This window comes from Collimonas sp. PA-H2 (assembly GCF_002564105.1).
In the GTDB taxonomy this organism is placed as follows: Bacteria; Pseudomonadota; Gammaproteobacteria; order Burkholderiales; family Burkholderiaceae_D; genus Collimonas.
This window is the reverse complement of record NZ_PDBX01000001.1, coordinates 3,554,810-3,611,580: the sequence shown is the minus strand read 5'-3', so window position 1 is coordinate 3,611,580 and position 56,771 is coordinate 3,554,810. Positions and strand designations below refer to the sequence as shown.

The 56,771-nt window shown below is 55.9% G+C and carries 59 protein-coding genes and 1 tRNA gene (1 of these 60 cut by a window edge); 40 read left to right on the top strand and 20 right to left on the bottom strand.

Annotated elements, in window-relative coordinates:
• Positions 1-51 precede the first annotated feature (51 nt).
• Complete coding sequence (locus BCF11_RS16550) at positions 52-945, top strand: sulfurtransferase (RefSeq protein WP_098495707.1); 894 nt, start codon at positions 52-54, stop codon at positions 943-945.
• A gap of 101 nt (positions 946-1,046) precedes the next feature.
• Here BCF11_RS16550 and BCF11_RS16545 read toward each other — a convergent pair whose 3' ends face one another.
• Positions 1,047-1,622: a flavodoxin family protein gene (locus BCF11_RS16545; RefSeq protein WP_098495706.1), complete on the bottom strand. Its 576-nt coding sequence runs from the start codon at positions 1,620-1,622 to the stop codon at positions 1,047-1,049.
• Positions 1,623-1,987: 365 nt separating this feature from the next.
• Here BCF11_RS16545 and BCF11_RS16540 point away from each other — a divergent pair, with 365 nt between their 5' ends.
• Both BCF11_RS16540 and gluQRS read left to right on the top strand, forming a co-directional pair.
• The gene (locus BCF11_RS16540; protein WP_098495705.1) at positions 1,988-2,941 is read left to right on the top strand and encodes a LysR family transcriptional regulator; all 954 of its coding nucleotides are present in this window, start codon (positions 1,988-1,990) and stop codon (positions 2,939-2,941) included.
• Positions 2,934-3,827: a tRNA glutamyl-Q(34) synthetase GluQRS gene (gene gluQRS / locus BCF11_RS16535; RefSeq protein ID WP_233212511.1), complete on the top strand. Its 894-nt coding sequence runs from the start codon at positions 2,934-2,936 to the stop codon at positions 3,825-3,827. Before BCF11_RS16540 ends, gluQRS begins: the two co-directional genes overlap by 8 nt.
• 47 nt (positions 3,828-3,874) lie before the next feature.
• Here the strand turns inward: gluQRS and BCF11_RS16530 are convergent, their stop codons facing one another.
• The 4 genes from BCF11_RS16530 to BCF11_RS16515 all read right to left on the bottom strand — a co-directional run bounded on the left by BCF11_RS16530 (position 3,875) and on the right by BCF11_RS16515 (position 7,785).
• Positions 3,875-5,389, bottom strand: a complete 1,515-nt coding sequence (locus BCF11_RS16530) for a DEAD/DEAH box helicase (protein WP_098495703.1) — start codon at positions 5,387-5,389, stop codon at positions 3,875-3,877.
• A 426-nt stretch (positions 5,390-5,815) separates the two neighbouring features.
• Positions 5,816-6,841, bottom strand: a complete 1,026-nt coding sequence (gene tsaD / locus BCF11_RS16525; RefSeq protein ID WP_098495702.1) for a tRNA (adenosine(37)-N6)-threonylcarbamoyltransferase complex transferase subunit TsaD — start codon at positions 6,839-6,841, stop codon at positions 5,816-5,818.
• Positions 6,842-6,912: 71 nt separating this feature from the next.
• The gene (locus tag BCF11_RS28515; protein ID WP_098495701.1) at positions 6,913-7,104 is read right to left on the bottom strand and encodes a zf-HC2 domain-containing protein; all 192 of its coding nucleotides are present in this window, start codon (positions 7,102-7,104) and stop codon (positions 6,913-6,915) included.
• 114 nt (positions 7,105-7,218) lie between these two features.
• Positions 7,219-7,785, bottom strand: coding sequence for a sigma-70 family RNA polymerase sigma factor (locus tag BCF11_RS16515; RefSeq protein WP_098495700.1), 567 nt, complete (start codon positions 7,783-7,785; stop codon positions 7,219-7,221).
• 175 nt (positions 7,786-7,960) lie between these two features.
• On the opposite strand from BCF11_RS16515, the gene ybiB reads away from it, so the two are divergent.
• The 8 genes from ybiB to dnaG all read left to right on the top strand — a co-directional run bounded on the left by ybiB (position 7,961) and on the right by dnaG (position 16,775).
• Positions 7,961-8,986 carry a DNA-binding protein YbiB gene (ybiB, locus tag BCF11_RS16510; protein ID WP_098495699.1) on the top strand — a complete coding sequence of 342 codons (1,026 nt, stop codon included), beginning with the start codon at positions 7,961-7,963 and terminating at the stop codon, positions 8,984-8,986.
• Positions 8,987-9,312: 326 nt separating this feature from the next.
• Positions 9,313-10,521, top strand: a complete 1,209-nt coding sequence (locus BCF11_RS16505) for a cation:proton antiporter (protein WP_098495698.1) — start codon at positions 9,313-9,315, stop codon at positions 10,519-10,521.
• 11 nt (positions 10,522-10,532) lie between these two features.
• Positions 10,533-11,732, top strand: coding sequence for a YbdK family carboxylate-amine ligase (locus BCF11_RS16500; RefSeq protein WP_233212509.1), 1,200 nt, complete (start codon positions 10,533-10,535; stop codon positions 11,730-11,732).
• Positions 11,733-11,768: 36 nt separating this feature from the next.
• Positions 11,769-12,965, top strand: a complete 1,197-nt coding sequence (locus tag BCF11_RS16495) for an NAD(P)/FAD-dependent oxidoreductase (RefSeq protein ID WP_098495696.1) — start codon at positions 11,769-11,771, stop codon at positions 12,963-12,965.
• Between the two features lie 101 nt (positions 12,966-13,066).
• Positions 13,067-13,945 (top strand): Wzz/FepE/Etk N-terminal domain-containing protein, encoded by an 879-nt coding sequence (locus tag BCF11_RS16490; RefSeq protein ID WP_098495695.1) that lies wholly within the window; start codon positions 13,067-13,069, stop codon positions 13,943-13,945.
• Between the two features lie 118 nt (positions 13,946-14,063).
• Positions 14,064-14,276, top strand: a complete 213-nt coding sequence (gene rpsU, locus BCF11_RS16485; protein ID WP_005665410.1) for a 30S ribosomal protein S21 — start codon at positions 14,064-14,066, stop codon at positions 14,274-14,276.
• A 208-nt stretch (positions 14,277-14,484) separates the two neighbouring features.
• Positions 14,485-14,934, top strand: a complete 450-nt coding sequence (locus BCF11_RS16480; protein WP_098495694.1) for a GatB/YqeY domain-containing protein — start codon at positions 14,485-14,487, stop codon at positions 14,932-14,934.
• A 44-nt stretch (positions 14,935-14,978) separates the two neighbouring features.
• Positions 14,979-16,775, top strand: coding sequence for a DNA primase (dnaG, locus tag BCF11_RS16475; RefSeq protein ID WP_098495693.1), 1,797 nt, complete (start codon positions 14,979-14,981; stop codon positions 16,773-16,775).
• Between the two features lie 239 nt (positions 16,776-17,014).
• Here dnaG and BCF11_RS28345 read toward each other — a convergent pair whose 3' ends face one another.
• Entirely contained in the window at positions 17,015-17,398 is a 384-nt protein-coding gene (locus BCF11_RS28345; RefSeq protein WP_233212713.1) for a hypothetical protein, read from the bottom strand.
• On the opposite strand from BCF11_RS28345, the gene rpoD reads away from it, so the two are divergent.
• The 4 genes from rpoD (at position 17,355) to BCF11_RS16455 (ending at position 21,476) form a co-directional block, all read left to right on the top strand.
• A complete protein-coding gene (gene rpoD, locus BCF11_RS16470; protein WP_233212508.1) occupies positions 17,355-19,592 on the top strand; it encodes an RNA polymerase sigma factor RpoD in 2,238 nt (745 codons plus the stop codon). The genes BCF11_RS28345 and rpoD overlap by 44 nt on opposite strands.
• Before the next feature lie 162 nt (positions 19,593-19,754).
• Positions 19,755-19,832, top strand: a tRNA-Ile gene (locus BCF11_RS16465).
• A 459-nt stretch (positions 19,833-20,291) separates the two neighbouring features.
• On the top strand, positions 20,292-20,831 hold the full coding sequence (locus tag BCF11_RS16460) for a hypothetical protein (protein ID WP_233212507.1): 540 nt from the start codon (positions 20,292-20,294) through the stop codon (positions 20,829-20,831).
• Positions 20,832-21,014: 183 nt separating this feature from the next.
• Positions 21,015-21,476, top strand: coding sequence for a hypothetical protein (locus tag BCF11_RS16455; protein ID WP_098495691.1), 462 nt, complete (start codon positions 21,015-21,017; stop codon positions 21,474-21,476).
• Between the two features lie 189 nt (positions 21,477-21,665).
• On the opposite strand, the gene BCF11_RS16450 is transcribed toward BCF11_RS16455, so the two are convergent.
• The 12 genes from BCF11_RS16450 to BCF11_RS16400 form a co-directional block, all read right to left on the bottom strand.
• Positions 21,666-22,511, bottom strand: coding sequence for a hypothetical protein (locus BCF11_RS16450; RefSeq protein ID WP_143751345.1), 846 nt, complete (start codon positions 22,509-22,511; stop codon positions 21,666-21,668).
• Positions 22,484-23,068 carry a S9 family peptidase gene (locus BCF11_RS16445; RefSeq protein WP_158229212.1) on the bottom strand — a complete coding sequence of 195 codons (585 nt, stop codon included), beginning with the start codon at positions 23,066-23,068 and terminating at the stop codon, positions 22,484-22,486. Before BCF11_RS16445 ends, BCF11_RS16450 begins: the two co-directional genes overlap by 28 nt.
• A gap of 55 nt (positions 23,069-23,123) precedes the next feature.
• Positions 23,124-24,620: a TolC family protein gene (locus BCF11_RS16440; RefSeq protein ID WP_098495688.1), complete on the bottom strand. Its 1,497-nt coding sequence runs from the start codon at positions 24,618-24,620 to the stop codon at positions 23,124-23,126.
• A 124-nt stretch (positions 24,621-24,744) separates the two neighbouring features.
• The gene (locus tag BCF11_RS16435) at positions 24,745-28,977 is read right to left on the bottom strand and encodes a hypothetical protein (protein WP_098495687.1); all 4,233 of its coding nucleotides are present in this window, start codon (positions 28,975-28,977) and stop codon (positions 24,745-24,747) included.
• Between the two features lie 27 nt (positions 28,978-29,004).
• The gene (locus BCF11_RS16430; RefSeq protein WP_143751344.1) at positions 29,005-29,559 is read right to left on the bottom strand and encodes a hypothetical protein; all 555 of its coding nucleotides are present in this window, start codon (positions 29,557-29,559) and stop codon (positions 29,005-29,007) included.
• 82 nt (positions 29,560-29,641) lie between these two features.
• Complete coding sequence (locus BCF11_RS27605; RefSeq protein WP_143751343.1) at positions 29,642-30,382, bottom strand: hypothetical protein; 741 nt, start codon at positions 30,380-30,382, stop codon at positions 29,642-29,644.
• 134 nt (positions 30,383-30,516) lie between these two features.
• The gene (locus BCF11_RS16425; protein ID WP_158229211.1) at positions 30,517-31,923 is read right to left on the bottom strand and encodes an HlyD family type I secretion periplasmic adaptor subunit; all 1,407 of its coding nucleotides are present in this window, start codon (positions 31,921-31,923) and stop codon (positions 30,517-30,519) included.
• Complete coding sequence (locus BCF11_RS16420) at positions 31,913-34,081, bottom strand: type I secretion system permease/ATPase (RefSeq protein ID WP_098495684.1); 2,169 nt, start codon at positions 34,079-34,081, stop codon at positions 31,913-31,915. The genes BCF11_RS16425 and BCF11_RS16420 overlap by 11 nt, the downstream gene beginning before the upstream one ends.
• 167 nt (positions 34,082-34,248) lie before the next feature.
• A complete protein-coding gene (locus BCF11_RS16415) occupies positions 34,249-35,328 on the bottom strand; it encodes a DUF746 domain-containing protein (RefSeq protein ID WP_158229210.1) in 1,080 nt (359 codons plus the stop codon).
• A gap of 323 nt (positions 35,329-35,651) precedes the next feature.
• Entirely contained in the window at positions 35,652-35,861 is a 210-nt protein-coding gene (locus BCF11_RS16410; RefSeq protein ID WP_098495682.1) for a hypothetical protein, read from the bottom strand.
• Entirely contained in the window at positions 35,858-36,919 is a 1,062-nt protein-coding gene (locus BCF11_RS16405) for a phage portal protein (RefSeq protein ID WP_098495681.1), read from the bottom strand. The genes BCF11_RS16410 and BCF11_RS16405 overlap by 4 nt, the downstream gene beginning before the upstream one ends.
• Entirely contained in the window at positions 36,916-38,733 is a 1,818-nt protein-coding gene (locus BCF11_RS16400; protein WP_098495680.1) for a terminase ATPase subunit family protein, read from the bottom strand. Before BCF11_RS16400 ends, BCF11_RS16405 begins: the two co-directional genes overlap by 4 nt.
• Before the next feature lie 137 nt (positions 38,734-38,870).
• Here BCF11_RS16400 and BCF11_RS16395 point away from each other — a divergent pair, with 137 nt between their 5' ends.
• From BCF11_RS16395 to BCF11_RS16345, 12 genes are all read left to right on the top strand, one after another.
• Positions 38,871-39,686: a GPO family capsid scaffolding protein gene (locus BCF11_RS16395; RefSeq protein WP_098495679.1), complete on the top strand. Its 816-nt coding sequence runs from the start codon at positions 38,871-38,873 to the stop codon at positions 39,684-39,686.
• Positions 39,687-39,742: 56 nt separating this feature from the next.
• Positions 39,743-40,747: a phage major capsid protein, P2 family gene (locus tag BCF11_RS16390; protein ID WP_098495678.1), complete on the top strand. Its 1,005-nt coding sequence runs from the start codon at positions 39,743-39,745 to the stop codon at positions 40,745-40,747.
• 1 nt (position 40,748) lies between these two features.
• On the top strand, positions 40,749-41,462 hold the full coding sequence (gene gpM, locus BCF11_RS16385) for a phage terminase small subunit (protein WP_098495677.1): 714 nt from the start codon (positions 40,749-40,751) through the stop codon (positions 41,460-41,462).
• 117 nt (positions 41,463-41,579) lie between these two features.
• Positions 41,580-42,074, top strand: coding sequence for a head completion/stabilization protein (locus BCF11_RS16380; protein WP_098495676.1), 495 nt, complete (start codon positions 41,580-41,582; stop codon positions 42,072-42,074).
• Positions 42,074-42,283, top strand: a complete 210-nt coding sequence (locus tag BCF11_RS16375) for a tail protein X (RefSeq protein WP_098495675.1) — start codon at positions 42,074-42,076, stop codon at positions 42,281-42,283. The genes BCF11_RS16380 and BCF11_RS16375 overlap by 1 nt, the downstream gene beginning before the upstream one ends.
• A 17-nt stretch (positions 42,284-42,300) precedes the next feature.
• On the top strand, positions 42,301-42,657 hold the full coding sequence (locus BCF11_RS16370; RefSeq protein WP_098495386.1) for a putative holin: 357 nt from the start codon (positions 42,301-42,303) through the stop codon (positions 42,655-42,657).
• Positions 42,650-42,919, top strand: a complete 270-nt coding sequence (locus tag BCF11_RS16365; protein WP_098495674.1) for a phage holin family protein — start codon at positions 42,650-42,652, stop codon at positions 42,917-42,919. Before BCF11_RS16370 ends, BCF11_RS16365 begins: the two co-directional genes overlap by 8 nt.
• Positions 42,916-43,377: a D-Ala-D-Ala carboxypeptidase family metallohydrolase gene (locus BCF11_RS16360; protein WP_098495673.1), complete on the top strand. Its 462-nt coding sequence runs from the start codon at positions 42,916-42,918 to the stop codon at positions 43,375-43,377. Before BCF11_RS16365 ends, BCF11_RS16360 begins: the two co-directional genes overlap by 4 nt.
• On the top strand, positions 43,368-43,796 hold the full coding sequence (lysB, locus tag BCF11_RS28020; RefSeq protein WP_158229209.1) for an Rz-like lysis system protein LysB: 429 nt from the start codon (positions 43,368-43,370) through the stop codon (positions 43,794-43,796). The genes BCF11_RS16360 and lysB overlap by 10 nt, the downstream gene beginning before the upstream one ends.
• Complete coding sequence (gene lysC, locus BCF11_RS28340; protein WP_233212683.1) at positions 43,684-43,917, top strand: Rz1-like lysis system protein LysC; 234 nt, start codon at positions 43,684-43,686, stop codon at positions 43,915-43,917. Before lysB ends, lysC begins: the two co-directional genes overlap by 113 nt.
• Complete coding sequence (locus BCF11_RS16350) at positions 43,895-44,383, top strand: phage tail protein (protein WP_098495671.1); 489 nt, start codon at positions 43,895-43,897, stop codon at positions 44,381-44,383. The genes lysC and BCF11_RS16350 overlap by 23 nt, the downstream gene beginning before the upstream one ends.
• Entirely contained in the window at positions 44,380-44,856 is a 477-nt protein-coding gene (locus tag BCF11_RS16345) for a phage virion morphogenesis protein (protein ID WP_098495670.1), read from the top strand. Before BCF11_RS16350 ends, BCF11_RS16345 begins: the two co-directional genes overlap by 4 nt.
• 345 nt (positions 44,857-45,201) lie before the next feature.
• Here the strand turns inward: BCF11_RS16345 and BCF11_RS16340 are convergent, their stop codons facing one another.
• Entirely contained in the window at positions 45,202-45,969 is a 768-nt protein-coding gene (locus BCF11_RS16340; protein WP_098495669.1) for a DNA adenine methylase, read from the bottom strand.
• Positions 45,941-46,153, bottom strand: a complete 213-nt coding sequence (locus tag BCF11_RS16335; protein ID WP_098495668.1) for a Com family DNA-binding transcriptional regulator — start codon at positions 46,151-46,153, stop codon at positions 45,941-45,943. Before BCF11_RS16335 ends, BCF11_RS16340 begins: the two co-directional genes overlap by 29 nt.
• A gap of 248 nt (positions 46,154-46,401) precedes the next feature.
• Between BCF11_RS16335 and BCF11_RS16330 the strand changes: the two genes are divergently transcribed.
• The 13 genes from BCF11_RS16330 to BCF11_RS16270 all read left to right on the top strand — a co-directional run.
• Complete coding sequence (locus tag BCF11_RS16330; RefSeq protein WP_098495667.1) at positions 46,402-47,076, top strand: phage baseplate assembly protein V; 675 nt, start codon at positions 46,402-46,404, stop codon at positions 47,074-47,076.
• Positions 47,073-47,399 (top strand): GPW/gp25 family protein, encoded by a 327-nt coding sequence (locus BCF11_RS16325; protein WP_098495666.1) that lies wholly within the window; start codon positions 47,073-47,075, stop codon positions 47,397-47,399. The genes BCF11_RS16330 and BCF11_RS16325 overlap by 4 nt, the downstream gene beginning before the upstream one ends.
• Positions 47,396-48,307: a baseplate J/gp47 family protein gene (locus BCF11_RS16320; RefSeq protein ID WP_098495665.1), complete on the top strand. Its 912-nt coding sequence runs from the start codon at positions 47,396-47,398 to the stop codon at positions 48,305-48,307. The genes BCF11_RS16325 and BCF11_RS16320 overlap by 4 nt, the downstream gene beginning before the upstream one ends.
• Positions 48,300-48,920 (top strand): phage tail protein I, encoded by a 621-nt coding sequence (locus BCF11_RS16315; RefSeq protein WP_199110889.1) that lies wholly within the window; start codon positions 48,300-48,302, stop codon positions 48,918-48,920. Before BCF11_RS16320 ends, BCF11_RS16315 begins: the two co-directional genes overlap by 8 nt.
• Before the next feature lie 10 nt (positions 48,921-48,930).
• Positions 48,931-49,953, top strand: coding sequence for a phage tail protein (locus BCF11_RS16310; protein WP_098495664.1), 1,023 nt, complete (start codon positions 48,931-48,933; stop codon positions 49,951-49,953).
• An 11-nt stretch (positions 49,954-49,964) separates the two neighbouring features.
• Positions 49,965-50,417, top strand: coding sequence for a tail fiber assembly protein (locus tag BCF11_RS28185; RefSeq protein ID WP_199110886.1), 453 nt, complete (start codon positions 49,965-49,967; stop codon positions 50,415-50,417).
• Positions 50,418-50,444: 27 nt separating this feature from the next.
• Complete coding sequence (locus BCF11_RS16300) at positions 50,445-51,617, top strand: phage tail sheath protein (protein WP_098495663.1); 1,173 nt, start codon at positions 50,445-50,447, stop codon at positions 51,615-51,617.
• 27 nt (positions 51,618-51,644) lie between these two features.
• Positions 51,645-52,154 carry a phage major tail tube protein gene (locus tag BCF11_RS16295; RefSeq protein ID WP_098495662.1) on the top strand — a complete coding sequence of 170 codons (510 nt, stop codon included), beginning with the start codon at positions 51,645-51,647 and terminating at the stop codon, positions 52,152-52,154.
• 64 nt (positions 52,155-52,218) lie between these two features.
• Complete coding sequence (locus BCF11_RS16290) at positions 52,219-52,554, top strand: phage tail assembly protein (protein WP_098495661.1); 336 nt, start codon at positions 52,219-52,221, stop codon at positions 52,552-52,554.
• An 8-nt stretch (positions 52,555-52,562) separates the two neighbouring features.
• Complete coding sequence (locus BCF11_RS16285) at positions 52,563-52,679, top strand: GpE family phage tail protein (RefSeq protein ID WP_098495660.1); 117 nt, start codon at positions 52,563-52,565, stop codon at positions 52,677-52,679.
• A gap of 9 nt (positions 52,680-52,688) precedes the next feature.
• Positions 52,689-55,418, top strand: a complete 2,730-nt coding sequence (locus BCF11_RS16280; protein WP_098495659.1) for a phage tail tape measure protein — start codon at positions 52,689-52,691, stop codon at positions 55,416-55,418.
• Positions 55,419-55,430: 12 nt separating this feature from the next.
• Positions 55,431-55,958, top strand: coding sequence for a phage tail protein (locus BCF11_RS16275; RefSeq protein WP_098495658.1), 528 nt, complete (start codon positions 55,431-55,433; stop codon positions 55,956-55,958).
• Positions 55,958-56,771 carry the 5' portion of a contractile injection system protein, VgrG/Pvc8 family gene (locus BCF11_RS16270; protein WP_098495657.1) on the top strand. The gene runs 413 nt beyond the window's last position, so the window shows 814 of its 1,227 coding nt (coding positions 1-814); the start codon lies at positions 55,958-55,960; its stop codon lies beyond the right edge, outside the window. Before BCF11_RS16275 ends, BCF11_RS16270 begins: the two co-directional genes overlap by 1 nt.

Genomic DNA, 56,771 nt, shown 5'->3' with positions numbered 1-56,771 from the left:
TGCCTGCCGTTTATAATACTGATAAATCAACGACTTACCGAGAAATTTCCCATGCAGTCCAGTCACTCTTTTGTCAATATTGCGGCCTATAAATTCGTCACTTTCATAGACACGGAGCAGAAACGTCCTGAATTTCTTGCAATTTGTAAGCAATTGCAACTAAAAGGCACGATCTTACTCACTCCGGAGGGAATTAACCTATTCCTGGCCGGCCAGCGTGAGCAAATCGACCAGTTTCTGGCATGGCTGCGCGCCGACGAGCGCTTTGCGGACATCGAAGTCAAGGAAAGCTATTCGGAAAAGCAGCCGTTCACACGCATGCTGGTCAAGCTGAAGGCGGAAATCATCACCATGAAGCACCCGCTGATCAAGCCGGAGCTGGGCCGCGCGCCGGCGGTGCAGGCGCAGACCCTGAAGCGCTGGCTGGACCGGGGCGTCGACGACAATGGCCGGCCGGTGGTGATGATGGATACCCGCAATGCCTTTGAGGTCGACGTCGGCACCTTTGCCAACACCCTCGACTACCGTATCGAAAAATTCAGCGAATTTCCGGCAGTGGTCGCCGAGCACAAGGATGAGCTGGCCGGCAAGACCATCGTCACCTTCTGCACCGGCGGCATCCGTTGCGAAAAAGCGGCGATCCACATGCAGGACATCGGCTATGACAGCGTGTACCAGCTGGAAGGCGGCATCCTCAAGTATTTCGAGGAATGCGGCGGCGCCCATTACGACGGCGATTGCTTCGTATTCGACTATCGCACCGCACTCAACCCGCAACTGCAGGAAACCGCCACGGTGCAATGCTATGCCTGCCGCGCCGTGGTGACCCCGCGCCAGCAATTGGCGCCGCAATATGTTGCCGGCAAATCCTGTCCACATTGCCTGCCTGAGGCGGCCCCATCTGAAGCCGCTGCATCCCTGTCGGAAATCAGCGCTGCGCATTGAGCCAAGCAGTCACGCACCCATGAAAAAGCCCGCTTGCAGACAAGCGGGCTTTTCGTTTTCTGAGTAGGAGGGATTGCTTTAGCCCCTTCCTTACAGATTAATTACTTCTTGAACTTTTGCGCCGTCTCGGCAACACGCTGGCCAAACTGGCTGGCGGTTTCCAGATCGCCGGCTGCCGGACCTTCCTGTGGCGACGAGTCGGACGGGCTTTGCGCCAGCGCGCCGGAGAAACCACCCACGAAATTGACGTCATTGCGTTGCGCCGCCTTGCTGTTGGCGGGCATCAGGCCAGTGCCGACCCACACCATGCTGTGCTGCATCGCAAAGGTGATCAGATAGCTCATGGTGCTGCCCTTGTCGCCGTTCATGGTCGCCGAATTGGTAAAGCCGGCGGCGACCTTGTCTTTCCATTTCTGGCCGAACCATTGCTTCGACGAGGTATCTGCAAATTTCTTGAACTGCCAGGAAACCGTGCCCATGTAGGTCGGCGTGCCAAAGATGATGGCGTCGGCCGCCTCCAGCGAGGCCCAGGCGGCGTCGCTCAGGTTGCCTTCAGCATCGATGGCGATCAGCTCAGGCGTCGCGCCCTGCGCACGCAATACGCCGGCATGTACAGCCTCGGCCTGGTTTTTGGTATGGCCGTAGCCTGAGTGGTAAACGATAGCAACTTTGGTCATGACAATACCCTTTTGATGTAAAACTCAGTTAGCAAAATAAAACCACGAGAAGATACAAGGAAAATCCATGGCGGCTGCGGACCGTAAAAGCAGCCGGCCCGGCGAACCAAAAACAGCGACAGCAGTCTGTCAATCATGTCTTGCATGATTGCAAGACCGGTCATGATATATGCGGAAAATGATTTCAATATAGAAATATCTTATATCAATTCATTGCATTACTTGGCACTATAGACGCAAGAAATAGCTTAGGACAGTGGCAAAATTTCGATATATCATTCAATTTATCTGAATGAAATTTTAACAATAATCGCATGCCATGAATCCGGCATGCCTGTCATCTGGCTTTTACTCTTCAAGCAATAATGAAACTGACGCTGGAAGCTTTGCAGATTCTTGACACCATTGATCGCAAGGGCAGCTTTGCCGCCGCCGCTATCGAACTGGACCGGGTACCGTCGGCGCTGACTTACAGCGTGCGCAAGCTGGAAGAAGACCTGGACGTATTGCTGTTCGACCGTCGCGGCCACCGCGCCAAACTGACCGTTGCCGGGCTCGAACTGCTGACCGAAGGCCGTCATCTGCTGCTGGCGGCGCAAGAACTTGAACGGCGCGTCAAGCGTGCCGCCACCGGCTGGGAAGTCGAACTGCGCATCGTCCTCGACAGCATCATCCCCTTCGACAGCTTGTTGCCTCTGATCGATGCCTTCGATCGCGAAAATGCCGGCACGCGCCTGCGCATTTCGCACGAAGCCCTGTCGGGGGTGTGGGAAGCCTTGCTGTTCGACCGTGCCGACCTGGTGATCGGAGCTCCTCACAGCGGCCCCGACAGCATCCGCATGAGCGGCGGCTTCCAGACCCGTCAGCTGGGTACGATCGACTGGGCTTTTGCGGTAGCGCCGGGCCATCCCCTGGAAAACGCCCCCGAACCGCTGACCGCCGGCCTGGTTCAGCAATACCGGGCAATCGCCGTCGGCGACACCGGGCGCACTCTGCCCAGCATCAATTCCGGCTTGCTGAACGGCCAGGATATCCTGACCGTGCCATCCATCCCGGCAAAATTGCAGGCCCAGTTGAACGGTCTTGGCTGCGGCCATCTGCCGCGCTGGATGGCGGCTCCGCATTTCGCCTCTGGCGCCCTGATCGAAAAGCAAACTACCGAGGCCAAGCCCAGCGACAAGACACAGATCGCATGGCGTACGCCAGTCGTGGGAAAATCGCTCAAATGGTTCATCGCCCAGCTCAGCGAACCGGCAACGCAGCGCGCCTTGCTTGGATCGCCGCCGGCACCTCATCATGAATCGACCAACAATGTCTAACCAAACAAACTATATCGGCCGCTTCGCCCCCTCGCCCACCGGCCCCTTGCACGCCGGCTCGCTGGTGGCGGCCATGGCCAGCTATCTGGACGCCAAGGCGCATGACGGCCGCTGGCTGCTGCGCATGGAAGATGTGGATGAAGCCCGTACCGCTGCCGGCGCCGCGGATTCGATCCTGGCTGATATCAGCGCACTGGGCATGCAATGGGACGGCGAGGTCATGTTTCAAAGCCGGCGCGGGGCCGCCTATGAAGCGGCATTTGACCGGCTCGGACGGCTGGCCTATCCCTGCGGCTGCACGCGGCGCGAAATCGTCGATTCGCGCATCTGCGTCGCCGCCGATGGCGCGGCAGTCTATCCCGGCACCTGCCGCGGCGGCCTGCCGGTCGGCAAGCCGGCCCGCGCCTATCGTCTGCGGGTGCCGGATCCGGGACATATCGATGAGCTGATCATCTTTGACGACCGCTGGCTAGGCCGCGTACAGCAGCACTTGGCGATCGAGGTGGGGGATTTTGTACTGAAGCGCGCCGACGGCTTCTGGGCTTACCAGCTGGCCGTGGTGGTCGATGATGCCGAACAGGGCGTGACCCATGTGGTGCGCGGCGCCGACCTGCTCGATTCGACCGGCCGCCAGATCTATCTGCAGCGTCAATTACTGCTGGCGACGCCGCAATACCTGCACGTACCGGTGATCACCAATGCAGACGGCGAAAAACTATCCAAGCAAAATGGTGCGCAGGCGATCGACATGTCGCAACCTCTGCAGGCACTGACCAAGGCGGCCTGGTTCCTGGGGCTGGATATCGGACAAGTGGAAAATATCGCGGCGTTCTGGCCTCTGGCCACCGCGGCGTGGGCGAATCTGGAAACGACTCGCCCGGGCTAGGGCTTGCTGGCATTGTGCTGGGAGTGCGAACAACTGGCCCTAAACAATTAGCCCTTGGGCACGCCGCCCAGCAGCGCCGCCAGTTTGACCTTGGACGACTTGATGGAGCCACCGGCAGGCGCGGCGACGGCCGGCTGCACGTCCACCGTGAGCGTCGGCTCGTAAGGCTTGAGGAACCAGGGATCGATTTTTTCCCGGCGCCCGGTCGGCGTCGAGGTATAGGCGCTGCGCGTATGCTGCTGGCTGCGGCTGGAGGAAGCACTGCTGCTGTCGCCACGGCCTTCGCTGCGTTCAGCACGCCCAGCACGATCCCCTCTTCCGTCAGCGCCGTCGCGGCGGCCCGAGCGTTCAGGGCTCGACGGCTTGGCGACAAACCCGGTCAGTTCGGCGCGCACGAATTTGTGCTTGATCATCTTTTCGATATCGACCAGCAAGCGCTCGTCCTTATCGACATACAGGGAAATCGCGTCGCCGGAAGCGCCGGCGCGGCCGGTGCGGCCGATCCGGTGCACATAGTCTTCGGCGTTGTACGGCAGGTCAAAATTGATCACGCATGGCAGTTCGGCGATATCCAGGCCGCGCGCCGCGACGTCGGTCGCCACCAGCACTTCGATCTCGCCTCGCTTGAACGCTTCCAGCGCCGCCATGCGCTCGTTCTGGGTCTTGTCGCCGTGGATCGCAGAAGCGTTGACGCCTTCGTTTTCCAGATGACGCGCCAGTTTCGAGGCGCCAATCTTGGTGTTGGAAAAAACGATCACCTGCTTCAGCTTGCGTTCACGGATGATGAACGAGACCGCCTCGGCCTTGGTCTGATCTTCAACCCGGTACATGGTTTGGGTGACGTTATCGGCAGTGGCATTGCTGCGCGCGACTTCGATGGTGACCGGATTCTTGAGGAAAGTCGCTGCCAGCTTCTTGATTTCACCAGAGAAGGTCGCCGAGAACATCAGGTTCTGGCGCTCTTTCGGCAACAGGTTGATGATGCGCTGCAAATCCGGCAGGAAGCCCATGTCGAGCATGCGGTCGGCTTCATCCATTACCAGTATCTGCGTTTGCGACAGGTTCAGGGTCTTTTGCTGGACGTGATCCAGCAAGCGCCCCGGGGTCGCAATCACGATCTCGATACCGGAACGCAGGGCCGCGGTTTGCGGCGCGATGTCGACGCCGCCGAACACCACTGTCGAGCGCAAGGGGGTATGACGGCAATAGGCCTTGACGTTGTCCGCCACCTGATCGGCCAGTTCACGGGTAGGCGTCAGGATCAACGCCCGTACCGGATGCCGCGCCGGCGAGGCGCTGGTGTTGGCATGCGCCAGCAGCAACTGGATGATCGGCAGGGAAAAACCGGCGGTCTTGCCGGTTCCTGTTTGCGCCGCCCCCATGACGTCGCGTCCTTGCAGCACGATAGGGATGGCTTCGGCCTGGATCGGAGTCGGATGCACATACCCTTGATCGCTCAGCGCGCGCAGGATATCTGGAGACAGCCCGAAGTCGGCGAAACGGACGGAGGGTGTGGTTGGCACTGCTGCTTCAGCTTGAATCTCGGACTGTGTGTCTGACATGGTAGTTGGCGGCCTCCGGTGCAAGTTGCACTCAAACAACGAATCCAGGGGCCGATTGGGTCCTGTGTTCGTAAAAAGGCACTAATGCTTTCAATTGAATTCGTGAATTTCGTGTCAGCTCATTAACGTGAGCCAAATGATTGTGGCAGCGCCCTGACAGGCGCCGCAAACCAGGTTGCCATTTAAATATCCACCCGGCGCGTTTTGTACCACAGTCGCGCATTATACGCCTAGTGTCCTGAGTTAGAAATTCGTTGAAGAAAAGCGATGCAATTGGCGCCATGCGTCGTTGCAAATACTCGCAAGGGGGCCACCCTTGCTCCGTTTTGTGCGGGGCGGCCATCCGCCTAGCCTGACGCCAATTGCATCGCTTTTCTCGTACAACGAATTTCTAACTCAGGACACTAGCCGGGATTTTGCTAATACTCAGATGCCAAGTTCGTTCAATGGCCAGCGCGGCCGCACGTTGAATGCATAGTTGCGCTGCGCTGCTTCCGGTTTGATTTGCAAACGCATGGCGCCGGCAAATGCGATCATCGCGCCATTATCCGTACAAAATTCCAGTTCAGGGTAATACACCCGAAAGCGCCGCTTTTCCGCAGCGGCGTTCAACGCTGTGCGCAACTGCTGGTTAGCACCCACACCGCCGGCGATCACCAGCCGCTTGAGGCCAGTCTGCTTCAATGCGGCCAGGCATTTCGCCAGCAATACCTCCACCAGCGCATCGACAAAACCGCGCGCGATGTTGGCCTTGTCTTGCTCGCAAATATTCGCTGGATGTTTCTTGACCAGTGTCAGCACCGCGGTCTTGAGGCCGGAGAAACTGAAATCCAGGTTTTTCGAATGCAGCATCGGCCGCGGCAACTGATACACCGACGGATCGCCGAACTCGGCCAGGCGTGAAATCGCCGGGCCGCCCGGATAGCCGAGGCCAAGCAACTTAGCCGACTTGTCGAATGCTTCGCCGGCCGCGTCATCCAGCGTTTCGCCCAGCAAGGCATATTGGCCGACGCCGTCGACGCGCATCAGCTGGGTGTGGCCGCCCGATACCAGCAAAGCCACAAAGGGAAAGCTTGGAGGGTCGCTGGCCAGCAGCGGCGACAGCAGATGCCCTTCCAGATGGTGTACGCCCAGCATCGGCTTGTCCAGCGCCAGGCCAAGACCGCAGGCAATCGATGCGCCTACCAGCAGCGCGCCTGCCAGGCCGGGGCCTTGGGTATAGGCAATGGCGTCGATCTCCTGGCGCTCGATGCCGCTTTCGACAAGCACCTGCTGCAACAGCGGGATAGCGCGCCGGATATGGTCGCGCGACGCCAGTTCCGGCACCACGCCGCCATACTGTTCATGCATCGCGACTTGCGAGTACAAAGCATGCGCCAGCAAGCCGCGCTCTGTGTCATAGAGCGCGAGACCGGTTTCGTCACAGGAGGATTCAACGCCGAGAACAATCATGGGTGGGACAATTTTTGTATGCAATCCAGCATTGTAAAGGAAAGCGTCGCCGCTACTCTACGCCGGCGCGATTAATCCTTGCCAAGCTGCTGCATTGCCTGCCGCATGAAGGCGAGCTGCTGCGAAAACCTGGTGCAGGCAGTACATGTCCACAAATGGATGCGCACCCGCGCCCTGGTTAACGGCGGCAGCTTGCTATCCTGCGCCTGCGACAGGAGTAGCTGGGTGTCTCTACAATGAGGAATCAGGCGTTTATAGGGCATAAAAGTAAATTAAAGGCTAGGCAAGCATTGCTTCAACATTGATTGGTCGCGCCATGTATCAAATACTTACAATTAATATGGATGCTTCCTTGGATTTTGCAAGAAACCCGCGCTTCAAGCCTGGGCGCCGAACCAGGTCAATTGCAGGCACTCCTTGAGCCGGATGCGCGCCCGGTGCAGCAGCACCCACGCATTTGCGGCTGTGATGTCGAGCTCCTTGCATATCGCATCGGTATCCAGTTCCAGCCATTCCCGCATCATGAAAATGCGTCCGGTCTTGGCGGGCAGCTTGTCTATGCATAACTGCAAGATATCGAAAAACTCCTTGCGCTCCAGAGTCTCGTCCGGATTGCCCCAGCTAGGCGCGGCCTCCAGCGCATGCCCGGTCGGCGTGAACAGGGCATCCATCATGTCGGCGTCGCTGCGGTCGCCGTCTTCGTCGCTGCTCAGTTGCACCTCGCGCTTGCCGCGCCGCAGCTGGTCCAGCAGTTTGTGCTTGAGGATACCGATGACATAGGTCTTGAACGAAGACTGTTCCTGGAAACGGTCGGGATGCTCCAGCACCGCCAGCATCGTTTCCGACACGGCATCTTCGGCCAGGGCCTCGTTGCGCAACTGCAGCGCAGCGAAGCGCACTAGCTGTGGCCGCAATATTTCAAGCTGGCGAGGATCGAATGCCATATAAACCCGGTTAAGAGATACTGCACAAGAGCAGCGCACAGGATGCGCGCCAGAGACAAAGAACAGTTTTGAGCGACGATTCTACCCGATGGACCTCTATTCCGGCGGGTAAAGTAAAATCCTTAGCAATATCCCGCTCTGCTCAAACACGACTAATCACATTGCCTTCCCATCCATGACAAATATTGCCACAGTCGAACCGTTCGCCGCCGCCCGCTTCATCAAGGAAATCGGGCGCGGCAAGGATGGCGCGCGCAGCCTGGCGCGCCACGACGCGCATGACCTGTATGCGGCCATGCTGGACGGCCGGGTCTCCGATCTGGAGCTGGGGGGGATTTTGCTGGCGATGCGCATCAAAGGGGAATCGGTAGAAGAAATCGCCGGCTTCCTGGAGGCGGCCGAAGCCTCGTTTACGCGGATAGCGCTGCCCGAGCTGCCAGGCGCGGGGCGGCATTATGCGCCGCTGGTCATCCCGAGCTATAACGGCGCCCGCCATATGGCCAACCTGACGCCTTTGCTGGCGCTGTTGCTGGCGCGGGAAGGCGTACCGGTGCTGATGCATGGCGTGCCGACCGATCCGGGACGCGTCACCAGCGCGGAAATTTTCCAGGCGCTGGGCCAGCCGCTTTGCAGCAGCATGGGCCAAGCGCAAGCGTGTTTTGCACAACGTTTGCCTGCCTTCATGACTATCGACGCGCTGGCGCCAAAGATGGCGCGCCTGTTGGCCATGCGCGGGGTTCTGGGAGTCCGCAACTCGACCCATACTCTGGTCAAGATCATGCAACCGTTTGTGGTTCCCGCTCTGCGCCTCAGTTCGTATACCCATCCGGAATACCTGACCATGCTTACCTCATACTTCATGACTACCGCGGCGGCTGAGCGGGGGGACGTGTTTTTGATGCGCGGCACGGAGGGCGAAACGGTAGCGAACGCCAGGAAAGCGCAAAAAATCGACTGGTTTCATGCTGCGACGCAGACCACGCTGGTGGAAAAGCAGGAAATCGCAAACGAAATCCCGGCTCTTCCCGCACAACGCGACGCGCTCAGCACCGCCAGCTGGATACAGCAGGCATTGCTGCAGCCGGAGCTGATTCCTAAGGCGATTGCGGCACAGGTTGAACAATGCCTGATGGCTTGCCGCAATCTATACATGCGAGGCGACTCGGCAAGTTTCGACAAAAAGGGAAAGAAAGACACCTGAGGAAACAGGTTCAATTTCCCAAGGGAACTAATTTTTGCACAAAAGAACAAACCACACTGAATCGCGACACCAGGACGGATGCATGTACTATCTGGCAGTCGAGATGATAAAAATTTCCGTTGAGAATTATCACAACAGGAATTTCTAAGGCAATGCCTTAAACAGGTGGAATCGCGCAATGCCAATATAATCAAGACAAGGAGAGCGCGCGTAATAGGACGCACGAAGACGCAAGACATGCAATTCAGCAACCCCCATTCATCTGCCCATATGGCATCTTGTCCAGCGTAGTATTGACGCTGCAAGACTAACTTTCTGGAGGATCCATGGATTGGACTCTTCCGCCCTTTGCGCTAGCACAGCCCATTCAATGGAATGCGCTGTTATTGTTCGGTAGCTTGCTGCTGTCCGGGCTAGTGGGCGGCTATATCGTCACGAAGAACCCCTGGTTTCCACGTATTACCGGCTACCTGATCGTCGGCTTCCTGCTCGGCGTCGGCGGCTTCAACCTGCTGTCCGGCGACGTGCTGAAGCTGGCCAACATTTTTGCCGACGTGGCGATGGCGCTAGTCGTCTACCAGCTTGGACGCTATGTCGACATCGGCTGGCTGCGCCGCGAAAAATGGCTGCTGGCGACAGTCATGCTGAGCGCCCTGCTGTGCTTCGCTTTCGTCAGCGGCGCCCTGATCTGGTTTGGCACCTCGCGCGTGCTGGCTCTGCTGGGCGGCGTGCTGGCCATCGCCACCGCGCCGGCGGTAGTGATGGTGGTGGTGCGCGATCTCAAGGCTGAGGGCCAGGTGACGCGCCGCCTGGCCGCCATGACCGCGCTGAATAATTTTGTGGCCCTGCTGGCCGCTTATGCATTGCTGCCTGTGGTAGCGCACGAAAGCGCCACCCCCTTCGGCACTTTGCTGGCGCATACCATGTATTCGCTGTGCGGCTCCCTGGTGCTGGCTTACCTGACTTATCGCCTGATGATTCCGCTGGCGCGCTTGCTGGGCCGCCAGCCGAGCCGGCAGTTCGTGCTGGTGATCGCGGTCATCACGCTGGCGATCGGCGCCGCCCACGCGCTGCAGCTGCCGATATTGCTGACCATGCTGATCTTCGCCATCATGTCGAAGAACCTGGATCACCAGTACGACTTGATGGAGCTTGAATTCGGGGTCGCCAACGAATTGTTCATCGTCATGCTGTTTGTCACGATCGGCGCTTCGATCCGTCTGTCGGAACTGTCAATGGTGGGCGCCTCGGTGGCCGTGCTGATCGCTGCGCGTTTCATCGCCATGGCTTGCGGCGTATTCACGTTTGCGCATTTCGCCAAGATGAAATGGAAGCAGGCGGCGCTCATCACACTGGGCACGCTACCCATGACCGAAGCCGGCCTCGGGCTGATGCAAACCACCGCTTACCTCTACCCCAACACCACTGCCGACGTCTTGCCCTTGCTGGCCGGCTGCCTGATCGTCCTGGAGCTGCTGGGGCCGATCGCCACCCAGTTTGCCTTGATCAAGTCGGGTGAAAGCGGACGCGAATGAAAGGTGAACCCATGACCGACAATACACAAGGCGGCGCTGCCAACGCGGAACAGACGCCAGCCGAGATTCTGCCCTTCACCAGTTCCACGCCATTTACGATGGGGATCGAGCTGGAACTGCAGCTGGTGAATCGTCGCAACTACAATCTCGCCAGCGACGCCGTCGATCTGCTGACCTGGATCGAACCGCGCGATCTGCAAAAGCAGATCAAGCTGGAAATGACCCAGGGCATGATCGAACTGAATTCCGATGTGCATACGCGGGTAGACCATCTGATCGAGGAACTGAAAGGTTTGCGCGCAGCCTTGAACCGCGGTGCGCAATATCTGAACATCGACGTCTCCGGCGGCGGCGCGCATCCTTTCCAGCACTGGAACGAACAGCGGATTACCCCGAGCGAACGCTTCCATCACCTGCACGAAAAATACGGCTACCTGGCCAAGACATTCACTGTGTTTGGCCAGCACATCCATGTCGGTGTGCCGAACGGCGATGACGCGCTGTATCTGACCCACGCGTTTTCGCGCTTTGTGCCGCACTTCATCGCACTCTCGGCCGCCTCGCCGTTTTACCAGGGTGCGGATACTCAGTTCGAATCCTCGCGCAGCAACGTGGTGCGCGCCTTCCCCCTGTCGGGCACGGCGCCGACGCTCACCCGCTGGTCCGATTTCGAGTCTTACTATGACGAATTGCTACGCGTCGGCATCATCGGCAGCATGAAGGATTTTTACTGGGATATCCGCCCTAAACCGGAATACGGCACGGTTGAAATACGGGTGTGCGACACCCCCTTGACGATTGAGCACGCGGCGCACCTGGGCTGTTATGCGCAATTGCTGGCGCGCTGGATCCTGACCGAACGGCCGTTCGTGATCACCAACGACTTCTACCTGTTGTATCAATACAACCGTTTCGAAGCCAGCCGCTACGGCCTTGCCGGCTCTATGGCCATACACAGCAACAACCCGGCCGACTCATCCAAACTGCCGATCTACGAACATCTTCTGGGCCATCTGCAAGACTTACAGCGGTATACTCAGAACGACGCGGAACAACTGACCCTGAATCGTCTGCGTCATATGGCGGAGGGGCGCCTGAGCGACGCTGGCTGGCTGCGGCAGACATTTGCCCAGCGCGGTTCGCTGAATGACATGATGCGTTTGTCGTCTGAGCTTTGGATGGGGCAGGAGCCTCCACCGTACTACCAATAACACCAATAAATAATAATAAATACTTAATTAAGATCGATGCAAAAACAATTTGATGTCGCCGTAATCGGCGCCGGCGCAGCGGGCATGATGTGCGCCGCGATCGCCGGACAGCGTGGGAAAAAGGTTGTTGTGATTGATCACGCCGCCAAGCTGGCGGAAAAAATCCGCATCTCGGGCGGCGGCCGCTGCAATTTCACCAATATCAATGCAGGACCGCAGAATTTCTTGTCGCAAAATCCGCATTTTTGCAAAAGCGCCCTCTCGCGCTATACCCCGCAAGACTTCATCAGCCTGGTCAAGCGCTATCGGATCGGCTATCACGAAAAGCACAAAGGACAACTGTTTTGCGATGACTCCTCTGAACAAATCATCGCCATGCTCAAAGCCGAGTGCGACCTGGGCAACGTCAGCTGGCGCATGCCTTGCAGCGTCGCCAATATCGGCAAGAACGGCGAGCTGTTCCGGATCGACAGCAGTGCGGGAGAGATACTTGCAAGCAATGTCGTCATCGCTACCGGCGGCTTGTCCATCCCAAAGATTGGCGCCACCGATTTTGCCTATCGCATCGCCCGCCAATTCGATCTGCGCGTGGTTGAAACACAACCCGGACTGGTGCCTCTGACCTTCGATTCCGCCGCATGGCAACCGTTTCTGCCGCTGGCCGGGATTGCGCTGCCGGTTGAGGTCGCCGCCGGCGATAAAAAGAGCCGAGGCGAATTCAAGGAAGACCTGCTGTTTACCCACCGCGGCCTTTCCGGTCCGGCGATCCTGCAAATCTCCAGCTTCTGGAAGAGCGGGACGCCACTGCTACTCAATCTTTTACCGGAAGTTGATGTTTCCAAATTACTAACAGAAGGAAAATCCTCGATTAAAAAAAATCTGGGAAATGTCTTCGCGCAATGGCTGCCAACGCGGCTTGCACAAGGCATCATCGAAGCAAATAAACTTGACCCGGCGGCCCGCCTGGCCGACACTCCCGACCGCCTGTTGCGGGATTTGGGAGAAGCCATCAACCGCTGGGCTATCCAGCCGAGCGGCTCCGAAGGCTACCGCAAGGCGGAAGTTACTCTCGGCGGCATCGACACCCGGGAACTATCCCAGCAGAGCATGATGTCCAATCAAATAGCGGGCTTGTATTTTGTCGGTGAAGCGGTCGATGTCACCGGCTGGCTCGGCGGTTATAACTTTCAATGGGCCTGGGCATCTGCCACTGCGGCGGGGCTTGCAATTTAAATTCAGAACTACTGTCCATTGAATTTTTGTTACTGTAAGATAATATCTAATAATTAATAACAATAATAAAATTCACCATACTGATTCAATAATCTACTCCCATGCCAAATAATTTCTCAAACAACAACAATTCCGGCCAAATCGAAGACGCTGAGCTGATTGAGCTCAGCGCAATATGGACCAGTATCAAACGGCGTTGGGTACTGCTATTGGTATGCATTGTCGTTGCGATCGCCGCGGCATGCGGACTCTGGAGCATAACCCCCCCACAATGGAAAGCCTCGGCAACCCTACAAATTGGTCAACTGCCAGTTAACCCAACCACTTTGATCGAATCGACAGCACAAGCAGCAGAACGCTTTAATCAGCGCCAGTTGCAAGATCAGGCTCTGGTCTCGGCAGGTCTGCCGCTGGATGAGTCCACAGATAGCCGCACGCGCCTCCTGCGCAAAACGCTTAAAGCGACACCCGGAAAAAACACCAATTTTGTGGACGTTACAGTTACAGCCTTTTCCCAGGAAAACGCGAAAAACTACTTGAACGCAGCAATACTTGCTTTGATTAAAATGCATGACGACCGCCTGGCGCCGCTCATTAAAAATCTCGACGACAGACTTGCCGTCAATAGCCGCCAGATGACGGAAGCCGAAGCAGAAAAAGTACGCGTTGAGGCCACTCTGAAAAGTGCCTCTGCTTCAGGTAATGGGATTAAATTCGAACCAAGCGTCCTCGCAAGCAACATTGCATCCAAGCAAGATGAGCTAATTCGCGGTCTGACAGTCGAACGCGCGGCATTGGTAGATCTGCATACAAAAACCAACACTTTCCCAACCATGGTCGTCGATGCCATTTACGCTCCCGCAGGCCCCGCCTCCCCGAAATTGTCGATATTTCTCGTCATCGGCTTGATACTCGGAGCACTTATCGGGGTCGTACTGGCTGTGTTTCTGGATCGCAATCGCCCCAAGACATCACGCTAAACAGGACTGCTGTTGCAAATAAACGGCAATATGCAGACAGGCGGGGATAACACTTCCATTTATTCGTTTTCCCGGCTATAATCTCGCTCTTCCCTACACAAACTTGGTTTGAATTTACATGACCACAATTCGTCTTAAAGAAAATGAGCCCTTCGAAGTTGCGATGCGTCGCTTCAAGCGCACTATTGAAAAAACAGGTCTGCTGACTGAGTTGCGTGCACGTGAATTTTACGAAAAGCCAACAGCTGAGCGCAAGCGCAAGCTGGCAGCTGCTGTGAAACGTCATTACAAGCGCATTCGTAGCCAGCAATTGCCGAAGAAACTGTACTAATATTTGCATTAATTCTTCACCGCACTCAGCGCGGTTGATTGAATTGCGTTACAAACCCGCTCCGGTGTTGCTCCGCAGCGGGTTTTGCCGTTTTCCACTTCGTGAATGGCAGCAATAACGATAGCATTGCGCCGCGCAACCGGCATAACAATCCAGCAATTTTGTTTTTCCCGTCTACAATGGAAAACACCACCGAATGGAGAACTGCATGGGCTTGAAAGAACAGATTACCGAAGACATGAAGGCCGCGATGCGCGCCAAGGAAACTGCAAAGCTGGGCGCCATCCGCCTGATCACCGCAGCCATCAAGCAAAAAGAAGTCGATGAGCGTATCGAACTGGGCGATACCCATGTGCTGGCGATCATCGAAAAAATGATCAAGCAGCGCAAGGACTCGATCAGCCAGTTTGAAGCCGGCGGCCGCCAGGATCTGGCCGATATCGAAAAAGCTGAACTGGCGATTCTTTCCACCTATATGCCCGCTGGTCTATCCGAAGCGGAAATCCAGGCTGAAGTTGCCGCCGCCATCAGCGCCAGCGGCGCAGCCGGCCCGCAGGACATGGGCAAGGTCATGGCCATAGTGAAACCGAAACTTGCCGGCCGCGCCGACATGGGAGCGGTTTCGGCACTGATAAAAGCCGCACTCAGCCAAGCCTGAACGCCTGATATTCCTGCCATAGCCCTGCCTGCCGTCGAGTCCAAGTGATCCCGCAATCGTTTATCCAGGACCTGCTCAACCGCGTCGATATTGTCGACGTGGTGGGCAAGTATGTGCAGCTGAAAAAAGGCGGCGCCAACCTGATGGGCTTGTGCCCTTTCCACAACGAAAAATCTCCCAGCTTTACGGTCAGTCCTACCAAGCAGTTCTATCACTGCTTTGGCTGCGGCGCCCACGGTACGGCAATCGGTTTTCTGATCGAATATTCCGGCCTAGGCTTTGTCGAAGCAGTGAAAGACCTGGCGCAAGGCGTAGGCATGGTGGTGCCGGACAACGACGACAAGATTCCGCCTGCACAACGGGCTGAATACCAGGCAAAAAGCCTGGCCTTGTCAGATGCCATGAGCTCTGCCTGCGATTTTTACCGGCAGCAGCTGCGCAATGCGCCGAATGCCGTCGACTACCTGAAGAGGCGCGGCCTGACCGGTGAAGTAGCGGCCAAATTCGGCCTGGGATATTCCCCCGACAACTGGGACAGCTTGCGCCAGGTATTTCCCGATTATGAAGTCACGGCGCTGGTCGAAGCCGGCCTGGTGATCGACCGTACCGACGAAGAAGGCCATAACCGCAAGCGCTACGACCGCTTCCGCGATCGCATAATGTTTCCTATACGCAACACAAAGGGACAGGTGATCGGCTTTGGCGGACGCGTGCTGGACAGCGGCGAACCGAAGTACTTGAATTCGCCGGAAACACCCCTATTTCAAAAGGGTAGCGAGCTGTACGGCTTGTTCGAGGCCCGCCAGGCAATCCGCGACGCCGGCTATGTGCTGGTGACCGAAGGCTATATGGATGTGGTGGCGTTGGCGCAACTGGGATTCCCGCAGGCGGTAGCCACCTTGGGAACCGCCTGCACGCCGACCCATGTGCATAAGCTCTTGCGCCAGACCGACCACGTCGTATTCAGTTTCGACGGCGACCGCGCCGGCCGCAAGGCTGCGCGGCGCGCGCTGGATGCGTGCCTGCCGCATGCCACCGACAACAAGATCATCAAGTTCCTGTTTCTGCCGCAGGAACACGATCCCGACAGCTTTGTGCGGGAAATGGGAGCGGAAGCGTTTGAACGCCAGATCCATGACGCCATGCCGCTGTCACAGTTTTTGCTGAACGAAGTAACAAGCGAAACCGATCTGAGCACATCCGAAGGACGTGCGCGGGCGCAGTACGATGCCAAGCCGCTGCTGCAGTTGATGCCGCCCTCCTCGCTGCGATTGCAAATCGTGCGCGGCCTGGCCCAGCTGACGCAATCGACGCCTAGCGAAATAGAATCGCTGTTTGAACTGAGCAAGCCGATTGCTGCTGCGCGCCGCGCGCCGCCGCGCAGCAACCGCCAGGCGCCGGTAGGGCTGGAACGGCAGATTATCCGCCTGCTGGTGGCGCATCCGGCTTTCGCCTCGGAACTGGACGATGCAGCGCTGGACGCAGTCGCGAACTTTGCCCCGGACCGCGCGGAAATGCTGGCGCGCCTGATCACCGCCAGCCACGAAATGGGCGACCAGGCAAATTTTGCAACATTGGCTGAGCATTTGCGCGAAGGCGGCGAGGATTTTGAAACGCTGATCGCGGAAATAGCGGCGGAATCGGAATCGGAAACGGAAGCCGCGCGATTAGAACTGGCGGGCGCGATTCGCCAGACTAAAATGAAGATATTGAAGGATGAACTTGATCAGCTGGCAGCGACCGGATTGGGCTCGGAAGAAGCCCGCAATCGCTATCGTGAATTGATGCAAAAGCAAGAACAGCTGCGCCGCGAGGCCGAGAGCGAAATGAATTTGCGCTAAAAAGTGCTTAAAATACAAGCACATCGAGGCAAAAACAGAAAATCCGGCGGCGTCGCAAGGCCGCTTGCATTGGAGGATGGCACCTCCATATGCTATAATTAAAGGCTTTAGATTCAAAGCCTTAGAGCTTGCCAAGTTGAGCGCGATTTTGGCGTTCGATTGATAGTAGCACCAGATTGATTTAGATGGATAGGAAGGTAGTGAGGAAAGTAGTAAGAACCGGTGCTCAGAGGATTCTGTCAGCGATTTAAGCTTCTCGACAACGGACAGAGACAGGCAGCGGCACCCATAGCGCAAATCAGTGTAACCAGATTGGTATTTGATTCCATGGCGAATGCAATGAAGAGACCCGCAAAATCCCTGACATCTCCCGTTAAGAATACGAAGCCGGCTACGGCCAGGCCAAGCGCCTCCTCCTCGACACCGAAGTCCCCCGTTAAAAAAACGGCCGCTTCATCCAAAACATCGCCGCCTGTCAGTAAGCCTGTTAGCAAGAAAGTAGTTTCTAAAGCAACTGCAACGACCACAAAAGCGTCAAGAACTGTTGCAAAACCAGTATCTGTGAAATCGAAAGCCCCTGTGACAAACAAGAAACCACAACTCAAAGTCGTCAAATCAGCCAAAAATGTAGCGGCGGCTCCTGTTAAAGCCGACGTCAGCGTGATGATTGGATCAGGCGTAAGTCAAACCACGGATGCCGCAACCCTGGCGGCGATCGATACCTCCGGCTACATCCTGCCGTCGGTTAAGGTACCTGGACGTCGTGGTCGCAAGCCAAAAGAATTCCAGCCTGAGAACGACGAAGTCGCGGCACTCAACGCGGTCGAACGCGCTGAGCTGAAAGCCGTCGACAAGGCCAAGGCCAAGGATCGCAAAGCCAAGGAAAAGGCCTTGCTGAAAGACGCCTTCTCGTCCGATACAGAAGCGAGTGAAGAAGAACTCGAAGCGCGCCGTCAAAAGCTCAAGACCCTGATCAAGATGGGTAAGGAGCGCGGCTTCCTGACTTTCGCCGAAATCAACGATCACCTGCCTGAAAACATTATCGATCCGGAAGCCATCGAAGGCATCATCGGTACCTTCAGCGACATGGGGATCGCGGTTTCCGAACAAGCGCCGGATGCGGAAACACTGCTGTTGTCGGATAACGTGGCGACCGTCGCCAGCGACGACGACGCGGAAGCCGCAGCAGAAGCCGCACTGTCGACAGTCGACTCCGATTTTGGCCGCACTACCGATCCGGTCCGCATGTACATGCGTGAAATGGGTTCGGTCGAGTTGCTGACGCGCGAAGGCGAAATCGAAATCGCCAAGCGTATCGAAGACGGCCTGAAAGACATGATCCAGGCAATCTCCGCCTGCCCGACCACTATCGCCGAAATTCTTCTGGCCGCTGAAAAAATCAGCAAGGACGAAATCAAGATCGATGAAATCGTCGATGGCCTGGTGGATCCTAACCAGACCGATGAAGCGCTGGCCGCCAGCGCCGCTGCGCCGGCTGCCGACGAAGACAGCGAAGAAGACGAAGAAGAGGAAGAAGAAGACGAAGAAGAAGATGACGCCAGTTCGACATCCGGCGCTGCGGGCTTCTCGGCGGAACAGCTGGAACAGCTGAAGCGCGATGCGCTCGGTAAGTTTGAAACCATCTCGACTCAGTTCGACAAGATGCGCAAGGCGTTTGAAAAGGAAGGCTACAACTCGAAGCCTTACGTCAAGGCGCAGGAAATCATTTCCAACGAATTGCTGGGCATCCGCTTTACCGCCAAGGTCGTCGAAAAACTGTGCGACACCCTGCGTGGCCAGGTCGATGAAGTGCGTCAGATCGAACGTCAGATCCTTGACGTCGCGGTCAACAAGTGCGGCATGCCGCGCCCGCATTTCATCAAGGTTTTCCCGGGCAACGAAACCAACCTGGACTGGGTCGACGGCGAAGTCAACGGCAACCATGCCTACAGCACCGTACTAGCCCGTAACGTACCGGCGGTCAAGGAACTGCAACAACGCCTGATCGATCTGCAGGCGCGCGTCGTGCTGCCTTTGCCTGACCTGCGCGGCATCAACAAGAAGATGGGCGCCGGCGAAAAGAAAGCGCGCATGGCCAAGCGCGAGATGACCGAAGCCAACTTGCGGCTGGTGATTTCGATCGCGAAGAAGTACACCAACCGCGGCCTGCAATTCCTGGATCTGATCCAGGAAGGCAATATCGGTTTGATGAAAGCGGTCGACAAGTTCGAATATCGCCGCGGCTATAAATTCTCGACCTATGCGACATGGTGGATCCGCCAGGCCATCACCCGTTCGATCGCCGATCAGGCGCGCACCATCCGGATTCCGGTGCACATGATCGAAACGATCAACAAGATGAACCGCATCTCGCGTCAGATCCTGCAGGAAACCGGCGCCGAGCCGGATCCGGCAACGCTGGCGATCAAGATGGAAATGCCGGAAGATAAGATCCGCAAGATCATGAAGATCGCCAAGGAACCGATTTCGATGGAAACACCGATCGGTGACGACGACGATTCCCATCTGGGCGATTTCATCGAGGACAACAACACGCTGGCGCCGGCCGATGCCGCATTGCACGCATCGATGCGCGGCGTGGTGAAGGACATTCTGGATTCGCTGACCCCGCGCGAAGCCAAGGTATTGCGAATGCGTTTCGGTATCGAGATGTCGACCGACCATACGCTGGAAGAAGTCGGCAAGCAATTCGACGTGACACGCGAACGGATTCGTCAAATAGAAGCTAAAGCGCTGCGCAAGCTGCGCCATCCTTCCCGTTCCGACAAACTGAAGAGCTTCCTCGAAGGGAATTGAGATTTGCGGTGAAGCACCCAGTATTTTTTAGGTGATTCACTGCAATTCGACTACCCTTAGCTGCGGTATTTTTCTATAATACGAAATTAGTTTTGAGATGCTGTTGTGTTTGGTTAGGCAGTGCCGACACCGTCAGTACACATGGCAGCGCCCTGAGGAATTGGGCCCCTAGCTCATGCTTGGTTAGAGCAGCGGACTCATAATCCGTTGGTGCCCAGTTCGACTCTGGGGGGCCCACCAGTAATATGCAGTATGGAAGCACCTGCTAGTGATAGCAGGTGCTTTTTTATTTGCCTATCGCGCTCCGCAATTCTGTGACTGCTCCGCAAAACCCCCATTAATCCGGCGTTGATTTATGGAAACTCTCTGGCAGTGCCAGTATTTTTTTTCAGAGCCTATCAGCAGTCGGCGCGCTCGCTGGCCTGTTCGCTGTTGGGCAGTCGCAGGAATTTACAGCCCCGGCTAGTGGGTTTTGCTTATGCAAATCACTTCATAGCAACTTAGCAATTATTGTATAACGACAACAAAAGGATAGTGCACCTTTCAGGCAAACTATCATCAGTCAATATATTTATATGCAGCAACAAATAATGTTCTACACTAAGGTTGTGGCTAGCCATTTCACCTAAGAGGCTTGATATGCCTGACGTAACACTTTCTGACGCAGTCGATGTCATATGTCGAGCAGGATCGACCAAAATGAATAAGGTTGCGCAAATCAAGAACCGCCCGCCATATCACCCGTCACTAGACTTCTACCGCCCTCTTCGCTCAGCTCTGATTGCTCTGCACATAGAGGGCAATGATCGAAAGGCACTGGACAAAATCCTTGCAAAGATTACCGATGCAAAGAAAATTGGCAGCTATGATCAGGTAATCGAAGGGTATCGAAAATGGTGGGGATACAAAAAAATAGAGTGGTTTGATCCGCCAAAATCCAGCTATGAACATGCTGGAGTAGTTGTAAAGGTAAATCCAGAGCTTGGACTTATCGTTAATGGTCAGCGGTACATTATAAAGCTCTACTTAAAAGACGAGCAGCTCCATAAAATTAGGATTGATCCGGCGACTGTGTTAATGGAAATCGCACTACGATCAATTGCTCAATCGTCCGATCTAGTGGCAATACTGGACGTTCGAAAAGCGAAGCTCCACACGCTGGGTTCAAATATTGCGCGCTCAAAACCCATGGTTGACGCAGAGCTTTCCTACATTGCCGCCCTGTGGCCGAATGTTTAGTTCTACCCATTAGTTCACGGCGTGGAATGAGACTGAAACCCCGCGCCAATTCTGGCTCTCTCAGTTTGCTGTAGCAAATTCGTAGCATTCGCATTTCTATTATCTAGATCGCTACAAAAACAGCACCTTCTGATACCCGTAGGCTTGTAAAATATAAATTTTACGAACATCGAGCAGTTGCTTATGATATGCACCCCACACTGGACCACATATCTGTCGGCTTTGTTGGTACCCATCGTAGCGGTGCTAGGCGTCGCGATTGCTTATAGACAGTGGCGAACGGCGCAAAATAAGCTGAAGTTGGATCTTTTTGAAAAGCGGTTTGCTGTGTATGATGCCGTTCGTCAACTGATCGGCTCGATCGTAACGAGCGGTGTAGTTAAAACCGAAGATCTGTACAAGGCCCTCGCCAAGACAAGAGAAGCGAAATGGCTGCTGAGCGCCGACATCGACGTGTATCTGAACAAAGATCTCTATCGCAAGTTGCTGAAACTGCAATCTTTGGATGTGGAACTCAAAGAGCTTCCTGTTGGTGAGAAACGTTCAGCCAACGTCGAAGCTCAGAGAGTGCTTAAGGATTGGATATCCGATCAATATGATGTGTTGGACGAGAAATTTTCTTCATTTCTTAGCTTAGGACATTGAGTCTTGCTGAACGGAATAGGACATGGCAGTTTAATTTATCGGACGCGGGTTCGATTCCCGCCGCCTCCACCAATATTTCGTTTTAAATCAAATACTTAGAAATATAGTGCTGTCATTAATTGGGGTGTTTTGGGGCTGATTGGGCTCCAGAATGACAACATAATGACAGCATTTGTTTTTCTGCTATCCTCATCGTACCGACCAAACCACATCATTATCGACCGTGTACAATCGACAACCTTGATGTGACCTGGAACAGGTCTGCAATGCAACGGCAACCGGATCGATACCCAGCGATACCGCGTTCCAGCCGCCATCCGGAGCAATCACAAAAGCGCGTGGCTTGCGGATAGTCAGAAACTGCTGGTAACCCCGCCGCCCTGCCTCGTTCAGATACGGCACTGCGCCGACATCTTGCAGTGCGGCGAAATGTGTAGGGGCCGGCGTAAGTGTTGGTCGGGTCCAGACAACATGGTCGTCAACGGCATAGGCCCAGCAATTTTGCGCTTGCTGCTGACAACTACGCAAGGCCTTCCCAAGCGGATCATAACTATCCGAGAATGACGAAGCAAAACCAGCCGGGTCGACAACGAACGCACGCGGCACCGGCTTTTTCAGGAACCGTCGATAGAATTCTTTACCTTGCTCATTCAAGTAAGGCACGGCGTCAACATCGTCAATGGCAGCATAATTTGATGACGGAGGATACGCGGCCGGCAGGTATTCTGGATAAATCGATTTGCTCGGCAAGCCCAATTCGTCCAGAAAAGCATCGACCTTACCCGTCCAGATCGCCAACCCTTCTGGCAATGCCAACAATCGATGCGCATCCTGCATAAAATTGCCAAACGCCACCAGCTCTGCTTTTCCTCCGGCGGCCGTGTAGCTGTCATACATGCCGTGCCAGGTTGCGGGTGCAAACACCTTATCGTTGTCGCCGTAAAACCAGATGGACGGCACTGTTGTATCCGCGCCATAATCTCTTGCAGCTTGTGCCAGTGCGACATCTACTTTAGGGCAATCGGATGAACCCATTCCCCCGCAACATTAATCAAGCCTTTGACGCGAGGATCATGAAGCGTACCCAATGCCAACGTGTTCCAGCCTCCAAAACTTTCACCAGCGACCACGACACGATTGCCGTCAATATTAGGTTGTGATGCCATGTAGTCAATTACGGCACGAATATCCCTAGCATTATTCCGACCAACGTTTTCATAGTCGCATCGGTAGTGTTCCATGCGGCCACCCGAACCAGCATAACCGCGCATCATCGGCAAAACTACTGCATACCCTCGTGACAAAAAATAATACGCGGAAAAAGTCAGATGAAAGCGAGTCTGCAATTCGGGCCTGACACTCCCATCGGCGCCGTGATTCATCACGAAGAGCGGAAATGGCCCCTGACCATTTGGCGTGTAAAGGGTTGCTTGCAACTCCACCGGCCTCGTGCTGTCACCGGGAATACTGAGCACTTTCTCATTCATCGATGTTTCAGGTCGAAACCCTGCTTCAGATGCTGGTCCATCGGCGCGTGCACTAGTCAACATGCTCAAGCAAATAAATGCTGCAGCAGTAAGTAAAACTTGCAATGTAATTGGTCTCATATTTTATAAATAGTTGATGCAAGTAATTGATAGCGGATGCCTAACGCAAGCTCGGCAGACCCAGGTCACCTAAACTCGCTGCCAGTTGGATTCGTGCATTCTGCCATCCCGCTAATGCGGCGATCCGCTGCTGCTGTGCATTGGCTAACGCAGTTTGGGTGTTGATTAATTCCAGGATGCCGGTCACTCCTCTTGCGTAGCGCGCCTGTGCAGCCTCGAACGCCAGATTAGCGCTGTCAAGAATTTCCTGGCTAGTGCGCAGATTGTCAGTTCCCACCTTCAATGCCTGATAATTCGTCCAAACGCTCGACGCCACCTGTAATTCGGCATCGGTCAAACTGGCTTCTTTCCCTTCGACTTGCGCCTGCGCACCGCGAATTTGATAGGTTCTGGTAAAACCTTCAAAAAACGGAATATTAATCTGTATCCCAATAGACCGATCCCGGCTGGTCTCGCCGAAATACTGTTGACCCACACCGGAACTCTGGGGTTGATTGTTATAGCTATATTTACCGACAAAACTGATCGTTGGCCGTCCCTGCGCGCGAATCACCTTTTCGTTGGCCTGTGCCGCCGCCAGATCGGCCCGTGCGGCAACTAGTGAAGGGTGCCTCTCCTGAGCAGTTTGCAGCAATTCATCGACGGACCGCATAAAGGTGGTATCCGGCAATGCAACGTTATCCGATTCGACCAGGTGCAATGTGCGATTTGGACGTCGCCCCATATCAATCGCCAGCAAGCCAAGTGCAGATAACCAATCACCTTCCGCCTTGTTGCGGTTGAATGTGGCCTGGGAATATGCTGTCTGGGCTTGCAACTGATCGCTAATAGCTGCAACACCGCGATGCACACGCACTACTGCGGCATCTAAGACGCGCTTGGCGTCGGCCTCAATATCTTGCGTTGCTTGCACATTCTTTTGTGCCACAACGGCTGCGTAGTAGTCTTTGACGGTATTGGCAAACACCGTCTGCAAGGCGCTATCTTGATTTGCCAAAGCAGACGTCAGCATGCTTTTAGCGTAATCCACATTGGCCGATCTGGCACCGAAGTCATACAGTACCCAATTCAACGTCAGGGCGGCGTTTTGGTAACTACTGTTGGATTGGTTATAGAACGGATTTTCTGCTGTGCCATGATTCGTTATCTTATCTTTCGCCGCCTGCACAGTCCCGGATAACGTGGGCAAATAAGCTGCTTTGCTCATCCCTACCTGCGCGGCTTGTACTTTGACATTGGTCCACGCTTCCCTGGTTTTTGGGTTGTGACACAAAGCACTTGATACGATGTCAAGCAACGTCAACTCCGTCCTTGCATCGTCCCCGCACACATCCGAAGCCCGCAACGGATCGAACATTTGATTGGCAGGCGTTGCGGGTACATCATTGAACTGTCGCAGTGGGTCTTTTGGGCCCATATCAAAGCCATAGCTTTGTCCGACACCGATACAACTTAAAGTGCACACCGTCACGCCACATAGGATGCGCCGGCTCAATTTTTCCTTACCTGCCAACACATTGTTCCAGTTGCTGTTCATGCTTTCATTATTCTTTGGTATGCGAAATCACGTGATATAAAAATACAAAAAATCACCTCGCTTGTAACAAGCGAGGTGATTCAATCTCCGGCAATTACTCACCGGGACGTGCTGACGATGCTGTTTAGACGTGCCGGGAAAATTGTGGCGCAACCACTTGAAATACCTCATGGTGGAGATGAGCAAATGAGGCATTCGCATCAATACCGGTATTACCATCCGTGAAAGCTGACATAGTCTGAATCAGGTGATTCAACGACCCAGACAAGGCTTGCGGCGCACTGCTAGCTGCATCGCCAGTCTTTGTATTGGTGCTCGCAACTGTGCTCGGATCAAAGGTTAGACTCACGCCGGCGATATCGCCTGTCTTCCCGTTTTTCCAGGAAAACGTAGTATCGTTAAGAATCGTATTGCCATTGCTGTTGATTTTTTCAGCGGTCGAATCCAGATTGATGGAAGCAATGCCCAATTGCTTCAGTGACTCCAATTTGCCTTGCTGGAAATTGGCGTTACCAGTCGGGTCCACCCAAACCTTCAATTTATCCCACAATGAATTACTTGCATCAAGTACACCACCGGTCTGATGCGCTAATGCCGAGAGCGCCCCAAAACCACCAACCAGATTGGCGTCGCTCGTCACCGTGCCAGTGTTGGTCGGATCGTAGACCAACATACCTTCACCTGCAGTAGCCCAACCGGTATGCACCTTCTTGCCATTGTTCTGCATATCGAAGTAGGCAGTCGATGTGACAAGGTCAGTGGTTTGGACTTTATGGCCATCCAAATTCAAAATAATCGGATCAATAGGCGTTACTGTCACGACAGGAGTAGGCACAGAGTAGGTTGTCACACCGCTCCCTGTTGGATCAACACTCCCAGGAAGAAGAGGCACAGTACCACCGAGATTAGGAGCAGAACCGGTGGTTTTCCCGTTAGTGGTATTAAATGCGCCGACTACCGTGTTGCTATATTGGCTAGATTGATTCCCACCCAGACAATGCACTGTGGAGCCATTGGTCTCTATATAGTTGCCAGTTCCGGTCACAAAGAACTCCGAGTTCACTCCATTGCTCCCCACAGCGTTGATGATGTTGTTGTTACCGTTAATGTAGACCACCTTGCCTTGGAGAGCTTTTCCCAAAACGATTGCGCTACCTGATGCATTGATCGTATCGCTTGCGCCGTCGGCGAACAGCGATGAGCCTGTCCCCATCCCTATGGTCTCATTATCTCCATTGACGGCGAGCGAGGAACTTGTACCGAAATTCAGTGTATTGTGGCCACCGTTAAGCGAGAGCTGTTCGCCTATCCCACCATTAACCGTGTCATAGGCACCATTAAGCGACGTAACGAAATTGTTCGCCGCGTAGTTGATAGTCTGACTACCCGTGGTCGTTAATGTTTGGTTTGTCGCGCAGAAACCAACGGAGCTACCGCTGCCATTGACTAACGCACTGGTACCCGCGCCGCTTAGATCGACTCGGCTACTGCCACTAATGCCATTGATGATCTGATTTTGTCCTCCGACAGCCAGGTACGCACCGCTATTGGCCCAAATATTGGTGGTATCGCCATTGCCATAGAGGGAAGTTGTTAGGCCACCCACGCCGAAGTTGACGGTCTCATTGCTCGTCGTCAGGGTCGTGTTATTTCCAAAGATACCGACCGAGCTACCGCTGCCGTTGACCGTAGCACTGGTGCCGACACCAGTCAGATCGACATGACTACTGCCGGTGTCGCCATTAACGGTCTGATTTTGCCCTTGCAATACCAAATAAGCGCCGCTATTACCCCAAAAATTGGTCGTGTCGCCGTTACCGTATAGGTAAGTTGTCAGTCCCCCCACGCCGAAGTTGACGGTCTCATTGCTTGTTGTCAGCGTGGTGCTGTTTCCAAAAATCCCAACAGAGCTGCCGCTGCCATTGACCGTTGCACTAGTGCCGGCGCCAAACAAATCTACGTGGCTACTACCAGTGTCACCATTAATGATGTGATTTTGTCCTGAGACCTGAAGGTAAGCACCGCTGTTACCCCAAAAATTGGTTGTGTCGCCGTTGCCGTAGAGGATGGTTGTTAGGCCACCCACGCCGAAGTTGACGGTCTCATTGCTCGTCGTCAACGTGGTGTTGTTTCCAAAAATACCGACAGAGCTGCCGCTGCCGTTAACCGTCGCAGTGGTGCCGTTGCCAGCCAGATCAACATGGCTACTGCCGCTGTCACCATTAACGGTCTGATTTTGTCCTTGAACTACCAGATAGGCACCGCTATTGGCCGCTTCGTTAATGATATCGCTGGCCCCTTTGATTGAGGTTGAAAAACCTCCAGCAGAAAAATTAACGGTTTCTCCTGTGGTCGTCAAAATTTGGTTGGTCGCACAAATACCCACTGAGCTACCGCTGCCGTAGACCGTCGCACTGGTGCCCACATCGTTTAGATCGATCCGGCTGCTGCCGCTGACACCATAGATGGTTTGATTTTGCCCCCACACACCAATATAAGCGCCGCTATTGGCCCATTCGTTGATGATGTCGCTACTGCCCTTGACGGAAGTAGCAAAACCACCCGCCGCAAAATTCACTGTCTCGCCATTTGCTGTCAAAATTTGGTTGTTCGCACAGATGCCAACGGAGCTACCGCTGCCATAGACTGTCGCGCTGGTGCCTACATTGTTCAAATCGATTCGGCTACTGCCGCTAACGCCGTAGATGGTTTGATTTTGGCCCCACACACCAATATAAGCGCCGCTATTGGCCCATTCGTTAATGATGTCGTTAGTTCCTTTGACTGAAGTGGCAAAACCACCTGCAGAAAAATTGACGGTCGACCCGGTCGCTGTCAGAGTTTGATTTGTGCCACAAATACCAACGGAACCTCCGCCATTCACCGTCGCGCTGGTGCTGGCACCACCCAAGTTGACCAAATTAGAACCAGTATTGCCATTGACTGTCTGATTTTGTCCAAAGACAGAAAGGAAAGCGCCGCTATTGGCTATCTCGCTGGTAACGTCTCCATTGCCATTAATGGTTGCTTGCGCACCAGCCGCGAGGCTGATGATGGCGTTGTTCAGATAAGCAGCGGCGCCGGTGCCAGAAATAGTGGCTGTAACTTGGCCTGTCGCGCTCGTATTAGTGACCTGCTCGTTCTGAGCAGTGCCATCGCTTTTCAGATTTGTGAGATCGTCGGATTTATTGCCTGGCGTGTCAACTTTGATGTTCTCGAGTTGGTCTAACTTGCCATCGCTGTTTGTATCGCGATCAATTTTAGTCGTCGTCGTACCATTAAAATAATCCTTGATGGTCATGGAGTTTTGTATGCCAGCCGCATTCTTGGTCTGAGCATAGGAAATATCATTACCCGTGTAATCAGTGAAAGCCGTCGTCGTCGTGTCTACGGTACTGGAAACGGTCGGGAGGGTTTCTACCGGATTGGTTAGGCGCTGACCGGTGTATACGCCATAGGTGCCATAGGTACTCCACACTTGATTGTTAGAGGGATCGATCGCCTCGGTGTGGACATCTGGAGGTACGCTAGTATTAAATTGACGCGAGACAGGTACGTTAGAAATCGAGAGTCCGGAATTTTGCAAAAAACCCGTACCAGCCTGAAGCGTCAAACCGGCCAGACCATTATCATAGGTTCCACCAATATCACAATGATTTCCTGTAAAAATGAATGTTGTTGCCCCCGGTTGTGCCGAATAGTCGGCAGCTTTAAACAAGTATCGGTACTCATTGTCGGCGCGAATGATCGCCAAATTCTGAGCGTTAGGCGCAAACACCATATTGCCCGACATGCCAGTCTCAACAGGATCATAAATGACACCTGCAGATACACCGACTTTTCCCGGGGGGATCAAAATTGCACCAGTAGAAGGGTCGGTCAGTCCACGCTCGTACAGCAATTGAGAAAACACCGCAGCAGCATCAGCGCCGCGGCTGAAAGCAGTCATGGCGGTAGTCACGGAACCTCCTGGGTTGTTACCCAGCCATGCCGAAGCTGCAACAGAGAATTCCTTGTATGCCTTGTTTGCGGTATTGATGGCCTCCTGTGTCACTTGGGTCGATACAGCCGACGAACCAGTAAGTGAGCCTGCCGTGCCTGGACCCGCGTAGTAACCGACCTTAAGGTTAGGATTGGTTAGTGCTGCTGAAGTCGCCTGGTCACTTAGTTGCGCCACATTGGTGCTTTGCGCTCCGCTCGGCACATTATTTTTATCATTATTTGTCCCGTCGAATGCAGCAAAGAAGACGAACTGATTACCCGATACGATTTTTGACGCAGATCCGGCAATGGTGTTCGCCTGTTGTTGAGCTTGTTGAGTTTGGGTACTAGTGAGTGTGCCTGCAACGGTCGTCATGTTATGGTTCCCTCTTGAGAAAAATAATTAATTTTTAGATTGATCAGGATAAATAGGAGTTATTTTTTCAAAGCAATACAGCGCAAAAACTATATCGTCAGGCTTATGAGTTGCTCTCGCCAATGCTCTGGGATCACCTTTCAACATGCAGGGATTGGGGTCCAAATTTTTTTCTAAAATCAGATAAACATATAATTGCGATCCCTTGACAATGAAATAAATTCGCTGATCTTTCATATCCGATGGCAATCGACGACGTAGATCGACAGTATCCTGGTAGATCTCGCCCGTACTCTTGAGACGCCACTTTACATAAAGCGAGTCCCCAATACGCATAGGGCCGTTTGTATTGGCCATCTGCAGAGACCTCCCTTCCGCACGTACCCAATCTGGATTTTTTGCCCCCTCCAGCTTCGAATCACCGTAGCGATAATCGAGAACTTCAATCTCTGGACTATCTCTAATCGCATCAAATGCAAAAGAATGATCAACCACCCTCGGCTCTATTGCGCAAGCAACAAGAGCAGAAGTGATCGCGAATAGTGCTATCCAGCGTGAAAATTTTGAGATAAGTATTTTCATGAAATTACGCCTATAGAAAATTAAATTTGTGCTGAATACCGTTGTTATACAGAGCGCCTGCTTGGTCAAAGCGTCGGCGTTATCATGGCAGGCGCTGAAGGTGACGAAATACCGTCGCAACATTGAAATCGTTCCCACGTTCCCGCCTGAGATATGTAATAAGATCGCCTGCGTTGAACTGAACTCCTGCCATTTCAAAAGATTTATCTACAGTGAACACTTCCCATTCTTCAATGTGATCTTGAACGTCTGTTCTGAATATCTTTACGATGCCGCCCCTGATAATTTTCCAGGAGATTACTCTGGGATTTAAGCGAGATGCGTCCATGTTTTTAGCGTTCGAAAAAGGGCATGGCATCAGACCTGTAGCTTGTGCGTTGCGATACTCACCTCCAGGATAATAGGCAACGACTTCACATTTCACAGGTGTAGCGAGCTTTGTCCACATCGGAGATTGAGGGCCAAACCTGAGTTTCTGGGACGCCTCCGGATACAGCCAAACTCCCTCAATGTCCTTTGCCGTAGCTGGGCGCAGTTCTGTACGGTAAGGAGAAAATGGACATGGGAACAATGAATAGACAGCCTTAGTCACTACTTCTGCACTTGGTTCCACACTATGTTCGGATAGATACACTTCTACACTCTTTCGAATGACTGGAAGCGACGAATCCGAATTCAAGCAAAGAACCTTAGCGTTACCCGTTTGAAACGCCGAAACAATACTCTTACCCACTACATCCATTGGCGCTTCTTGAGCCGTAGCGAACGTCGCCCCAATGACAAAAAAAGAAGAGATCAAGAATTTGAAATAGCGTTTCCGCATGTGTAGCCCCGATAACTTGTGATTGAAAAATCTAAAAATTCTTTAAATGAAGAATTTCTGTCGCCAAATGACAGACAGTAAATAGGACATCAATTTCAAGCATTGCAGTTCGTGAATACCACCCCACGAACGGATCATCGCTCCCGTAACGCTTCACTCCGATACCTCAACAACGGCGTCAGCAGATATTCAATAATCCGCCGCTGCTCCGTCTTGATCTCCACCGAACTTGCCATACCCGGCGTCAAGGATTCGGTCTTGCCATCGGCAACGATGGTGGCTTTGAATAACTTGATGCGCGCCGGATAAATCAAGCCCAGCTTGTCATCTTTGACAGCATCCTGCGAAATCGAGATCACCTTGCCTGGCAGCGTACCGTAATGGGTATATGGAAAAGCATCGAGCTTGATGGCAGCATCCTGTCCAGGCCGCACAAATCCAATGTCCTGGTTCAGGATTTGCACCTCGATCTCCAGACCCGCATCGTCAGGCACAAGGACCAGCAGCTCTTGCGCCGGTTTCACCACGCCGCCCACCGTGTGAATATCCAATTGCTGAACCGTACCGGATACAGGCGCATTAAGATGTGTCTGCGTTTGCCGCTGTGTGGACTTGGCCTCATCACCCTGCACTTGCGCCAATTGCTGCTGTGCCTGATTGAGCGCATCCAACTGTTCACGCCGGAACTGCGCAATCGCAGTCTCAATGTCTTGCCGTTGTTCGGAAATCCCATCTGCGAGTTGGCGTGCGTAGCTTTGTTGCGAGGCCAGATCCTGTTCCGCCTGAATGCGGGTCTGTTGCTTTTCCAGAGCGGCGTGGCGCGGCACATAATTCTGTCCCAGCAGCGATTGATAGTCAGTCTCTTCAGCACGCGCAATCGGCAGGGTCTGCTCCACCCCTAAAATCTTTTGCCGGGTCGTTTGCAATTCATGCTCGCGCTTTTGCAGTTCGGCCCGCAGCGACGTTAGTTTGCTGCGGTATTCAATGAACGCCCCTTCGGCCAATCGTTGCACGTCGTGTTGCCGCTCTGGCCTGGCATCGGGTATGGGCGGGAGTTGCGGTGGTTTGTTGTCGCGTTGCGCATCTAGTAGCGCTTGCGCCCGTTTGGCGGTCAACATCGCATCAATCCGTGCGGTGCGCGATTTGCCGACATCGGCAGCGGCCTCCGTAGGATCAAGTTCGATCATTACCTGACCCGCGTTGACGTGTTGCCCATTGCTGACCAGGATCGCCTTGACGATACCTGCCTCCAAAGGCTGGATCACCTTACTATTCCCATTGGGGACGATCTTGCCCTGGGCCACGGCGACCACATCGACCTTGCCAATGATCGACCAGATCAACGCAATCGCGAACAAAATCATCAAGACCCACATCAGACTACGTCCGATTGGCGATGCCGGCGTCTCCAGCACCTCCAGCGCTGCTGGCAAGAATTCAACTTCATCCCGTTGGCGCTTGATCGGCGCGCCCTGCGCCTTTTCTTCGGCAAGCGAAGCGCGGGCGATGTCCCAGTAATGGCGCAAGGTATCAAGCAACATGCAGATACCCCGTCTGGTGCTGCCACAAGGACGCATAGCGGCCACCGCGGCGTTGAATTAATTCGTCGTGCGTTCCCTCTTCGACAATCTCGCCCTTTTCGACGGTGATGATGCGCTCGGCAATCCGTACTGCCGACAGCCGATGAGCGATGATAAAGACGGTGCGGCCGGCACAAATCTGTTGCATGTTGCCCTGAATGATGGCTTCGGATTCTGCATCCAGCGCCGACGTCGCTTCATCAAAAATCAGAATCTTGGGATTGGTCGCCAGCGCTCTGGCAATCGCAATGCGCTGCCGCTGCCCACCGGACAGACCATTGCCACGCTCACCGAGCTCAGTGTCATAGCCTTGCGGCAGTTCCAGCACGAACTCATGGGCGCCGGCCAGCGTTGCCGCTTCGACCACTTTATCGAACTCCATGCCTGGTGAAGCGAACGCGATATTGTCGCGTACCGTCCCTTTGAACAGCATGTTTTCCTGCAGCACGGTGCCTATCTGCCGGCGCAGCGATGCCGGATCGAGTACCGCCAGGTCCATACCGTCAATTAAGACGCGCCCGCGCTCTGGCGAATAAAGACGTTGGACCAGTTTGGTAAGAGTGCTTTTGCCGGAACCGGAGGGGCCGACAATACCGGTGACGCTACCCGGCTTCACAGTCAGCGACAGGCCGCGCAGGATCTCAGGACCATCATGGCGGTAGCGAAACACCACTTTATCGAACACGACTTCGCCTTTGACGGTAGGCATCGAGGTTTGCCCGCCTGACGTGCTGGACTCGGCCTTGTTGTCGAGGATGTCGCCTAAGCGATCCATCGACAGCCGCACCTGCTGGAAATCCTGCCAGAGCTGTGCCAGGCGCAATACGGGGGCACTGACGCGACCGGCCAGCATATTGAAGGCGATCAGCTCGCCAACCGAGAGCGTGCCGTCAATGGCCAGTTTGGCGCCGTACCATAGCAGTGCAGCCGTGGTCAGTTTGCTGATGAGGGATGCGACCTGATTGGCGGCATTGGAGAGATTCGAGGCTTTGAAGGCGATCGACACGTAGCCGGCCAACTGCGTTTCCCAGCGGCGCTGCATCAACGGCTCGACCGCCATCGATTTGATGGTTTCGACGCCGGTCACCGACTCGACCAGGAAGGACTGATTTTCTGCGGAACGGCGGAATTTTTCGTTGAGGCGAGATTTCAGCGCCGGCGTCACCAGTACCGACAACGCGATGTAGCACGGCAGCGAGATGAACACCACCAGCGTCAAGATGCCAGAGTAGGACAGCATCACCGCAAAAAAAACCAACGTGAACAGCAAATCCATCACGACAGTCAAGGCATTACCGGTCAGGAAGTTGCGGATGTTTTCCAGCTCGCGGACACGCGCTACGCTGTCGCCGACCCTCCGTGCCTGGAAATAGGCCAGCGGAAGATTCAACAGATGGTTGAACAGGCGACTGCCCAGTTCGACATCCATTCGGTTAGTGGTGTGGCTAAAGACGTAAGTGCGCAGGCCGCCCAACAACGCTTCGAACACTGAAATGGTGACCAGGCCGAATACCAGCACATCCAATGTAGACATGGATTTATGCACCAACACCTTATCGATCACCACTTGCATGAACAAGGGAGAAACCAAGCCGAACAACTGCAGGAAGAAGGAGCCGGCCAGCACTTCCAGCAATTGCTTGCGGTACTTGACGATAGAGGGAACGAACCAGGACACATCGAACTTGCCGCCGCCCTGCGACAAAATGGCGCGCGACGTAATCAGGATCAGCCGGCCAGACCAAAGCTGCTCGAATTCGGTCAGAGGGAGTTGAAAGGTGCGTTTCTGGACCTCGTCGTGCAGCAGAACACCGTTGGCGCATTTGGCGAGAACGATAAAACTGCCATCCTTGAGTTCAGCGATAGCCGGCAGCGGCGTCTGGGCAAGTCGGTGGGATTGGCTCCTGACGAGCCTGGCCTTGAGCGCAATCTGGCGCGCCAAGCGCACCAAGGTGATCGCGTCGACGCGATCCGAGCTGCCTGACAAGTGTTTGAGGCGTTCTGCACTCGCCGCTACGCCCGATAACTGCGCCACAACCGTCAACGATGCAATACCGCTGTCCTGCACATTGCCCGGCAAATGCCCCTCATCTTTGCCCGGTAAGATGCTCTCCCTCATTTTTATTGCTTTCTTTGCGCGCTATGAGAGAAGGATTGTAGTTAAAACTTAATTGTTAGATATTGCAACCTCGCAAAATTGCATGAAATTTTGCAAAGATTTACTTTTGGTCGGATGTATTCACACCAATTAGTTGTGTAATAACAACAAACCAATAGAAGCATGAGCTAAGAATTCTTTGCTTCGGAATCAACTTCTGCTTTACCAGGGTCATACAGCACCTCCAGTCTCACTTTTTGCTGTAGCAGACGTTCGGCGTCTTTCACGCTAAAAGAAGTGTTACAAGCCGGACATAACAGCTTTCGACCGTGGACAGCATCTCGTCCGAAGAACCGTTTTTCGCCAGGGACGTCGCAACGCGGACAACGGAGATGGGGACGCAGCTTGATCCCAAGACGAACTTTTGCTTCCCATTCACCAGAAGGATCGAGTTGCAGCAGCCATTGCCGGATTTTTTTTGCCCAGTTCCGTATCAGCGGCACATAAACATTGAGGCGTCGGGCGGCGTCCTCATACGGCAATTGTTGCGACAATAGTCGGAAAAATGCTGGCATCAGCTCTGCATAGCGTAAGCGCGCCAGCGGAGTTCCGGTCAGACGGTTAAAGCGTCGGTCGCATGTCTTACAAAAAAAGCTCGGCTTTGGTTCATTTGCACGCGGCCTAGCTGCCAGTATGGTCCGGCGAGAAAAACAATGCGGGCATGCTGGCGGATGCAAGTTTTTGGAGTACACCTCTGCCAGCGCTTGTTCCAGGTAAACCGTAAGTGTCTTGTCCTCAGAATCAGGAAAGCCGCCACCAAATCTGCGAAACTGGAGCTGATCGATAAGAAAATGCCGCTCTGTCGGAGCCGCAGATAGCTCAGATAGAACTGATGGAAAGCCGACCTTGGCAACAATGTTTGTCAGTTGTTCTGAATAAGGCCGATTAGCAGCAATGCCCAGTTGATGGCGACGTCGAAAGACTTGCTGCCTGTTGACACCAAGCTTTTTCGCAATGACGGTATCCAGATCGGTGCCAAGATGTGCCTCCATCTCAGCAGTCCACACCAGGGGTGATGTACAGAAGGAAGCAATTCCCAGCTGGCGACGGCGTCCACCAACGCTAGCTTTGCTTACCCCCAATTGGGTCGCTATCGTTTGATCCGATGCTGCACCGAGCAAGGTGTCGGCCTCACCAGTCCACACGAATTGGCGACGAATAGCCGATGACGTCAATAAAGGTCTTTTGCTAGAAATCATGGCGATCATGGTCTGTTTACCAATAAGAAGCGATGATTGTACAAAATCCGACGCTATCGCAATGCAAAATGCGTTATTTTGCGTCAAGCCGTTGCAGCCGATTTTCCCGCGAACCCCGCGCAACATGGGGGCTTGGCGTTTTGGCGAATTGCGTTAAAAGCAGTGCATTTAACGAAGCCGGCAGGCGTGGGGGGACTGGCCGCTGAAGGCCATGGCCGACAGCTTTTTTCATGGCAAGGCAACAATGTCAGGACGTTAAAAAAAGGCCGCGTATGCGGCCTTAATCGATACAGGCGCCGCCGTTACAACATGGCGGCGGGGCAGGTATACCGTCAACGTCCGGCGCGCCTGAGCGCCTCCTGTTCCTTCTGGTAGTCGTCCCGACAATCTGTATTGCAGAACAGCCGCCCATGGGCGACATCGTCATCGCAGTAATGACAGCGCCCGTCCGCCTCCAGCTGGGGGATGCGGCGCGCATGCGCCATAGCTACTTCAATGTCCTTAGCAATGCGCCACTCGGCGCGGTCGGCTACGTCTCTCATTGCTTCTTTCCCTCTCCAGTCATTAATTCGTATGGCTCAAATTTCACTACCTCCTGGCCTAGCCAGTCATTCAGTGCCAGGAACTGCGTTTGCAGCGGCACCAACTCGTTACGCACAAACACCCGCGCCGCCGGCTCAATCGCCCCGAAGCCGCCGGTGTTGTTCGGCATGATCCCCATCAGTTGCGGTGGCACGCGGTGCGCGGCCAGCACGTCATCGCGGGTCACGCCCTTGATGTTGAAGAATTCGTCCTTGGCCGCTACGTCCGAGACCGGCAAAATTTGGATGCCGTCTTTGTTGCCGTTCGGCGCGTACATGAACAGGTTCCGGAAATTGCCCGGCCCCTTGCTGTCGCGCATGGCCTGGCGCAGATTGTCGACATCCTTGATGTTGGCGGCGGGGTCGGTCATGTACAGCACGAAGCCGGCGTGGGAACCGTTCTTGTAATACTTGCGCCGGAACAGCGTGGCCGCTTCGTTCAACCAGGCCGACTGCAAGGCCGACAGGTATTGCGGCACGCCATACACTTCCTGGTTCAGATCCGGGTCCATCAGGTGGAAGACGGCGCCCTTGTCGAACGCATGTTCCTGCTGCCAGCCGTTCACAAAGAAATAGCACTCCAGATCCCGCCCGCGCCGCACGTACTTCGCCAGCGCATGATTCAATTGCAGCAGCACGCCGGTGCGGCTGTAGCGCTTTTCTAGATAGCCATTGCCGAACGTCAGGAAATCGAGCGCGAAGCGCTTGAAGGCATCCCGCGACAGGATCTTGTTCGGCACATAGGTCGAGGTCAAAATATTGGTCTTGAAATAGATGGCGCTGCTGTGGTGGACGCTGGCATGGAACGATTTCGTCAACCCCTGGAAGCTGACCGGCGGTTCGTACCACTTGCCGTTAAGCCAGCATTCCAGGTTTTCCATAATGTCGGCATGGTCCAGCACCGGCGTCGGGTCGCCAAAGGTAAAGGCTTCCATGGCTGGCGCCGGCGCTGTCTGGGGAATTGGCGCCGGCGGCGCAGCCGCGTGCTGCCGTGCGTGTTTAAATCGTTGTTTCTTCACGATGTGTAAATCTCCATAAAGGATTGGGTGTTTTCAGAGACGCCCTCAATCGGTTCGTGATCGAGCGCGTGCATGCAGGCCCAGGCCAAGTCGGCGTGACCGGTCTCGGCGGTGCGACCTGCGTCATAGGTGACTTGTCGGCCACTGGCCGTTAAGGTCTTGCGGATTGTCATGAAGGCGGCTGACAGGTCCGTAGCGCCGGCGTCGAATTCGAGACGGCCCTTGCTGATGACATCCTTGGCCTTCAGCACCATGCGGGTCTTGACTTCGGGCGAATAGTTGATCGCGGTCGCGTTCGGGAAGAACTGTTTAACGATGGGGAATACGCCAATCCCCATGCCGGTCGTATCGATGCCGATGTACTCGACCTGGTAACGCAGGGTCATTTGCCGGATCGATTCGGCCTGCGCGGCAAAATCCATACCGCGCCATTGGTGACGCTCCAGCACGCGGAACTTGCCGCCAGCGACCAGCGGCGGCGCCAGCACCACGCAGCCGGCGCTGTCGCCGGACAGCGAAGGGTCGTAACCGATCCAGACCGGGCGATAGCCAAAGGGCCGTGCCGCAAACTGTTTCACATCGTCCCAGACCTCCCAGGAATCGACCATGCAACGCTGTAACTCAGCCTGCGGAAATATCGACTGGTTGTCATCGATAAAATTACACATCAGCAGGTTGTCGAACTGGTCCGGACTGTATTCGTAGTCGCGCAGATGGTCGAGGTCGAACAGATTGCAGCCGCCCGCTTCCGCGTCCAGGATCGTCACGATCTGTCGCCAGATCTTGTCCTCGCCCGTAAAGCCGCTCGATAGCTTCAAGTGCGAGATATCGATCTTGGCCTTTTTGGCTTTCTGGAGCCGGTCGCTGAATTCTTTACCTGCCCAGAACGGATACGCCTGGTGATTGATCGATGACGGTGTCGAAAAATAGGTTTTACGCCACTTCGCTTGAATCGCCATACCGGATGCCACTTTGTTCAGCTCGGTAAAATTGTGGGTCCAGAAAAATTCGTCAAAATAGAAATTGCCGTGGTAGCCCTGGGCGGTCCTGGCGCTGGTCCCCAGAAAATACAGATGCGCGCCGTTCGGCAGCACAATCGGGTCGCCGGACAACTCCACGCCGGCTGCTTCCTTGGCGAACTGGACGATGTACTGTTTAAATACATGCGCCTGCGCCTTCGACGCCGACAGGAAAATCTGATTGCGGCCGGTCGCCAGCGCGTCGGCCAGCGCCTCGCGGGCGAAATACCAGGTCGCACCGATCTGGCGCGATTTCAGAATGATGCGGGTACGCTCGTGGCCGTTGCGATGCCAAACCTTCTGGTAGTCGAACAGCGAGTCGCGGAAGGCATCCAGTAGCAGGCTTTGTTGCTCTTCGCTGAATTCGTTGCGGGTCGGCTTCTTCTTCGGGCCGGCATTTCTCTTGTCCAGGTTCGGATTGAGATCCGCCTCGTTGCCACCGCCGTCATACCGGCGCTTGCGCGACATCTGCACCAGGGAGCGCGTGAGTAAGTCGATTTCCTTGAAGTCACTGCCGGTTTTTACTTCCTTGCCGACCAGCTGGACCATGCGCGCTTCGATCTGCCCTTCCACGCGATCGATCGCCGTGGACAAGTGCCACTTGTCGCGCTCTTTCCAGCTGGCGACGGTACTGCGTTTGATGTTGAGGTGTTTGGCGATGGATGAGATGCGCCAGCCCTGCCAGTACAGGCTGCGGGCGGCGTCGCGCAACGCGGCGGGATCGTCAGTCGGTATGCCTGGCGCGCGCGCGGCGGCACGTTTGGCTGGTTTGAATTGGACAGGTTTGATTAACATGCCGCAAGCGTAGAGGGCAACGTCTGTAAAAGCCCTTGTCGGAAAGTCAGTAAGGTTGTTATCAACCCGCTGCCGATTGTTTCCACGCGCAGCAACGCCGACCATGGCGGTATTCGAACTTCCCAAATACCGACACCATGGCAAAGCCGACCTCCACCGCTCCAACAAAATCCAAATTCTTCCGCGTTGCCGTGGAAGGCGCCACCACCGATGGCCGTGTCATCGACCGCGCATTCATTGAACAGATGGCCGCGAATTTCGATCCGCAGGTCTATGGCGCCCGCATCTGGGTCGAACATCTGCGCAGCACCTGGGCCGATGGCGCCTTCAAAGCCTATGGCGATGTGACCGCAGTGAAAGCCGAGGAAGTCGAGCTGGGCGGCGTCAAGAAGCTGGCGTTGTACGCGCAGATTTCGCCCACGCCGGAATTAGTCGCCATGAATAAGGCACGCCAAAAAATCTACACCAGCATCGAAATCAATCCGAAATTCTCCGACACCGGCGAAGCCTACCTGGTCGGCCTGGCCGTGACCGACAGCCCCGCCAGCCTTGGCACTGAGGTTTTATCGTTCGCCACCAAGAACCCCGGCAACCTGTTCTCGGCGGCAGAAGAAACAACGCTGGAATTTGAAGACACCCCAACCGAACCTGAAGGAAATAAATTGTCCGACGCCGTTAAAAACCTGTTGAAACGCTTTACTAACAAGACCTCCAGCGACGATGCGCGCATCAGTGAACTGGTGGGCGCCGTCGAGACGCTGGCAACCCATGCGAATCTGAGCGCCGACGAATTCGCGGAAGAAAAGACCCGCGTCGATACCTTGGAAGCCGCCCTGAAGAAGACGAACGAAGAGTTCGCAGCTTTCCGCCAAAAGGTCGAATCGACCGATGCGAATCCCAAGAGCCGGCCAGCGGCCACCGGCGGCGACGGCATGGCAGAAACTGATTTCTAAACACTAGCCGGCCAGCACCAACACGATTACCGCCCAACCATTCAGGAGTCACCCATATGAAAAAGCAGACCCGCTTAGCCTTCGACAAATACACCGCCCGCCTGGCGCAACTGAACGACACCACCAGCGTTGCCCAAGTCTTCGGTGTCGATCCGAGCATCCAGCAGAAGCTGGAAACCAAAATGCAGGAATCGAGCGACTTCCTCAAAAGCGTCAATATTATCGGCGTGACCGAATTGGAAAGCGAAAAGCTGGGCCTCGGCATTTCCGGTCCGATTGCCAGCCGTACCAACACCGATAAGGCCGACCGTAAGACCCGCGATCTGTCCACGATGGACAACCAACGCTACCGCTGCGAAAAAACGAATTTCGATACGCATATCGGCTACGCCAAGCTCGACGCCTGGGCGAAATTCCCCGATTTCCAGCAACGTATTGCCAACAACATCCTGCAACGCCAGTCGCTAGATCGCATGGTGATCGGTTTTCATGGAACCAGTGTCGCCGCCGATACCGACATTATGAAAAACCCCATGCTGGAGGATGTCAATATTGGCTGGCTGGAACACTACCGCCGGCAAGCGCCACAGCGCGTGCTGCATGAGGGTAAGACCGCCGGTAAGGTGGTGATCGGCACCGGCGGCGACTACGCCAATCTGGACGCGACCGTATTCGACGCCATCAACTTGCTCGATCCCTGGTATCAGAAAGACAGCGGTTTAGTGGCCATCGTAGGCCGGGCGCTGTTGCATGACAAATATTTCCCGCTGGTGAACACCAAGCAGGCGCCGACCGAGACCCTGGCCGCCGATATCGTCATCAGCCAGAAGAGAATAGGCGGCTTGCAGGCGGTGACGGTCCCGTATTTCCCGGACAATGCGATCCTGATTACCCGTTTCGACAACCTGTCGATCTACTGGCAAGAAGGTGGCCGCCGCCGTCGCGTGGTCGATGAAGCCAAGAGAGATCGTATCGAAAACTACGAATCGTCCAATGATGCGTATGTAATTGAAGATTACGGCCTGGGCGCCATGGTCGAAAATATCCAGTTGGTGGCCTGAGATGGCGGACCTTTCTCCCGCCCAGCGCCACAAGGCGCGCATCCTCGCCGAGCGTGCCGCCGCCGAAGCCCAACCTGGCGGTGTGACGCATGGTAGCGCCTACGAGATGATGCTCTACAAGCTGGCAAACGACCGCCGCAGCTTGAGCAACATTCAGTCGATGGAACGCAAGATCGAAGTAAAAGCCACGTTGTTGCCGGAATATCAGGACTGGATCGACGGCGTGCTGTCCAAGGGCCAAGGCGGCCAGGACGATGTTTTTACGGCGCTCCTGGTGTGGCATATCGACTGCGGCGAGTATGCGCGGGCGGTCGAGATGGCGCGCTATGCGCTCAATCACAAGCTGACCTTGCCGGACCAGTTCAACCGCGACATTCCGACGATGCTGCTGGATGAGTTTTCTGCCGCTTTCCTCAAGGGCAAGCTGGCGGGCGATCCCATTCTCGCTATCGAGATGCTGACCCAGGTGCAGCAACTGACGGAACACTGCGATGCACCGGACCAGGCACGCGCCAAGCTGCTGAAGGCCAATGCTTACGCCATGCTTGCCGTTCTCGACCAACCCGGCGATGAACTGCTCAAGGCGTCACAGCTACCGCAGGCGGAAGTGGCCCACGCGCTGATGGACCGAGCCGTGACCTTGTTCCCTGGTGTCGGCGTCAAGCAAACGATGGATCGCTTGCGCGCCCGCATGATTAAAGCCGTCCCCGGCTAAACGAGCACCCCCTGGCGCACGGCGGCGCGGGTCGATGATTGAATCATTGCGATTTCTTTCTGACGCCCGCCCACCGCCGATTTTCTTCTCCAGCAGTCGATGACGAAAGAACCCCACATGAGTTTTATAGCCTTCGCGCCACCCTCTGCCGGCGCTGTTGTCAGCTTGCCAGAAGCCGGCAGTGTCGAAAACGACGGTTTCTATCCTGATATCGTCTTGCAGGACGTGCGCGACAATATGCGTCTTGACGGCACTGTCACCAGTCCGCGATTGACGCAGGCAATTGTCGACGCCGTCTTGCACGTCAACGCCGAGCTGCGCGACTGGAAGCTGTTGCAAATCGCCGCTGGCTTTGCCTCGCTGGCCGCTGTGCCGGCGGACCGGGTCAATCGTGAAAGCGTCAACATTGCCCACTACCGGCGCGCCGTCTATAGCTGGGCCAAGGCGGATCTCACCGAGCGTTACCGCGACTTCGACAGCACCGCCTCTTCCCTATCCGATAAAAAGATGATGGAAGCGCTGGACAACGCCCCGTCCGAGCAACGCCGTAACACTCATTGGGCGATTGCAGACATTGTCGGTCGGTCCCACATGACGGTCGAGCTGATCTGATGCAGGTACGCGCCCAACAGCACGACACGCTGGACCTGCTGTGCTGGCGGCACCTGGGCGCCACCGCCAATGTGGTCGAGGCGGCGCTCGAACTCAATCCCGGCCTGGCCGACTACGGGCCGATCCTGCCGCACGGCCTCCTGGTCAACCTGCCAGAACCTACTGCAACCCCTACTAAAACCGCCCAGGTCGTCAATCTCTGGGATTGAAAATGGAGCAACACCCTATGGCAGAACCCAGCACCACCACCCTGGTCGTCACCAGTGCCGCCGGCATCGGTTTGTCGACGCTGTTTCCCGGCATTGACGGTAATGCGCTGATCGGCGCTTTCGCCGGCGCCACGCTAGTAGCTATCTCCAGCAAGAACCTGCCAGTCTTGCAACGCCTGGCCTATATGGTCATTTCCTTGGCGATTGGCTACCTGGCCGCGCCGGAGGTCATCAGCAATACGCCGTTGAAGCAATCGGGCGTGGCCGCCTTCTTCGCGTCGGCGGCGGCCATTGCTTTGACGCTGCACGGCATCGACCTGATTAAAACCATAGAACTACCAGCGTGGCTGCGCAAGGGTGGCGGCCATGACTAAAACTCTGACCGTGCTGGCGCTGCTGTCTTACGCCAGCACCTGCCTGCGGCTGCTGTGCTACCGGCGCGGCCTGGCGAATCACCGCTTGCACATCTCCCTGGTGGCCTGGCTGCTGATTGTCGCAACAGGCACTTGCGGCCTGGAGATCCTGCTCGATCATGGCCGCGTCTCCTTCGGCACCGCCAGCATCGCTTTTACTTTGTGTGTCCTGGTGCACCGCGCCCAGGGCAATGTCGCCAACATCATCAGGAGCATTGATTGACCACCACACCATTGACCGCGCATTTCACGCTGGAAGAATTCACGCGCAGCGACAAGGCGCGTGTCCTCAGCATAGACAACACGCCGGCGCCGGCCATCGTTGCCAACCTGCGGCGCCTGGCGAAGTTTAACGAGCTGGTGCGCCTGGAGCTAGGTGGCGCGGCAATCATCATTTCCAGCGGCTACCGCTGCCAGGCGTTGAACCGGGCAGTCGGCGGCGCCGGCAACAGCGCGCACCTGGACGGCCTGGCATGCGACTTTACGGCGCCGGCATTCGGCACGCCGATGGAGATCTGCCAGGCGCTCGAAAAATCCTATCTGCAATTCGACCAGCTGATCTATGAGCGGGCCGGCGGCGCGGTGTGGGTTCACCTTGGCATTGCGGTCGAGGGCAAGACGCCGCGCCGCCAGGTGCTGACCATCGACAGCCGCGGAACTCGGGTCGGCCTATGGAATTGATCGTCAAAAGTTTCATAACGGCCCTGTTCGTCGGTGCGCTGGGCCTGGTGATCTATGTTCAGCACAACAGCCTGAGAGCTGCAAAGGAGCGGGCCGACCACGCCGAACAGGCCACACGCGACCGCGACGACACGCTCAAGACCATGATGGAAGCAGCGACCAGAAAACAGAAGGCTGCCGCCAAGCTACAAGCCGCCCGCGACGATATCGCGGCCACCCTCACCGAACGAGAAAACCTCATTGAAAGCCTTCTACATGATGATTCAACGATACGCACTTGGTTTGACACTCCTTTGCCTGACGCTGTTGCCCGCCTGCGGGAGCATCCAGCCGTCACCGGCGCCGACGCTGGCGCTGACAGTCAACGCCTGCCCAGCGATCACACGCTGCAACCTGCCGGCGGCAGCGCCCAGGACTAACGGCGCATTGCTTCTTGCCCTGGAGCGCACAGAAGCAGCGTGGGGCATTTGTGCGGCCATGGTGGACGCTGTTGTCGATTGCCAGGAGGAAGCGGACCGTGTACAAGCCAAAAAGCCTTAGGGCGCACCTAACAGCCGTCAGCGCCGAGTTGCGACAGAATCCCGAAAAGCTGCTGATCTTCGCGGACGGCGGCAATACGGTGGCCACCGGCACGAAGTCACTGTCGTTTGAATATCGGTATAAGCTCAATATCATCATTACCGACTATAGCGGCAGCGAGGATGCGCTCATGGTCCCTTTGCTGGCCTGGGTGCAGGTGCACCAGCGCGACCTGCTGGACAACGCCGACTTGCGCAAGACAGGTATCGGCTTTAATGTCGATTTCAACAATTCCGAATCGATTGATCTGGAGATCACATTGGCGCTGACTGAGCGCGTGATCGTAAAACAGGCTGGCACCGGTCGGCTGGAAGTCGTCCACCTGGCCGAGCCGCAACCGACACCGGCATATGCCGACGAATTCTGGCAAGCCTATGCGGGCGATGCGCTGCTGGCCGAGTGGCAGACGCCGGCCAACCCTGAATGAGCGACGATCTATCCACCCTCGAAGCCTGGGCCGGCACACTGCTGGCCCAGCTCCAACCTGGTCAGCGCCGCGTCGTCACACGCCGCATTGCCCAGGACCTACGCCGCAGCCAGGCGCAACGCATCACCAGCCAGCAGGCGCCGGACGGCGCGCCCTATGCGGCGCGCAAGCAGCGCAAGAACCTACGGGGCAAGAAAGGGAGAATCAAACGGCAGAAGGCCGCCATGTTTGAGAAGATCCGCACGCTAAAAAATCTCAAGATCGAGCAGGACGAAAACCAGCTATCGGTCGGTTTCTTTGGGCGCGTGGCGCGGATCGCCCGCGTGCACCAGGAAGGATTGACGGACAAGGTTGCAAAAAAAGGGCCGAACTATCACTATCCGGCCCGACCTTTACTAGGCTTTAGCGTCTCTGATCAAGCTCTGATTCGTGAATCTCTACTGAGGCATTTCGATGTAGACGTCGCGACTTGATCTGACAGGACATACGCGAACGTGATCATGATTTTTTTCAGTTCTGTTCAATTCGTCTAGCGCGTCTTTCCACAGCGAGCACATTGGTGAAAATGACTGCCGCTGTCGTTCAGGATGTGGTGATAGCCAGGTCCCTCCTTCCACTCATGCAGTCCGAAGCAACAAGCCAGCCATCCCATGCATTTACGCAACATAATTTTTTCCTATAAAAACTGGCTTGCGGCTTGCCAGTTGGTGTTGTTCACGCCGGGCGCTTCCACGCGAGCCGCTGTGAAAAAGTCAAATTGATATGTCAAAATCAAATTACCACATTTCCCAACGAATAATTTTGCTGAAAAGCAATAGCTAGAAAAGCTGTGTCACCACATCCGCAGCCCAATTGGTAATCACCAGTTCACGGCTGACGCCAGGCTGACCGTGTGTACTGCCGATGCTGTATTTGATATCCAGCCCCATCATCGTAAAGCCGTCGAATACGCGCCGAATATCAGGGTGGTCGTTAATGCTGACCATCACCTTTCCCTTACAGGTTCGCATGAATTCAGCCATCTGCTCGTATTGCTCGATGCCGAAATCCACGCCATAGCCCTCGGTCTGCCAGTATGGCGGGTCGGCATATTGAAAGGTATGGGGCCGGTCGTAGCGTTGCATACATTCCAGCCAGGGCAGGTTTTCGACATAGGTTCCGGCCAAGCGCAAGCGGGCAGCGCGCAGATTGTCTTCGATCCTGGTCAGATCGATAGCCGGCGCGGTGGTGGCAGTACCGAAGTTCTGCCCTGTGACCTTGCCGCTGAAGGCATGCTGCTGCAAGTAATAGAACCGGGCGGCGCGCTGGATATCGGTCAAGCTATCCAGCCGCGCATCCTGCTGCCATTTGAATAGTTGCCGGCTAGTGGTCCACCACTCGAACTGCCGCACGAATTCTTCCATGTGGTGTTGCACGACCCGGTACAGGTTGACCAGTTCGCCATTGATATCGTTGATGACTTCGGTGCGCGCCGGCACTGGCCGCAGGAAATACAGCGCGGCGCCACCGCAGAACACCTCGACATAGCATTCATGCGGCGGAAATAGCGGAATGAGTTTATCGGCCAGGCGGCGCTTGCCACCCATCCAGGGAATAATCGGACTTGCTTGCACGTGCTGCTCCAATGTCAGATGCTCGATGGCATGCTGGTGCGGGGCGCGTGGCTCTCAGGTGATTTAACGTTCCACAGCGTGGACACTTGATGGACAAGATGATGTATTCACCTTGCCCGAGTTTTCGGGAACAATTCCCACAACGAATTTCCTGCATTTTTGGTATACCTGCGTAAATTTGCTAGACTTCGCCTTACCTGTACAGGTGGCGCGGCCTTGGCTTTGCTTGCAGCCGTATTCTGCTGGCACGGTGGCGTGTTCAATGTTCGCGCATTGTTCACGTCGCCGCGTTCTTTTTCCAGCCCGGCACTGTAGTACGTCTCCCCGTTGTAAAACATTTCTTGGCAGTTGGTAACGCGGATATCAACCCGCTACCAGGTGCGCCGATTTCGGCAACCCGGCAACATGCAACGCATGACTGCTGACTACTCCGAACTGCTGCGTTTAATCCTGAATCTGATTCGATTCGGCACCATTGCCGACATCGATCACGATGCCCAGCGCGTCCGCGTCCTTGTCGGAAAAAACACCACCACATGGCGTCCCTGGATCACATTACGGGCCGGCGATGCACAGACCTGGTTTCCGCCTTCCATGGGCGAACAGGTCATCGTGCTGTCGCCTGAAGGCGATTTCACCCAGGCCGCGATCCTGCCGGCGATCTATTCCGACAAATACAAATCGCCGTCAACTAACCCGGCATACCACACGACCCGTTATGTGGATGGCACCGTGGTCCAGTACGACAGCACGGCGCACACCTTGACGGCTACGCTGCCGGACGGCACCAGCGTTACCGTCGCCCCTGGCAAAGTCACCTCGAATGCTGAAGATACGGAATGCACTGGCAACCTGCTGGTGCAAAAGAATCTGGTCGTCAACCGGAACCTGACCGTCAACGGCATTACAGCCTTGAATGCTGGTATGAACGTCCAGGCCGGTAAGGAAGGCGGCCCAGCGGCGATGATCCAGGGGATCATGCGCGCTACAGTCGACGTGATCGCCAATAGCATTAGCCTAGTCAAACACAAGCACGGCAAAGTGAAGCAGGGCGAAGACGACACGGAGGGCCCGAAATGAGCGGTATGAACGCCCGTACAGGCCACGCCATGAACCGCCTGGCGCATATCCGTCAGTCGCTGGTCGACATTCTTACTACTCCAATCGGCTCCCGCCTCATGCGCCGCACCTATGGCTCCGAAGTGCCGGAACTGATCGATCAACCGTTGAACGGGGCCACCGTCCTGCGCATTTATGCCGCCACAGCCTACGCTGTCATGTTGTGGGAACCACGTATCAGTCTGACCGGGATTGCTCTGGAGCGCGGGACGGACGGAAAAGCGACGTTGATACTAGACGGCATGGCCGATGGCGATCCTGTCTCCCTGGTGGTGCCGGTATGAGTGCGCCAATTGACTTATCACTTCTGCCTGCGCCGTCCGTCATTGAGACCGTGGACTATGAAGTCATTCTGGCGTCCCGCAAAGCTGCCGTCCTGGAACTGCTGCCAGCGGAGCAACGCGCCACCGTTGCAGCAATGCTGTCCCTGGAGTCGGAGCCGGCGACCAAGCTACTGGAGGAGAACAGCTATCGTGAAATGATCCTCCGTACCCGTATCAATGACGCCGCCCGCGCCTTGATGCTAGCTTATGCCGTGGGTAGCGATCTGGACCATATCGGCGCGAACTCGAACGTATCGCGCCTGGTGGTCACGCCAGCAGATCCGAACGCCGTGCCGCCCGTAGCTGAAGTACGTGAAGAAGATGACGCCTACCGCCTGCGCATCCAGGAAGCACCGGACGGCCTGTCTGTTGCCGGCCCACGATCCTCTTACGAATTCCATGCCCGTAGCGCAGATGGCCGCGTAAAGGATGCCAGTGCCACCAGCCCGTCACCTGCAGTCGTGGTCATTACCATCCTGTCGGCATTGTATGACGGCATCGCTGACCGCGAATTGCTCGATATTGTCTATGCGGCGTTGTCTGCCGAAGACATTCGTCCCATCGGTGACCGCCTGATCGTCCAGATCGCCCAGATAATTGACTATCAGATTGAGGCGACGCTCTATGTCGGTAAAGGACCAGTGTCGCCCATTGCCATCGCCACCGCCAAATCCCGTGCCACCATCGCCTCCCAGCCGCGCCGCCCATTGAAATACAGCATTTATCGCACGGCACTGACGGCTGCCTTGCATGTGGAAGGCGTGCGTCACGTTGACTTGATTTCACCGCCAGCCAATTTGCTGCTGGATGCTACCCAGGCGGCCCGCTGTACTGGCATCCGTATCACCGTCCAGGTGGAAGATGAATAATATTGTCGCCACATTGCCACCCAATGCCAAGCCGCTGGAGCGGGCACTAGCGACGGCTTGCGCCCGCATCGACACGCTGACCGTACCGGTGCGCTATGTGCGTAATCCCGATACCTGCCCCGTCGACCTACTGCCGTTTCTTGCCTGGGAATTCTCCGTAGACCGTTGGGATGATGCCTGGCCGGAAGCAATGCAGCGCGCCGCCATTAAAGCGGCCTATTACATTCACAAGCATAAGGGCACGATTGCCGCCGTGCGGCAGGTGGTCGAAGCCCTTGGCTATCGGATCGCTATCACCGAATGGTGGCAAATGACCCCTATGGGTGTCCCTGGCACATTCCAGCTCGACATCGGCGTCCAGGACACCGGCATCACGGATGCCATGTATGGCGAAATGGAAAGACTGATTGCCGACGCCAAACCAATCAGTCGCCATTTGACCAGCTTGGCAATCCAGCTGGAAAGTCATGGTCGGCTTTATGTCTGCGCGACTACCTTCGACGGCGACGATCTCACCGTCTATCCCTGGTTGGACGAACTGATTGCCATTCGTGGCGACCTGGTCCATGCCGGCGCTGCCCATACCATCGACACCATGACTATTTACCCGTGAGCATTAATCTATGAGTACTTATTTCGCCACCTTGACCGCCTTCGGTGAAGCCAAACTTGCCAACGCTTCCGCGCTCGGCACGACTATTAAACTAACCCATATGGGCGTCGGTGATGCCTATGACAAGGCGTCAATCCCTGATCGCAAGCAGACAATGTTGCTCAATGAGCGCCGCCGTGCACCGTTGAATCGACTCGCTGTTGACCCTGCCAATCCGAGTCAGCTCATCGTTGAGCAGGTATTACCTGAGAACGTTGGTGGTTGGTGGATACGCGAAATCGGGGTCTATGACGAAGATGGCTATTTGTGCGCTGTGGCCAATTGCCCACCCAGCTATAAGCCGCAACTTTCCGAAGGTAGCGGTCGTACCCAGGTTGTACGGCTAGTGCTGCTGGTCAGCAGCACTAGCACCGTCGAGCTCAAAATCGATCCGGCCGTGGTGCTGGCAACCCGTAGCTATGCGGAAGAATTCGCCCTGGCACAGATAGCGCAACATGAATCCAAGAGCAATCCGCATGCGCAGTACAACCGGATTGCCGCCAATTTGGCCGATGTCGCCAATCCCGAGACCGCATTAAAAAATCTTGGCGGCACACCTTTGGCATTGGTCTCGGAACTCTCCCCCTGCGGTGAAATTGCTTACTTTGCAACGACATCAGCCCCCGTTGGATGGCTTAAAGCCAATGGCGCGTTGGTTTCCCGCGCCACCTACGCGGCCTTATTTCGTGCCATTGGTACTCGCTTTGGCGCAGGAGATGGCGCCGCCACCTTTGCCGTGCCTGATCTGCGCGGTGAGTTTATGCGTGGTCTGGATGATGGGCGCGGCATTGACGGCGGACGTTCAATCGGTTCGTTTCAATCAGACGAATTGCGCAGCCATTCTCACCTCATCAATACGAGAAATACGATTGGAACAACCGGGGTCGCTTCCGAAAGCGGCGGGACCCCAGGCAGTTCATATATCACCGGATTTGCCGGCGGTACTGAAACCAGGCCACGCAACATCGCGTTACTAGTTTGCATCAAATACTGATATCCAATTCCATGAAAATCTATCACTACCATCCCGATACCGCCGTCTATCTCAGCACCTCCTCTGCGGATGTCTCGCCGCTGGAACCTGGCATCTTTTTAGTACCGGCCTATGCCACCGGCATCGCGCCACCAGACGTTTCCCAAGACGAGCAAGCCACCTTTGCTGAAGATAAGTGGGCCATAGAACCCATACCGCAACCGGAAGAGGTAAAACCAGTGCCACCCACGGAGAGTCAGCTCACGGCCACCGCCATCGGCAAGCGCGATCAGCTCCTGGCGGATGCCACGTTGGCAATGGCGCCGCTACAGGATGCCGTCGAGCTGGACGATGCCATGCCGGCGGAACTTGCGTTGCTCAGGCAATGGAAGCAGTACCGGGTTGCCGTCAATCGCGTGCCGAATCAAGAAAATTTCCCGCACGTCATTACCTGGCCGCCCGCACCCGGCATCACGGCACATTAATTTACCCACCTCATTTATAGGAATTCTATGCCTACTGATTACCACCACGGCGTGCGCGTCATCGAAAAAAACGATGGCACCCGACCAATCCGCACTATCAGCACCGCCGTGATCGGCCTGGTTGCTACCGCCGAGGATGCCGACCCGGTTGCCTTCCCGCTCGATACGCCGGTCCTGCTGACCAATGTCCCCGCCGCCATCGGCAAAGCCGGCGTCAAGGGAACGTTGCGCCGCGCCCTCGACGCTATCGGCATGCAGACTAAACCGTTTACGGTGGTGGTGCGCGTGGCCGAAGGCAAGGACGAAGCGGAAACCACCTCTAATGTGATCGGCACCACGACCGCGGCTGGCAAGTACACCGGCGTCAAGGCGCTGCTAGCCGCGCAGAGCAAACTCGGTATCAAGCCGCGCATCCTTGGCGCGCCAGGGCTGGACACCAAGGCCGTGACGAACGCCATGGTCAGCGTCGCCCAAAAGCTGCGCGGCTTTGTCTATGCATCTGCGCACGGCTGTCTGACCAAGGAAGACGCGGTGCTGTATCGGAAGGATTTCGGCCAGCGCGAACTGATGCTGATCTGGCCGGATTTCGTGAGCTGGGACACTGCCACCAATGCGGACGCCAATATCTCGGCTGTGGCCTATGCCCTGGGCCTGCGCGCCAAACTGGACGAAGAGATCGGCTGGCATAAGTCCCTGTCCAATATCGTCGTCAACGGCCCGACCGGCATCTCGGCGGACGTGTTCTGGGATCTGCAAGATCCGGCCACCGATGCCGGCTTCCTGAACGCCAAGGAAGTCACCACGCTGATTAACAGCGGCGGCTTCCGCTTCTGGGGTTCGCGCACTTGCGAAACGCCGGAATTCTTCTATTTTGAGAACTACACGCGTACCGCCCAGGTGCTGGCTGACACGATTGCCGAGGCGCATATGACCTATGCCGACAAGCCCTTGCATCCGTCGCTGGCAAAAGACCTGGTCGAAAGCATCAACGCCAAATTCCGCGACCTGGTCAAGCGCGGCTATCTGATCGGCGGTAGCGCCTGGTGCGATGAACAGTTCAACAGCAAGGAAAATTTGAAGAACGGCCAGCTGACAATCGATTACGACTATACCCCGGTCCCGCCCCTGGAAAACCTGATGTTCCAGCAGCGCATCACTGACCGCTACCTGGCCGACTTCGCCGCTGCTGTTGCCGCCTAACCAATTACAGAAAGAGAGCATCACACCATGGGCATGCCTAAAAAATTGAAACTGTTCAATCTGTTCGATAGCGGAAATTCCTACTTCGGCCAGGTCACGGAAATCACTTTGCCGAAACTCTCGCGCAAGATGGAGGAATACCGCGCCGCCGGTATGACCGGCCCGGTATCGGTGGACTTTGGCAACGAAGCGATCACGCTGGAGTGGACCGCAGGTGGCATCCTGATCGATGCCTTGCTGCAGTATGGCGCCCGCAGCCACAACGCCACCCAACTGCGCTTTTCCGGCGGCTATGAAAACGACGACGACGGCACCGTATCGACCGTGGAAATCGTTGTGCGCGGGCGCCACAAGGAAATCGATATGGGCAGCGCCAAGTCGACAGAAGAGACGAACCAGAAATACAGCACTGCATGCAGCTATTACAAGCTGACCATCGACAACAAATCGATCTACGAATTCGATTTCGTCAACGGCGTCGAGAAAATCGGCGGCGTGGATCGTAACGCAGATCTGCGCCGCGCTATCGGCCTGTAAGCCAGGTCAAGAACAACTCCAACCCCTTTTATTTTTTCGCTCTTAAAACCTTTTGAAAGCCTCTATGAAAAACACTACTGCTATTTCCAAGACCGCTATCGTTACTGCTATCTCCAAGTCGATCACCCTGGACGAACCGATCAAGCGAGGCGATGACTTCATCAGCGAAATCACCATCCGGCGCCCGAAGGCGGGAGAGCTGCGCGGCGTCTCTTTGATGGAATTGGGCAATCTGAGCGTGGCCGCCTTGCAGACCGTTTTGCCACGTATCACACAACCGACCCTGACCTCGCACGAAGTCGCCGGCATGGACCCGGCGGACTTGACCGAGATCGGCGCGGAGGTTGCCATTTTTTTGGTGAAGAGAGCGGATCGGCTGGCGGCCTTCCGGACCGAGTAGAAGATCCGATGGCCGATATTGCGGTGGTGTTTCACTGGCCGCCGCAGGCCATGGATGAATTGGACATAACGGACTTGATGGCCTGGCGCGAACGCGCCAGGGTGCGCAGCGGCGCTGAAGAATAGGAAACTAGGATGAGTGAGAAGCAATTGCGGCTACAGGTGGTCTTTGCGGCGCTGGACAAGCTGACCGGCCCCTTAAAAAAGATCACCGGCGAATCGTCCGCCCTGGGTAAAGCCATCAAGGCCAATAACGACCGGCTGAAAGAACTCAACGCCCAGCAAAAAGATGTTGGGCGCTTCCGCGAACTGAATGCCGGCTTGCAGGCCAGCTCTGGCAAGCTGCGCGAGACGCAACAGCAGATTGCCGCCCTGGCGCAGAGGATGCGTCAAACGGAGGAACCCACGCGCGCCATGACCCGCGAATGGAACGCCGCCGTCAAATCCGCCAGCGCCTTGAAGCAGGCCGGCCAGCAGCAAGGCGAACAAATGCAGATCCTGCGCACGCGCTTGTCCGGCGCCGGCATCGATACGCGCCAGCTCGGCACGGCTCAGACCTGGCTCAAGAACAGCATCGCCTTTACCAATGCAGAACTCACCGCCCAGCAGAAGAAGCTGGCCGCAGTCGGCGCGCAACAGCAAAAGATTGCTGGCGCCCGCCAGCACGCCGACAAGCTGCGTACCACCGCCGGCAATGTCGCTGCGGCCGGCATCGGTGCGACGGTGGCCGGCGCCGCCGTGGGGGCGCCCTTGGTCACTGGCTTGAAAGAAGCGAAACACTACCAGACCGAGAAGGGCCGCATTACTGCCCTGGGCCTTGGACCGAAGGTCAGCGCCGACGCCGAGAGCTACGCCCGCAACATGAAAACCTACGGCACCAGCCATGCCGAGAACCTGGAGTTAGTCAGGGACAGCATGTCCGTGTTCGGCGATCTGCCGCATGCGCAGATGGTCGCTCCCATGCTGGCGAAGATGAAATTTGCAAATAAGGCGTTTTATGGCGAGGAAGCCGGCGGCGAGAATGAACGCAAGTTCATGGACATGCTGAAGGTCATCGAGGTGCGCGGCGGCACGGCCAGTTCCGAGAAATTCCACGAACAGGCCAACATGGTGCAGAAGGTCATTTCCGCCACGGGTGGCCGGGTCGGTCCTACCGAATGGCTGAACCTCATCAAGACCGGCGGCATCGCTGCCAAGGGCATGGACGAAAAGTCGTTTTACTACGAGCTGGAACCGCTGGTGCAGGAGCTGGGCGGCTTTGGGGTCGGTAACGGCCTGATGTCGAGCTATAACAATCTGTACCAGGGACGCACCAGCAAGCGCGCTGCGATCAATCTGGACAAGCTGGGCCTGATTGGCGATCACACCAAGGTCGTGCCGGACAAGGTCGGACAAACTGCCCAGCTGAACCCTGGTGCGTTGCTGGGTTCCGACCTGTTCAAGAAAAGCCAATTCGAGTGGATGGAAAAGGTCCTGTTGCCGCAATTGGCAAAAAACGGCATTACCGGCAAAGACAAGATTCTCGACACCATCGGCAGCCTGTTTACCAATCGCAAGGCTGGCGACCTGATGGCGAACATGTACTTGCAGCGCGCCCAGATCCACAAGAATCGGAATTTAAATGAAGGCGCCTACGATGTGGACCAGCTGGAACCGCTGGCCCGCGAACAGGCCGCCGGCAAGGAAATGGACGCGCACGCCAAGCTGGCCGACCTCCAGCTAACCATGGGCGAAAAAATCCTGCCGCTGTATTCCAGCGCCATCGAAACCGTGACGAAAGCCCTGGAAGGCTTGAACGGCTTCATGGAGCGCAACCCAGCCACGGCCAAGGCGATGATTGTCGGCTTCGGCATCCTCGCCGGCATCCTGGTGGTGCTGGGGCCGCTGATGCTGGGCCTGGCCGCCTTGATCGGTCCCTATGCCATGTTGCATGTACTGTTCGCCAAGATGGGCGTTAGCGGCGGCGTGTTATCCCCGATCCTGCGCGGCATTGGCGGCGGCTTCATGGCGATCGGTAAAACTGTCTTGTGGCTGGGCCGCGCCTTGTTGACTAACCCGATTGTGCTGTTGATTACCCTCATTGCGGTGCTGGCTTTCCTGATCTATAAAAATTGGGAACCGCTCAAGGCGTTTTTTAGCGATCTGTGGGATGGCATCACCGAGCGCTTTAATCGTGTATGTGAAACCATCAAGACCTTTGCTGGCGGCTTGTGGGCGGATGTGAAAACGGCATTCGACGGCGGTATTGGCGGCGTCAGTGCATTGATAGTGAACTGGTCGCCGCTGGGGCTGTTCTATAAGGCATTTGCCGGAGTCATGAGTTGGTTTGGTGTTGAGCTGCCGGGGACATTTACCGAGTTCGGCGCCAACATCATCCAGGGCCTGGTCAATGGCATTTCGTCGGGCTTCGGTTTCTTGAAAGACAAGATCAAGCAGCTGGGGGCCATGGTCGGCATCACGTTTGCGAAGGAACAGGAGATCCACAGCCCTAGCCGGGTCTTTAGCCGATTCGGTGGCTTTATCACCGAGGGGCTGGCGCTTGGCATCGAAAACGGACAGGATGCGCCGATCAACCAGGTCAGCGGCCTTGCCAAGCGACTGACCCAGCTCGGCGCCGGCATCGCCATCGGAGCAACAGCCATGCCGGCGCTGTCCTTCGATACGCGGCCACCGATTGCGCCGCAGGCGTCACGTTCAGCCGGCGCCGGCATGGTGATCCAGGGCGACACGATCACGATCTCCATTACCGCTGCGCCAGGTATGGATGAACAGGCCATTGCCCGCGCCGTCATGCTGGCGATGGAAGAGCGAGATAGGCAGAAGGCGGCGCGGATGCGCTCCAGCTTATCCGACAATCATTTTTAAGGATTTTTTGTCATGATGATGACCCTGGGCATGTTTGTCTTCAGCCTGCCGACCCTGGCTTACCAGGAGCTGCAACGCAAGACGGATTGGAAGCATCCGAGTACGTCGCGAGTCGGCGCCCGTAATGCCCGCCAGTACACCGGCAAGGGCGACGACACCATCACGCTGTCCGGCTGGATCGCGCCGGAGCTGACCGGCAGCGTGTATTCGCTGGATGCCTTGCGCCTGATGGGCGATACCGGCAAGTCGTGGATTCTGATTGCGGGGACCGGGCGCATCCTGGGGTCCTACGTCATCACCGGCATGACCGAAGGCCGCACGGTGCTGAGACAGGACGGCGACGCCGGCAAGATCGAATTTTCGATCACCCTGGAGCGTACCGACGAATCCGTGCTGGGCTTGCTCAATACCCTGGGCGACCTGGGTAGCATCAAAAACATGTTGAGCCTGGAGGGCATCAGCAACAGCGCCAGCAACGCCATCAATACCGGCGCTTCGACGTTCAACAATGTCGCGGGCAGCATGCGGAGCCTGTTCTGATGGACTACCCGATCCCTGCTTTCAAAATCACGCTGGACGGCCAGGACATTACGGGGAAATTCGCGCCGCGCCTGGTCAGTCTCGACCTGACCGAGTGCCGTAGCGACAGCGCCGACGAACTGAGCATTACCCTGTCCGATACGGATGGCCAGCTCGCGATACCAAGCAAGGGCGCCAGGATCAACGTACAGATAGGCTGGCAAGAATCCGGCCTGGTCGACAAGGGCATTTTTACCGTCGATGAGATCGAGCATAGCGGCGCGCCGGACCTGCTGACCTTGCGTGCCAGGACGGCCAGCCTGATCGATACCTTCCGCCAACCGGTCGAGCGCAGTTTCCACGACACCACCCTGGGCGCAGTGATTGAAATGATCGCATTCCAGCAGGAGCTGAAAGCCGGTATTGCCGACGCGCTACGGGGTGTAAAGATCGCGCATCTGGACCAGACCCGCGAGAGCGACGCGGCATTCCTGCGCCGGCTAGGCAAGAAATACGACGCAGCCGCGACCGTCAAAAACGACACGCTGCTATTCATGCCGGCGGGCCGCAGCAAGACGGCGTCAGGCCGCGACCTGCCGCTGATCCGCATCACGCGCAACCTGGGCGACAGGCATCGCTACCATAGCGCCGAGCGCGACAGCTATAGCGGCGTGCGCGTGTTCTGGCATGACGACCGGCACGGCCTGCGCCGCAGTGTGGTGGCGGGATTACCCGGTAACAGCAAGCGGCTGCGCACGACCTATGCCAATGAGGCCGACGCCCGCGCCGCCGCCGTCGCCGAGTGGCAGCGCATCCAGCGCGGCGCCGCAACCT

What these genes read in the sequence shown, in the direction of transcription:
- BCF11_RS16550 (WP_098495707.1), top strand. Translation starts at nt 52, where the DNA reads ATGCAGTCCAGTCACTCTTTTGTCAATATTGCGGCCTATAAATTCGTC.
- BCF11_RS16545 (WP_098495706.1), bottom strand. Translation starts at nt 1,622, where the DNA reads ATGACCAAAGTTGCTATCGTTTACCACTCAGGCTACGGCCATACCAAA.
- BCF11_RS16540 (WP_098495705.1), top strand. Translation starts at nt 1,988, where the DNA reads ATGAAACTGACGCTGGAAGCTTTGCAGATTCTTGACACCATTGATCGC.
- gluQRS (WP_233212511.1), top strand. Translation starts at nt 2,934, where the DNA reads ATGTCTAACCAAACAAACTATATCGGCCGCTTCGCCCCCTCGCCCACC.
- BCF11_RS16530 (WP_098495703.1), bottom strand. Translation starts at nt 5,389, where the DNA reads ATGTCAGACACACAGTCCGAGATTCAAGCTGAAGCAGCAGTGCCAACC.
- tsaD (WP_098495702.1), bottom strand. Translation starts at nt 6,841, where the DNA reads ATGATTGTTCTCGGCGTTGAATCCTCCTGTGACGAAACCGGTCTCGCG.
- BCF11_RS28515 (WP_098495701.1), bottom strand. Translation starts at nt 7,104, where the DNA reads ATGCCCTATAAACGCCTGATTCCTCATTGTAGAGACACCCAGCTACTC.
- BCF11_RS16515 (WP_098495700.1), bottom strand. Translation starts at nt 7,785, where the DNA reads ATGGCATTCGATCCTCGCCAGCTTGAAATATTGCGGCCACAGCTAGTG.
- ybiB (WP_098495699.1), top strand. Translation starts at nt 7,961, where the DNA reads ATGACAAATATTGCCACAGTCGAACCGTTCGCCGCCGCCCGCTTCATC.
- BCF11_RS16505 (WP_098495698.1), top strand. Translation starts at nt 9,313, where the DNA reads ATGGATTGGACTCTTCCGCCCTTTGCGCTAGCACAGCCCATTCAATGG.
- BCF11_RS16500 (WP_233212509.1), top strand. Translation starts at nt 10,533, where the DNA reads ATGACCGACAATACACAAGGCGGCGCTGCCAACGCGGAACAGACGCCA.
- BCF11_RS16495 (WP_098495696.1), top strand. Translation starts at nt 11,769, where the DNA reads ATGCAAAAACAATTTGATGTCGCCGTAATCGGCGCCGGCGCAGCGGGC.
- BCF11_RS16490 (WP_098495695.1), top strand. Translation starts at nt 13,067, where the DNA reads ATGCCAAATAATTTCTCAAACAACAACAATTCCGGCCAAATCGAAGAC.
- rpsU (WP_005665410.1), top strand. Translation starts at nt 14,064, where the DNA reads ATGACCACAATTCGTCTTAAAGAAAATGAGCCCTTCGAAGTTGCGATG.
- BCF11_RS16480 (WP_098495694.1), top strand. Translation starts at nt 14,485, where the DNA reads ATGGGCTTGAAAGAACAGATTACCGAAGACATGAAGGCCGCGATGCGC.
- BCF11_RS16460 (WP_233212507.1), top strand. Translation starts at nt 20,292, where the DNA reads ATGAATAAGGTTGCGCAAATCAAGAACCGCCCGCCATATCACCCGTCA.
- BCF11_RS16455 (WP_098495691.1), top strand. Translation starts at nt 21,015, where the DNA reads ATGATATGCACCCCACACTGGACCACATATCTGTCGGCTTTGTTGGTA.
- BCF11_RS16450 (WP_143751345.1), bottom strand. Translation starts at nt 22,511, where the DNA reads ATGGGTTCATCCGATTGCCCTAAAGTAGATGTCGCACTGGCACAAGCT.
- BCF11_RS16440 (WP_098495688.1), bottom strand. Translation starts at nt 24,620, where the DNA reads ATGAACAGCAACTGGAACAATGTGTTGGCAGGTAAGGAAAAATTGAGC.
- BCF11_RS16435 (WP_098495687.1), bottom strand. Translation starts at nt 28,977, where the DNA reads ATGACGACCGTTGCAGGCACACTCACTAGTACCCAAACTCAACAAGCT.
- BCF11_RS16430 (WP_143751344.1), bottom strand. Translation starts at nt 29,559, where the DNA reads ATGAAAATACTTATCTCAAAATTTTCACGCTGGATAGCACTATTCGCG.
- BCF11_RS27605 (WP_143751343.1), bottom strand. Translation starts at nt 30,382, where the DNA reads ATGCGGAAACGCTATTTCAAATTCTTGATCTCTTCTTTTTTTGTCATT.
- BCF11_RS16425 (WP_158229211.1), bottom strand. Translation starts at nt 31,923, where the DNA reads ATGTTGCTTGATACCTTGCGCCATTACTGGGACATCGCCCGCGCTTCG.
- BCF11_RS16420 (WP_098495684.1), bottom strand. Translation starts at nt 34,081, where the DNA reads ATGAGGGAGAGCATCTTACCGGGCAAAGATGAGGGGCATTTGCCGGGC.
- BCF11_RS16415 (WP_158229210.1), bottom strand. Translation starts at nt 35,328, where the DNA reads ATGATCGCCATGATTTCTAGCAAAAGACCTTTATTGACGTCATCGGCT.
- BCF11_RS16410 (WP_098495682.1), bottom strand. Translation starts at nt 35,861, where the DNA reads ATGAGAGACGTAGCCGACCGCGCCGAGTGGCGCATTGCTAAGGACATT.
- BCF11_RS16400 (WP_098495680.1), bottom strand. Translation starts at nt 38,733, where the DNA reads ATGTTAATCAAACCTGTCCAATTCAAACCAGCCAAACGTGCCGCCGCG.
- BCF11_RS16395 (WP_098495679.1), top strand. Translation starts at nt 38,871, where the DNA reads ATGGCAAAGCCGACCTCCACCGCTCCAACAAAATCCAAATTCTTCCGC.
- BCF11_RS16390 (WP_098495678.1), top strand. Translation starts at nt 39,743, where the DNA reads ATGAAAAAGCAGACCCGCTTAGCCTTCGACAAATACACCGCCCGCCTG.
- gpM (WP_098495677.1), top strand. Translation starts at nt 40,749, where the DNA reads ATGGCGGACCTTTCTCCCGCCCAGCGCCACAAGGCGCGCATCCTCGCC.
- BCF11_RS16380 (WP_098495676.1), top strand. Translation starts at nt 41,580, where the DNA reads ATGAGTTTTATAGCCTTCGCGCCACCCTCTGCCGGCGCTGTTGTCAGC.
- BCF11_RS16375 (WP_098495675.1), top strand. Translation starts at nt 42,074, where the DNA reads ATGCAGGTACGCGCCCAACAGCACGACACGCTGGACCTGCTGTGCTGG.
- BCF11_RS16370 (WP_098495386.1), top strand. Translation starts at nt 42,301, where the DNA reads ATGGCAGAACCCAGCACCACCACCCTGGTCGTCACCAGTGCCGCCGGC.
- BCF11_RS16365 (WP_098495674.1), top strand. Translation starts at nt 42,650, where the DNA reads ATGACTAAAACTCTGACCGTGCTGGCGCTGCTGTCTTACGCCAGCACC.
- lysB (WP_158229209.1), top strand. Translation starts at nt 43,368, where the DNA reads ATGGAATTGATCGTCAAAAGTTTCATAACGGCCCTGTTCGTCGGTGCG.
- BCF11_RS16345 (WP_098495670.1), top strand. Translation starts at nt 44,380, where the DNA reads ATGAGCGACGATCTATCCACCCTCGAAGCCTGGGCCGGCACACTGCTG.
- BCF11_RS16340 (WP_098495669.1), bottom strand. Translation starts at nt 45,969, where the DNA reads ATGGGTGGCAAGCGCCGCCTGGCCGATAAACTCATTCCGCTATTTCCG.
- BCF11_RS16335 (WP_098495668.1), bottom strand. Translation starts at nt 46,153, where the DNA reads ATGCAGGAAATTCGTTGTGGGAATTGTTCCCGAAAACTCGGGCAAGGT.
- BCF11_RS16330 (WP_098495667.1), top strand. Translation starts at nt 46,402, where the DNA reads ATGCAACGCATGACTGCTGACTACTCCGAACTGCTGCGTTTAATCCTG.
- BCF11_RS16325 (WP_098495666.1), top strand. Translation starts at nt 47,073, where the DNA reads ATGAGCGGTATGAACGCCCGTACAGGCCACGCCATGAACCGCCTGGCG.
- BCF11_RS16320 (WP_098495665.1), top strand. Translation starts at nt 47,396, where the DNA reads ATGAGTGCGCCAATTGACTTATCACTTCTGCCTGCGCCGTCCGTCATT.
- BCF11_RS16315 (WP_199110889.1), top strand. Translation starts at nt 48,300, where the DNA reads ATGAATAATATTGTCGCCACATTGCCACCCAATGCCAAGCCGCTGGAG.
- BCF11_RS16310 (WP_098495664.1), top strand. Translation starts at nt 48,931, where the DNA reads ATGAGTACTTATTTCGCCACCTTGACCGCCTTCGGTGAAGCCAAACTT.
- BCF11_RS28185 (WP_199110886.1), top strand. Translation starts at nt 49,965, where the DNA reads ATGAAAATCTATCACTACCATCCCGATACCGCCGTCTATCTCAGCACC.
- BCF11_RS16300 (WP_098495663.1), top strand. Translation starts at nt 50,445, where the DNA reads ATGCCTACTGATTACCACCACGGCGTGCGCGTCATCGAAAAAAACGAT.
- BCF11_RS16295 (WP_098495662.1), top strand. Translation starts at nt 51,645, where the DNA reads ATGGGCATGCCTAAAAAATTGAAACTGTTCAATCTGTTCGATAGCGGA.
- BCF11_RS16290 (WP_098495661.1), top strand. Translation starts at nt 52,219, where the DNA reads ATGAAAAACACTACTGCTATTTCCAAGACCGCTATCGTTACTGCTATC.
- BCF11_RS16285 (WP_098495660.1), top strand. Translation starts at nt 52,563, where the DNA reads ATGGCCGATATTGCGGTGGTGTTTCACTGGCCGCCGCAGGCCATGGAT.
- BCF11_RS16280 (WP_098495659.1), top strand. Translation starts at nt 52,689, where the DNA reads ATGAGTGAGAAGCAATTGCGGCTACAGGTGGTCTTTGCGGCGCTGGAC.
- BCF11_RS16275 (WP_098495658.1), top strand. Translation starts at nt 55,431, where the DNA reads ATGATGATGACCCTGGGCATGTTTGTCTTCAGCCTGCCGACCCTGGCT.